Origin of the sequence: Streptomyces sp. NPDC014733 (genome assembly GCF_043083385.1) — a bacterium.
In the GTDB taxonomy this organism is placed as follows: Bacteria; Actinomycetota; Actinomycetes; order Streptomycetales; family Streptomycetaceae; genus Streptomyces.
Genome location: NZ_JBIBYO010000020.1, coordinates 1 through 57,671 on the forward strand (window position 1 = coordinate 1; position 57,671 = coordinate 57,671).

A 57,671-nucleotide genomic window follows, 5' to 3' on the forward strand; every position below is an offset into this window, starting at 1 on the left:
AGATCGTCGGCGACGCCATCACGGTGACGCCCCCGGCCAAGGCCAGATCGCACTCCCCCAGCCGCAGCGACTGGATGGCCAGATGCAACGCCACCAACGACGACGAGCACGCCGTGTCCACCGACACCGCCGGGCCCTCCAAGCCCAACACATACGACACCCGGCCGGAGGCGACACTCGACTGCACGCCGGTCGCCCGGTAGCCATCGGCGGCATCGCCGGCTTCCAGACCGTAGGCCTGAGCGATCAGACCCGCGAACACGCCCGTGGCGCTGCCGTGCAACGACGACGGGTCGACGCCCGCACGCTCCAGCGCCTCCCACGACAACTCCAACAACAACCGCTGCTGCGGATCCATCGCCAACGCCTCAGCCGGCGCGATCCCGAAGAACGCCGCGTCAAATCCCGCCGCATCAGTGAGAAACCCACCGGACCGCGTGTATGAACGACCAACCGCATCCGGATCCGGATCGAAGAGGCCGTCGATGTCCCAACCGCGATCGGTTGGGAAGTCCGAAACGACATCCCGGCCGCCGGACACCAGCTCCCACAGGCCCTCGGGCGAATCGATGCCGCCAGGGAACCGGCAGGCCATGCCGACGATCGCAATCGGCTCGGACGAGCGGGCCGCCATGGCCTCGACCCGCCGCTTGAGCCGCTCGTTCTCCTTGAGTGACACCCGCAGCGCCTTGATCAGTTCGCTGCCGTCAGAACCGGTCATGGAAATCACACTTTCGCTTTGCTGGCGTGGACACCGGTCACTCCCCCTGGGACAGCGCGAGCGCCACCAGGTCGTTGGCATCCATGGCGTCGATGTCGTCGTCACGGGCGGCCGCCCGGGTCTGCTGCTCGCCGGACCGGCCGGCCAGCGTCAGCAACCGGTCGAGCAGCCCGGCATCCCGCAGGTCGGCCAGCGGAACGGTGCGAATGGCCGACCAGATCGCCTCGTCGCCGGCATCCGGGGCAGCAGGCAGTGCGGCGCCGATGTGTTTGGCCAATGCCTCGGGTGTCGGGTAGTCGAAGACGACCGTCGTCGACAGGGTCAGCCCGGTCGCGTTCCGGAGCCGGTTCCGCAGTTCCACCGCGGTCAGGGAATCGAACCCGAGGTCCTGGAAGGCACGGTCCGGTGCGATGTCAGCGGCGCCCGCATGCCCGAGTACGGCGGCGACGTTCGACCGGATGAGCTCCAGCAGCACTGAATGCCGTTCGCTCTGGGACAAACCCTCCAGCTGCCGAGTCAAGCCCGCCTGCGCCGCGCGGGCGTCACCCGCTGCCCGACGCACCCGGCCGCGTACCAGTTCGCGTAACACCGGCGGAACGACCTCGGCCCGAGCCACCACGTCCAGCCGCAGTTGTATCGGCACGACCAGCGCGGGAGCTGTCGACATCGCGCTGTCGAACACTGCCAGGCCGTGCTCCGGTGTGAGGGCGACCATGCCGCCGCGGGAGAGCCTGCTCTCCCGCAGGGACGCGGTCATGCCGCCGTCCTGCTCCCAGACGCCCCAGGCCAGCGACAGCCCGGCCAGTCCCTGCTGCCGCCGGTGCGCCGCGAGAGCGTCGAGGAAGGTGTTGGCGGCGGCATATCCGGCCTGCCCGGGCGCGCCCAGCACGCCGGCCGCCGACGAGAACAGCACAAAGGCGGCCAGGTCCCGGGTCATGGTCAGCTCGTGCAGGTTCCACGCGGAATCCACCTTGGCGTGGAACGTCTCCGCGATGTTGCGCGGTGTGGTCGACAGAAACGTGGCGTCGGACAACACACCGGCTGTGTGGATCACCGCGGACAGCGGCCGTTCGGCCGGGATCTCATCGAGCACGGCAGCCAAGGCGGAGCGGTCGGCTGCGTCACAAGCGGCGACACGCACTGAGGCGCCCGCCTCCCGCAGTTCGGCCACGAGAGTCTGCGCACCGGCCGCGGCCGGGCCTTGCCGGCTCAGCAACAGCAGGTTGCGCACCCCGTGCTCGGCGACCAGGTGCCGGGCGACCAGGCTGCCGAGCGACCCAGTGCCACCGGTGATCAGGACCGTGCCGTCTCCGAGGTTTGGCCCATCACCCTGTTCGGGTGCGACCGGGGTCATCCTGGGTGCGAGGAACCGCCCGTGCCGCAGCGCCAGCTGCGGCTCATTGTGGCCGACCGCCACCGCGACGGCGGCATCGGCCTTTGCCCAGTCGTCGACGTCCACCAGCAGAATGCGGCCCGGGTGCTCGGTCTGGGCGGACCGCAGCAGGCCCCATACCGGTGCGTGGCACAGATCCAGCTCGGTCTCTTCCGCGACCGCGACGGCCTTGCTGGTGACGATGGCGAGCGGGCTTTCGTCCTCAGTGGACAGATGTTCTTTGACCTGGTCGAGCACCGCCGAGACCACCCCTGCGGAAGGGGGTGTCGAGGTGCGATGGAGGTGGAGCGAGCGCGCGTTGGTTGCGTCGGCTGGTGCGACGGTCACCGGAACCCAGTCGAGCGTGAACATCGAGTCGTGCGGCCGAGTGCCGGCCAGTCGGGACAACGGCGTCGCCCGCAGCTCTACAGTCTCGGCTTGCGCCACCACAACGCCCTCGGCGTCGACCATGGTGATCCCGACCTGGTCTTCGGCGATCCGGCTCAGACGCGCGCGAACCGCTGGCGCCCCTGCCGATCGCACTGTGACCCCGGACCAGGAGAACGGCAGCAGCACGGTGCCGTCCGATGCGGGCTCCACCGCGAACGCCAGCGCGTGCAGCACGGCGTCGAGCAATGCGGGATGCAGCGCGTAGTCGCCGGCCCGGTCGCGCACTCCGTCGGGTAGCGCCACCTCGGCGTAGACGTCGTCACCGATGCGCCAGGCCGCCCGTAGTCCTTGGAAGGTGGGGCCGTACTGATAGTCGGCGAGTCCGTCATAGCCATCGGTCAGGTCGATGGGTTCGGCGTCAACGGGCGGCCAGGCAAGGGGTTCCGGCAGTGCTCCGTCCGCAGGGGACAGTGTTCCCCGCGCATGTTCTGTCCAGGTTCGGTCGTCGTTCCGACACGCGTGGATCGACACCGGCCGGTCGCCGGTGTCGTCGGGTGGGCCGACCACAACCTGGACCGCCACCTCGCTGTCGGCTGACAGCCGCAGCGGCTCGGTGATCACCAGGTCCTGCACCGACGAGCAGTCCACTTCGTCGCCGGCGACGAGCGCGAACTCCACGAACGCGGTGCCCGGCAACAGCACCGTGCCGGCTACTGCGTGGTCGGCCAGCCAGGGCTGGCGGTCGAGGTCCAGCGAACCGGTCAGCGTCACACCGCCGGTCGCAGGGTTGGGCAGTACGGCGCCGAGCAGCGGGTGGCGAGTGTGGCCGAAGCCCGGCGCCCGGATGGTGCCCGACCATGGGCGCGTCCAGTACGAGCGGGTGTCCCAGGCGTAGGTGGGCAGCGCAAGGAAGGCGCCGTCGGCCGGGCCCACCAGCCCGGTCCAGTCCAGATGGTGGCCGCCGATGTGCAGCTCGGCCAGGGCGTGGTCCAGGCAGGTCGGCCCGTCCTCGTCGCGGCGCAGCGACCCCACGGCGAGGACCTCGCGTCCGGCGTCCTCGGCGACGCTGTGCACGGCTGTCAGCAGCGAGGGGTGCGGGCTCATCTCGACGAAGAACCGGTATCCGTCGTCGACCATCCGCGTGATGGTGTCGGCGAATCGCACCGGCTCGCGCAGGTTCCGGTACCAGTAGCCGTCATCGGCCTCGGCGACCGGCTCGGCGCACACCGTGGAATACCAGGCGATGGCCCCGGATCGGGCGGTGATGCCGGACAGGTCCGCCGCCAGCGACTCACGCAGCGCGTCCACGTGCTCGGTGTGCGAGGCGTAGTCGACATCGAGCAGTCGGCAGAACACCTGCTCGGTGGCCAGTGTCTCGAGCAGTTCGGTCACGGTCGCCCGGTCGCCGGCGACGACAGTCGTGCGCGGTCCGTTGATCGCCGCCACCGAAACCCCGTCGCCCAGTCGCAGTTCCTGCGCCGGTCGGCCGACGACCGCCATGGCGCCGGCGCCGGCGATCCGCGGCAGGGCCCGGCTGCGGAGGACGACTACGGCAGCCGCGTCGGACAGCGACAACGCGCCGGCGGCGTATGCGGCGGCGATCTCGCCCTGGCTGTGGCCGACGACCGCATCCGGCGTCACGCCACGCTCGCGCCAATGGGCGGCCAGCGAGACCATCACGGCGAACAGCACCGGCTGCACCACGTCATCGCCGGCCAGTTGCGGCGCATCGGCGTCGCCGCGCAGAACGGATGTCGCGGACCAGCCGGTGTACCGCCGGATCGCGGCGTCGACCCGGGCGAGTTCGGCTCGGAACGGCTCCGACCACGCCAGCAGGTCCAGCGCCATCGACGTCCACTGTGCTCCCTGCCCGGGGAACACGAACGCCACCTTGCCGTTGCTCAGTGCCGGCGCGGAGCGGGTGACCAGGCTCGGCGCGGCTTGGTCCTTGGTCAGGCCGGCCAATCCGTCGCGCAGCTCGTCGGCGGTCCGTGCCCGGACCACGGCCCGGTGCTCGAAGTGGGTCCGCCGGAAGGCCAGCGTCCGCGCCAACGTCGGCAGTGGCAGGTCCGGGGTCGTGTCGAGCAGCGTCAGCAGGCGCTGGGCCTGTTTGGCCAACGCCGTTCGCGTGCGCCCGGAAATCGGCATGAGCAGCGGCGCCGTCACCTCGGCGTCGATGATCTGCTCGCGAACCGGTGGCTCTTCCAACACCACGTGCGCGTTCGTGCCACTGATACCGAAGGCGCTGACGCCTGCTCGTCGGATTCGCCCGCCCGAGGGCCAGGGCGCGGAGTCACGCCGCACCTCCAGGCCGGAGGCCGCCCAGTCGATTTGGCTGGAGGGGGTGTCGGCGCGCAGGGAGGCCGGCAGCCGTTCGTGGTGCAGCGCCAGTACGGTCTTGATGACACCGCAGATGCCGGCTGCCGCCTGTGCGTGGCCGAGGTTCGACTTCAGTGAACCGATCGCCAGCGGCCGGTCCGCGGCGCGGCCGGGGCCGAAGACCCGGGCCAGTGCCCGCGCTTCCATCGGGTCGCCGAGCGGGGTGCCGGTGCCGTGCGCCTCCACGTAGTCGATGTCCTGCGGTGTCAGGTCGGCCGACGCGAGGGCGGCCCGGATGACCCGCTCCTGGGCGAGCCCGTTGGGCGCGCTGAGTCCCTGGCTCCGGCCGTCCTGGTTGACCGCCGAACCGCGGATAACCGCGAGCACCGGATCGTTGTCGCGCAGCGCGGCATCCAGGCGCTTGAGCAGCACCAGCCCGCAGCCTTCGGCCCAGACCACGCCGTCGGCGTCGTCCGCGAACGGTCGGCAGCGGCCGGTGGCGGACAGCCCGCGCAGGCGGCTGAATTCCACGTGGGCCCGGGGAGTTGCCATCACGGTGGCGCCACCGGCAAGGGCCATGTCGCACTCGCCGGTCGCCACCGCTTTGGCCGCCAGGTGCAGGGCGACCAGGGAGGACGAACAGGCCGTGTCGACGGTGATCGCCGGCCCCTGCAGCCCCAGGGTGTAGGCGATGCGTCCGGAGGCGACGCTGCCCGTGTTGCCGGTGCCGACGTGCCCGGTCAGCTGCCTGAGATCGGCGGCGGACAGATACCCGCTGTCGTAGAGTCCGATGTAGACACCTGTCGAGCTGCCGGCCAGGCTCCGGGGATCCAGGCCCGCCCGCTCGATGGCCTCCCATGCGGCGTGCAGCAGCAGTCGCTGCTGTGGATCCATCACGGTCGCCTCTTGGGCGGAGATTCCGAAGAACTCCGCGTCGAACTGGTCCACACCGGTCAGGAAGCCGCCTTGGAGCGTGTAGGTCGTTCCGGCCGCATCCGGATTCGGGTCGTGCAGGTCGGCGGTGTCCCATCGATCTGCCGGCACCTCGCATACGGCGTCGACGCCGCCGGCGAGCAGCTCCCACAGTGCTTCGGGATCGTCGGCCCCGCCCGGGAAGCGGCCCGCCATCGAGACGATCGCCACCGCGCTCTCGGCCGGTACCCGGTGCTCGGTTTGCTCGGCCGTGACGTCGTCGCCGAGCGCGGCCGACACTGCCGCAATGGACGGGTGCTCGAACACGAGGCCGGGATCCACCGGTCGACCGGTGAACTCCGACAGCTGGACCGTCAGCTCGACCAGTCCGCGCGAGCCGAGCCCGAACTCGGCCAATGGCCGCCCGTGGTCGATCCGCGCCGCATCGATGCCGGTTTCCCGGGCGACCGCTGCGACCAGCCATGCCGTGATCGACTCCGCGGGCGGCGCCTCGATGGCCGTCGGCGGTACCGTGCGGGCGATCACGTCGAGGTCCCCGGCCAGGTAGGCGGCGCGGGTGGCCTGCCGCTGGATCTTGCCGCTGCTGGTCTTGAAGATCGTGCGGGGCGGGATCAGCACCGCCTCGTGGACCGCGAGTCCGTGCCCCACCCCGACGGCGCCGCGGATCGCGTCTGCGACGGCGTCGAGTTCGGCGGGGTCGGTGGTCTTCACCTCCGCCACGACAACCGGCGTCTCGCCGTTGCCACTGTCCACGGAGAACACCGCGACGCAGCCGGCGCGCACTGCCGGGTGCGCCGACTCCACTGTCAGCTCGACATCCTGCGGATAGTGGTTCTTGCCGTCGATGACCAGCAAATCCTTGCGGCGTCCGGTGACGAACAGCTCACCGCCGCGAAGGAATCCCAGATCGCCGGTGCGCAGGAAGGGGCCGCGGCCGTCGGCCAGCCGGCCGCCGAACGTCTCCCTGGTCTTCTCGGCATCGCCCAGGTATCCACCGGCCACGCTGTCGCCGGCCACCCAGATCTCGCCGACTGTCCCTTCCTGACACTCGACGCGGGCCTTCGGGTCGACGATCTCGACCGTCATGCCGCTGGCCGGCTGCCCGGAGCCGACCCATTCCGGCTCCTCTGGACCGGCCTGGTAGATCGTCGGCAGCCGGTCGACACCTGAGCCGGCGGCCACCATGAGCGTCGCCTCGGCCAGCCCGTACACCGGCAGCAGCGCCTCCGGCCGGAAGCCGGCCGGGGCGAACGTCTTTGTGAACCGGCGCAGTGTGTCGGCCCGCACCGGCTCGGCCCCGTTGGGCGCGACCTGCCACCGGCTCAGGTCCAGCCCGGCTACGAAGTCCGGCGTCGCCCGGCGCACGCACAGCTCGTAGCCGAAATTCGGGCTGCCGCTGCCCCGCACCCCGAACGCCGAGATCATCGACAGCCAGCGGCCCGGCTGTTGGAGGAAGTGCAGCGGCGACATCATCACCGTGCTGCAGCCGACGAAGACCGTGTGCAGCACCGGCCCGATCAGGCCCATGTCGTGGTACACCGGCAGCCAGCTACCGAACAGGTCGCCCTCCCAGGAATCGACCAGCTCGGCGTTGTGCCCCAGGCCGTCGGCCATGGCCTGCTGGTTGTGCAGCAGGTTGCGATGGCTGACGATCACGCCGCGCGGGTCGGAGGTCGAGCCCGAGGTGTACTGCAGGAACGCCGTCGCCTCCGGGCCGACAGCTGGATCACGCCAGCCGGTGGCCCGCTCGTCGGCCACCTCGTCGGTCGCGATCCAGGTCAGCGCGGCCAGTTCGGGCATCTCGTTCAGCACGGCCGCCAGTCCGTCCACCACCAGCCGCGTGGTCAGCACGACCGCGATGTCGGCGTCGGCGATGATCCGCTTCAGTCGGCGCAGGGAACGGTCCAACTGGTGGAACTCGGGCAGCGGCACCGGAACCGCGACCACACCGCCGTACAAGCAGCCGAAGAACCCGCCGGCGAACTCCAGACCGGGTGGGTAGACGAGCAGCGCGTGCCGGCCGGCCAGTCCGCGTTCCTGCATATCCGCCGCGATGGCGCGGGCCCGGGTCGCCAGGTCTCGGTAGGACATCACGGTGATGTCGCCGTCGACGTCGCCCGACTCCAGGTACCGGTACACCGGAGCCGTCGGCCGTTCCGACTCCCGAAAGCCGAGCAGATCCACAAACGAGCTGAACATGGGCCCTCCCCCGGGCACGTGCGAGCCCGGCGGGCGACGCCGTCCCCAACGGCGCGCCTACCGGCAGTTCAGGACTGGGTCACATCGACGACTGGACCGAACAACTCCGTGATCACCCGGGCCACCGACTCCTCCAGCAGCTTCGCGGCCACCGGCTCGATCATCGCTTCCACGCTGGGCACGCCGAAGTCGAACGTCGCGGTGAACGTCACCCGCACCTCGGTGTCCGACACCGGGGACACCTGCCAGTGCCCGTGGAACTCGTCGAAGTCGCCGTCGATCTGCTCGAAGCGCAGGATCGTCTGCTGCTTGTCGTAGTGGTCCCGCTCGGACCACTCGAGCAGGCCGTTGCGGAAGTACAGCTCCCAGTGCGAGATCATGGTGTCGGGATCGTCGGTGGCCTCCAGCACCACCGACTTCACGTGCTCCGGCGCGTGCTCCTTGTAGGACTCGCCGTCCTTGAGCTTCTCGTAGACGGCGAGCCGGTCCCAGCCCACGACCACCTGGTCGACGTGCACGGTCTTCATCTCGTCTCCTCACCGACGCCCGACGGACAGCTTGCCGAGCTGCCGGAACGACTTCGCCATCGCCGACTCCAGCGTCTGGATGTCGTCTTCGGACATCACCGCCGGCGGCGTGAACCGCACCACGTGCGGGTTGTTCACCGAGTGGTTGATGAGGACGCCGTTGTCCAGCAGGTGCAGCATCAGCTCCGCGGAGGAGCCGGGGTCCTCGAACTCCACCCCGAGCAACAGCCCCCGCCCGCGCGTCTGCCGGACCATGCCCGGCGCGGCGCCCTCAGCCGCGGCGCGCAGGGCGCGCAGCAGCCGCTCGCCGATTGTCCTCGACGTGCCGACGACGTCATGGGCCTTGGTCGCCTCGATGGCGGCGAGCACCGCGGCGGTCTGGATCGGCGACCCGCCGAAGGTCGACGCGTGCAGGATCGGATCCTTGTCGAACGGTGCGAACGCGGTCGGCGTGCACACCGCCGCCGACACCGGCACCACGCCGCCGGACAGGCCTTTGCCCACCAGCATCACATCCGGTTCGACGGCTTGCTCGCTGATCGCCCACCACGAGCCGGTCCGCCCCATGCCGGTCAGCACCTCGTCGACGATGAGGAAGCAGCCGTTCTCCTTGCAGATCCGGGAGACCTCGGGCAGGTAGTCGTCATCGGGAATGATCACGCCGGCCTCGCCCTGGATCGGCTCGACGATGAAGCAGGACGGCTCGGCGTCCCGCAGGGCCTCGCGCAGGGCGGCGCTGTCCCCGAACGGGATTTCCACCACCTTGGGGACCAGCGGCTCGAAGGGCTCCTGGTAGCGCCGTGTGGCGCTTACGCTCAGCGCCCCCATGGTCCGGCCGTGGTAGCCGTTGGAGGTGGTGATCATCCGTGTGTGGCCGTTGGCCCGGGCCAGCTTGAGCCCGGTCTCCACAGCCTCGGCCCCGGACCCGCAGAAGAACACCTTCCGCAGGTCGCCGGGACACACCTCGGCCAGCGCTTGCGCGGCCAGCGGCGTCACATCGTCGAAGAACACCCGCGACGAGATCGGGTGCCGCCGGACCTGCTCGACCACGGCCTCCACGACGTCCGGGTGGGTCGCGCCGAGCAGTGTGACGCCATAGCCGGCGCAGTTGAGGTACTTCTCCCCTACCGAGGTGTAGATGTGCGCGCCGGCGGAGCGGTGCTCGATCTGGCCACCGAACATGCTGGCGATCTTCGCCCTCCCACGGCTCAGGTACTTCGAGTGAAGCCGTGCGATGTCGGCGGACTTCTCATCCGTCACGGTCACGTGACGCCCCCTTTTTTTCTCCACTCTCGACATCAGGACGGGACAGTGCCGCGGGCGACCTCGAAGATCTCCCGACGGGGGTGGACATCGGTGGCGATGCTGATGGCCTGCAGCCGCGAGGTCCCCAGCACGGGGTAGTTCGCGCCGCCGTACGGTCCCCCGGACAGGCCGGTGCCGCCGTGCGTGGCCACCCCGGGCGAGACACCGATGTGGCTGTCGTTGACCTTCAACGTTCCGCTGTTGACGCCAGCGCAGAACGCCTCGATGACCTCGGGGTCCCTGGACCACAAGGAGTTGCGCAGCCCGTAGCGGTTGCGGTTCATGAAGCCGACGCACGCGCGCAGCAGGGCGGTGTCGTCGCGGCCGTCGTCGGGGACCACGATCGACAGCAGCGGGAAGAACGTCTCCTTGCGGACCACATCGAGCCGGTCGGCCAGCGCCAGCCCGGCCACCTTGACCGCGGTCGGCTCCAAGAAGAAGCCGACCTCGCTGGCCTTGCCCTCGACGTCGATCCGGTTGCCGCCGTACAACAACTCCGCACCGCCGACCACGGCTTGCTCCAGCGTCGTGAAGAACTCAGCCGACTTGAACACTGGCGACAGCACCGTGTCGCGGTCCTCCGGCAGGCCCGGACGCATCGTGCGCACCGCGTCGGCCAGGCGGGAGATCACCGTGTCGGCGACGGCCGGGTGCACCACCACGAAGTTCGGCGCCATGCACACCTGGCCGGACCCGTAGTACGCCTCCTGCAGCGCCTCCACCACCAGGTCGATCTCGGCGTCCCGCCAGACCAGCACACCGTCGTTGCCGGACAGCTCCAGCACGGTCTTCTTGCCGGCCGCGAACCATTCCTGCCCGACCGGGATGCCGCGGGTCGAGTCCCCGAAGAACATCAGGTTGTCGGTGTCCTCGCTGGCCAGCCACTGCCGCAGCACCGCGTTCGGCTCGCCGCACACGACGTTGACCAACCCGGTCGGTGCGCCGAAGTCGCACAGCACCGGGCACACCAGCTCGCGCCAGGCCCATGCGGTGGTGAGCGGGGCACTACGCGGCGCCTTGACCACCACGGCGTTGCCCGCGATCAGCGCGCCGATCCCCAGCAGCGAGTTGGCCGCGGGCGCGTTGTGCGGCGGGTGCACGCACACGACGCCGTCCGGCTTGCGCACCAGGCGCGTCTCGCGGTCGCCGACCCGCTCCACCCGCGCCAGCTGCGCCCTGGTCAGCTCCAGGCTCAGCTCGCTGGTGCCCTCCATCGCAACCGCGATCTCCAGCTCGGCGAATTTGCGCGGATGCCCCTCAGCCGCCAGGTACTCGGCAAAACGGCCGGTGTTCTCCCGCATCACCTTGTTGATCCGGCGGCCGAGTTCGACGCGGTCGTCGACGCTCGCGCCGGCCCAGTCCAACTGGGCCCGCCGCGCGGCCGCCGTCGCCCGCTCCAGCTGCTCCGGCGTCGAAACCCCGACCCGGCCGACCACCCGGTCATCCGGCACGCCGGCGACCGTGCCGCGGTCCAAGCCGCGCTTGAGCCGCAGGCAGCCGATCTCGTCGGTCAGCATCGCGCTGGTCCGCAGCACGTGGATCCACTTGTCGTGCTCGCCGTCAACACCGTCGATCAAGGACGGATACGTTTCCATGACACCCCCTCACCTGGTCACTGGTCGAATTCGGCTACGTCGAACAGCGCCGTGCCGACGCCCGTGATCGAATAGCTGCCCCACGGCGTCTTCTCGGCCAGCCGACCGTCGGCCGACCGGTCCCCGATCGTCACGGTCACCGGCAGCCCGCCGGCCAGCGTGTCCGGCGAGTCGGCCGCCAGCACCGTGCCCTGCCAGTGGTACTTGCCGTCGATCGGGTCGACTCGCCCGGCCAGCCGCACCCTGACCTGCTGGTCGACGCCGGCCGCGGTCAGCGTGGCCGGGCCGTCGTACACCCCGTCGTGGTTGGACAAGCCGGCCATCAGTCGAGGTACCCGATCTTCTTCCAGATGGCCTTGGACAGCCGGCCCATCAGGCCGACCTCCTCGAAGAACTCTGCCATGCCGGCGAAGCACCGCCGCTGCACCAGCCGGAAGTTCTCGTTGGCCATGGCCGCGCGCTGCGCCGCCTTCGGGTCGGGCAGGCCGATCCGCCGGTACACCACCGGGTTGGTGAAGGCCTGCTGGTTGACGATGCCGTGCAGGCCCAGCACGTTGGCCAGCACCACCCGTCGCCAGCGCGGCATCGCCGCCACCCGCTTGCGGATGCCATCGCGGGCGAAGCTGATGTGCCGCGCCTCCTCGATGATGTGCACCCGCAGCACCCGCTGGACCAGCGGCTGGATCTCCGGGTCCTCCGCCATCTGGCGCTGCAACTCGTCGGTGATGTCCTCGCCCAGCAGGGCGAACAGCCACAGCCCGCTCCCCCGCAGGAACAGCGGGATCATGTTCAGCACGACGCGCTGCGCCAGCGGCACCCGGACCGGCTTGGCGCCGACCCGCTTGATCGCCTTGCCGAACATGACCATGTGCCGGGTCTCGTCACCCAGCTCGGTCAGGCTGTAGTGGGTCTCGCTGCTGCGTGGGTCCGTGTGCATGACGTGCCGCAGCAGGCCCTGGTTGACGATGTTCTCGAACCAGATCGCCGTCGACAGCATGTTGACGAACTCCTGCCGGGACAGCTCGATCCGCTGCCGCCGGTCCATGCGCAGCCAAAGGTCGGTGCCGTACAGCGACAGCGTTTTTGGCGCGACGAAGAACTTGTCCTCGTCCAGCGGCGCCTCCCAGTCGATGTCGACCACCGGGATGTAGGACCGCTTCACCGACCCCTTCAGCAGCCGGTTGGAGACCTCGTCACGGGACAGCTCGCTCATACCCGAATCGGATGCGTTGCGCGCGGTCATCGGTTTTTCCCCTCTCCAGCACTAGTGATCGTCATCAACCGACCGGCACTTCCGCGCGCACCGGCGGACTCTGTTCGGATATCCCCCACCGGTCGTGCCAACGGCGCAGCAAGCGCGGCGCCCACCAGTTGGCCCGGCCCAACATCTTCATAAACGCCGGCACCAGCAACATCCGCACCAGGGTTGCGTCCACCAGCACCACCACCATCAACCCGAAGCCGAGCATGCGCATGGTCGACACCTGGGCGGCGATCAGCGCCGCGAACGAGATGGTCATGATCGCCGCGGCCGCGGTCACCACCGGTCCGGTGCGGGCCAGGCCCTGCGCGACCGCCTCGGCGTTGGCCACGTCCGTGCGGTCGGAGCGCCTCCAGTACTCGCTGATACGCGACATGATGAACACTTCGTAATCCATCGACACACCGAAGGCGATGAAGAACAGCACGATCGGCGTCTGGATCACGAGCGTGCCCACCGACGTCGTGCCCAGCGCCCACAGGTTGCCGTCCTGGAAGATCCAGACCAGCGCGCCGAAGGCCGCCGACAGCGAGAGCATGTCCAGCACCACCGCCTTCAACGGCAGCAGCACGCTCCCGGTGACCAGGAACAGAAGCACCGCCGCGATGATCGCGATCAGCAGGATGACCAGCGGCAGGCGGGAGATGACCGAGTCCACGCTGTCCCGGTTGACCTGCGCGGTGCCGGTGAACTTCACGTGGGTCCCGTCCGGCGTCACCACAGCGTGCAGCTTGTCCAACTGGTTCTCCGACTGTTGGGAGAACACCGGCGCGGTGCTTGCGACGGTGAGGTACGCGGCATCCTTTGTCACGCTGGCACCGCCCGACTGCCCCGGCACCCGGTTGCCGTGGACGAAGGTCGCCCCCGGGGCCGCCACGAACTCGACAGCGGAGACCCGTGACAGCGCAGCCGCGTATCCATCGAGCTGAGCACCCGTCATGTTCTGCGTGTCGGAGAGCACCACCGGCACGGTGGCCTGGGCGTTCACGGTGAAGCCGTCGCGCAGCTCGTCGCCGACCTCGCGTACCGATGCGGACGAGGACAGGCTCCGGTCGTCGGGGAATCCGAACCGCAGGCCAAGGAATGGTGCGCCGAGCAGCAACAGCACGGCGGTGACCACCGCCGCCACCGCCAGCGGTCGGCGCATCACCACCCTGGTGCTGCGGTACCAGAAGGAATCCTCCGTGCGTCGACGTGCACCGTCGGTCCGCCCGAAGAGGCGGCGCACTGGACGCCTGAGGTTCCACGACTCGATCCGCTGGCCGAGAACCTTGATCACGGCGGGCGTGAGCACGAGGGCGCCCGCCGCCGCGAACACCACGACGGTCACCGCAGCGTAGGCGATGGAGCGGAGGAAACCCATCGGGAACAACATCATCGGCAACATGCACAGCGCGACGGTGCTCGCCGAGAACAACACCGTGCGGCCCGCCGTCGCCATCGTGCGGACGATCGCGTCGTCGACGGACCGTCGCACGGCCATTTCGTCCCGGAACCGACTGATGATCAGCAACGTGTAGTCGATCGCCAGCGCCAGGCCAAGTGCGGTGGCCAGGCTGAGCGCGAAGATCGAAATTTCGGTGACCATGGTGAGCAACCGGAGCACCGCCGCCGAGCACGTGACGGCCACCGCCGCGACAGCGAGCGGCAACCCGGCGGCGACCAACCCGCCGAACACCCAGATCAACGCCAGCAGGCTCAGCGGGGTGGCGACGGCTTCCATGAAGACGAGGTCCTTCTCGCTCTGGTCCCGGACCTGCGCGTACAGCATCGCGCTGCCGCCGGCCTTCACCACCACACCCTCGGGCGCCTTCGTCACCTGGGCCGCCAGGTCGCTGGCGTAGTGCTGTGCGTCGCTCTCGCTTCCGTCGATGCCGGCCGTGATCAGCCCGGTGCGACCGTCCTTACTGGTCAAAGTAGCCGCCGCCGGTGCGGGAACCGTCCACGGAGAGGACACCGCGGCCACGTGTGGGGACTGCTTCAACTCCTGGACGATGCGGGATCCCGCCGCCCGGGCCGCGCTCCCGGCCACGCCGCCCGGGGCCGTCACCGTCAGCAGCAACTGCATGTCACCCTGGTCGAACTTGCGGGCGAGTTCCGTGGTGGCGCGGGACGATTCGGTGTCAGGGTCGCGGAAGCCCCCCGCCGACAGTCTGCCCACAACCGGGATCGCGACCACGGCCGCCACCACCAGCAGGAGAAACGCCGAGATGAGGATCCTTCTGGGTGCTCCGATGACACGTGCGGTCATGCGCCTAACCACACCAAGTACCCTTCGTGTGTTTTCGCGTGCGAGAAGTCCTTGCGGCACAACGGATCCGAGCCAGCGGAGAACTACTGGCCCCGTCGTGCAGCATGACGGATCATCCGATTCCGGCCAGACCTGCCGAACAACACCACGGCGATATCGCTACCGCCCGGCGACTCGGCTCCCGGTCCTGGCCACAGTGGTCGCCGCCCCCGGTGTCCCGGATCACGTCGGCGTCAACAGGCAGATCTCCGCTGCCCGGACATGGCGACTTGGACGTCGTTAAACCACATCATGAAGATCCCCCGATCCCCGATTTCCTCTTCACTATACCGGCGGAGTCAATACCCTGTTGGCCGAATCCCGATTCTGCGGGTGCCGATAATTCATCCGCCCAGGTCGCGGCCTTGATCGCCACTTTCCAGATGTGCCCGCTGATCATTTCGGCGCCTTGGCCAGTGCTCGGCATCAACGGCATCTTGATCTTTCGTGCTACTGCGCCTGCCCTATCTCGCCGCGAGTGACCGAGATAAAGAGATCAAGATCTTGGCATTGCGGCACCAACTGCTGGCCCTGCAGCGCCAGGTCTACAATCCCACCTTCACCGACACCGACCGCGCTGTCCTCGCCGGCCTGCTCCAACGCCGCCACGCCGCGACCTGCACACAGAAGCGTCGCGGACCTTGCCGGCCGACGCCGGGCTGAAGGTCGTCACCACCGGCATCCAGATGCCGCGTATGAACTCCCCCATGGAGTGCTGGACACAACGTGCCGACGCGACCTGCTGGACCGGACCTTGATCTGGAACCAGAACCACCTCCTGCACGCGCTCCGCGAGTTCGGGGCCTTCTGCAACTGGCATCGACCACACCGAACGCTGAAGCAAGCCGCATCGCTTCGCCCACGACCCGAATCGGTCAACGCGCCAGCTCACGTGAGGTCAGAGCTTTCCCAAATGATCTCAACAGGGCGCCCTACATCCACGGAAAGTGGATCCCACAAGGCATCAAGATTCCTGTCGGCGTACAGACGAACGTCCCCAGCTTCGTACGGATGAAAAGGGACAGTTGTTGATGCGGTGAGGTCTACTGCTCGGCACTCTGCTGCCTGGTCGTTTCGGGTGGCGGAGGAGGCTGGCAGTGGTCTTGGATCCCCAGCGCTGGCTGGAGCTTCGGAGGTTCGCGGCCTGCTCGAGTCCGGAGCGATGAGCCTGTCGGAGATCTCCAGGGAGACGGGGCTGGATCGGAAGACGGTCCGCAAGTACCTGTCGGCGCCGGGTCCGGCGACTCCTCCTCGCCGTTCGCCGAGCGGGCGGTCGCGTGCGAGGGTGATTGACGAGTTCGCACCGGTGATCGACTCGATGCTCCGGGCGGAGATCCTGTTGAAGGCCGCGGTCATCCACGAGCGGGTGGCTGCGGAGTACGGGTTCACTGGGAACTATCAGCGGACCAAGCTCTACGTCCAAGAAGCCCGCCCCAGGATCGCCGAGGAACTCGGGATCACGCCGAAGGAGCTGGCGGGCATGCACCGCCGGTTCGAGGTCATCCCCGGTGCGCAGGCTCAGGTGGACTGGGGCGACGAGGGCAAGATCCTCGCCCACGTCGGGATCCCGAAGGTCTACTCGTTCCACATGACGCTGTCGTACTCCCGCGACCCGTTCTGCTGCTTCACCACCAGCCAGGACCTGGCGAGTTTCTTCGACTGCCATCGGGCCGCGTTCGCGCACTTCGGCGGGGTACCGATGACGATCGTCTACGACCGCACCAAGACGGTCGTGCGCCGGCACGTCGCGCCGGGCGAGGCCGTTCCTCTGCATCCGGAGGCGGTCGCATTCGCCGGCCATTACGGCTTCGACATCGACGTCCTGGCCGCCTATCGCCCGACCGGGAAGGGGCGGGTCGAACGGCGAGTCCTGATCGTCCGCGATCACGTGCTGGCTGGACGGGCCTTCTCCTCCATCGAGGAGATGGATGCCGCTTTCTCGGCCTGGGTGCCGCTGCGGCGGGCGAAGGTGCACGGCACCCACGGCGAGGTCATCGGGCACCGGGCCGTGCGCGATCACGTGGCTCTGCGGCCGCTGCCGCCGACGCCGTATGTGGTGACCCAGCGCCATCTGCGGCACGTCGGCAAGGACTGCCTGGTCGCCTTCGACGCGAACCTCTACTCGGTGCCCGCCCGCAAGGTCCGCCCACGTCAATTGGTCGAGATCCGTGCCACGAAGTTGCAGGTCACCCTGCACTCCACTGTCCCCGCCGCCGACGGGAACACACTGCTGGCCGTCCACCCTCGGGCGATCGGCCGCGGCGCGAAGATCGTGGACGAGAGGCACTGGGACGGCCTCCCCACAGGAGCCGGACGCCGAACCACCACCGGCGATGTGGTGCCCCAGCCCCGACGCGACCAGCTGCCCGGCCCCGAGGCCGGCTCGCTGCAAGCCCTGCTGAACCGGGCCGCTGCCGCCAGCGTCGAGGTCAGCCGCCGACCGCTGTCCGTCTATGACGAACTGACCGGCACCCGTCCCTTCACCACCAACCGAGCGACGAAGGACCCCTCTTGAGCCAGCTGACCGGCAACCGCATCCGCACCACGGCCAGCAAGCTCGGCCTGCCCCATCTCGCGGAGACCATCCACGAGTTCACCCGCCGGGCCGACGAGGCGAAGATGGGCTACCTCGAGTTCCTCGACTTGGTCCTGTCCGAGGAACTCGCCGTCCGTGATGACCGCCGCTTCCGTCAGGGCCTGCGGCTGTCGCGGCTGCCACATCACAAGACGCTGGATGAGTACGACTTCTCCTTCCAGCTCGACCCGACGTCTTCGTGCGCTGGTCCGATGGCGAGGTTTCCGTGTACGGCAACACCCAGGCCGACGCGCTGGGACGCGAATACCAGCTTGTTCCTCCCGGATAAGATCCTTTCATGCGCATACGTCACGCAGTTCCCCTGTCCGTCGCCGCCCTGGCCATCCTGATGTCCGGCTGCGCGGATGGGCAGGGCGGCGACGGGGGCGGCGACGGTAAGCCATCGGAAAGCGCGGATGCCTCGTCACAGACGTCGCAGCCTCCCGCGCCCTCCGGGGGCGCCCGACCCTGGGAGCCGGACGACGCGTTGCGGCGTGCGGAGCGTGCACTGGACGCCGCTGCCGACGACGGCACCAAACCGGGGCCCGTCGACGCCGGCACCGCGTACATCGGTTCCGGGTGGAACAAGTCCTTCCCCGCGAGCGACAAGAAGCCGTACCGGCTTGAGATCACCTGCGACACGGACGGTGTCGAGGAGCTGACGCTGACCCTGTCCCGGGGTGAGGAAGAGCAGCCCTACGGGGTGGAGTGCGGGGACCGCGAGGCGGACCACTACAACCTCCCGGCAGGTAAGCCCTTCAAGGCTTACGTTGCCCCTGACAAGCACGGCACGGGACTCATCGCATGGCGTCTGAACACGGTCGCCCCCGGCGATGTTGACGGATGCGACGACGACATCGACGGGTGTGAGGACTGAGAGATCCGCTTCCGCATATGGGGCAGCCTTTAGGCTCACGGACTTGCGAGGCCGACGAGGCTGCCCCACTTCCCACCAGCGCGAGGCAGCGCGCCGAGAAGGCACCGACAGGCATCATCCGGTTGCACGTCAAATCCGGACCAGTGACCCTGATCAGGCAGAGTCAGACTCGCGCCTTGCGCTCATCCTCTCGGAGCCAGGCTTCCGCCCTGCCCTCCCAGGCAGTCACTCAACGTCCCCTTGGCAGCACCTCCGGCGGCATGACGTCCCGTGCCACCAGGCCCGCCGCAACGTCACTTCCTGGGGAGAATCTGGGGAGTATCGTCGGCCCTGGGGAGTGCATGGGGAGAATCGACCGCGTAACACAGCACGATCCCGAAAGACGCTGAAAGAATCATCCGCGCAGGTCAGGGGTGGGCACAGCCACATCGATGCAGGTCAGCGCCATCAGGTAGACAACTTCATGACGTACGTGCCGAGGTCGTCGGCTTCGACGGTCCCCGGCAACGACCCGCCTTCACGCAACGGCGTGACGTAGCGGGTCGCAATGACTTCTGTCAGCATTTCCCCAGGCTATACGACCCTCTGACCTTAGGATTCACGACGGACTGACCAGGCCCTCCAGCTCTCCGGATTCCAGCTGATCGAGGCGTAGGTGTGCCGAAGCACAGGGAAGCCGTCCTTGGCACACGGAAACCGTCCGTCGGGGCCACCGCCCACTGCCAGGTTTCGCCCCTCGGTACGTAGCGCCCGGGAACGGACAGCGCCCCGTCGTCGGCGCTCCAGTCTGCCGGGGCGGGGCTCGGCAGCAGGTCGATGCCGCCGCCGCAGCCGGTTCGGTGGGCCATCTGCGGCAATGTGGCCCGCGACCGCTTGCGCCTGCTGTCAGGGCACCCCCAAAACTCTGACCATGGGCCTGATCAAGACGGATAACACAGGTCTGAGCGGCTGAGCGGCACTGAGGGGAACAGCGGATGGAGAGAGCTGGGCGTCCGGGGCGTAGAGCGCTGCTTGCCGGCGGACTCGTGGGCGCCACGGTCGCGCTTACGGGGTGCTCGTCGAGGAGTGCGGCCTCATCGGCGACCAGCCCTTCGCCGGAAGCACGGCCCACCACGCCCACCGCGGCATTCGCGAGGCTGATGGAAGGCAACAAACGCTGGGTGAACGGAAACCTCCAACACCCCAACCGGGATCCGAGCCGGCGTCAGCTCCTGGCGCAGGAACAAAAGCCTCTTGCGGCGGTCCTCTCGTGTATCGACTCGCGGGTGCCGCCCGAGCTCCTCTTCGACACCGGCCTGGGGGACCTTTACGTCATGCGCACGGGTGGGGAGGCGGTCGGCCCGGTGGTCACCGGTTCTGTCGAGTACGGGCCCACGACCAGCAACACCCCCCTCATCGTGGTCCTCGGGCACCAGCGCTGCGGCGCTGTCAAGGCGGCGTACGAGTCCCTTCGCCACGGCACAACACTCCCCGGCAATCTGCAGGCGATCGTCGAGGCCCTGCGGCCGGCGTACGAGCAGGCGCTCCGGGAGGGCGGCGCCGACCCGGTCGAGACCATGGCCCGAGCCCAGGTCAAGTTGACCGCGACCGACCTGCGGTCCAATCAGGTCCTGGCCCCCCTCGTAGGAAGGGGCACACTTGCCGTGGTCGGCGCCTACTACTCGCTTGACACCGGCAAGGTGGAAGTCCTGACCGGCCCACTCGCCTGACCGGTGGGACGAGTCGAACGGTCGTGGTCAAAGCCGGCAGCCGGCATCACCGTACACAAGCACGGCTGCACGGGCTGGGGACACCGGCCGCCATCCCTGCGTGACACCGGGCCAGCGCATTAGTCATCCGTTAGTGGAACGTCACCTCGGTCTTCGAAGCTGACTGCCGTCCGGGAACGAGACGGAATCCCGGAGCGTGGACCCACACGCCGTCGAGCGTGCACCCAACGCATATGCACATGCACAAGAGGAGAGAAGACATGCGCAAGTTCCAGCGCACCGCAGTCGTCGCCGCCGGCCTCCTGGCCCTTTCCGGCATCGCCGCGGGAGCCGCGCAGGCTGCCGATCTCCAGACCATGGAAACGCAGGGCAACTACCAGACGGACTGCCACACCGACCAGACCCAGCAGGAGTTGGACAGGGCGGTGGGGCACCACGTCACCATCGACCACTGCGAGGCCGACGGCCCCGGCAGCATGGTCATCTACTACTCCTGAGTCCGGGAGACCGGTGACGTCGAGCATCCTTTTCTGCTGACGTCACCGCCTCGTCCGCTTCCGCTGCTGGGCGCGCACGCAAAGCGCCGGGCAGCGAAGACGAACGGCGAAGGCGGCTTCTCCACCCCCGAGGGGGCGGAGGAGCCGCCTTCGTGCTGCGCGGAAGCTTCCCGTTCGTTGATGTCCCGCCCCGCCGCTCCGGAGTCCGGGGCGCGGTGGCGGATAGCCAGATTCGCCGTGGTACCTCCCGAAGTCAGCCCTGTCGCCGTGTCCCTCGGCAGCGCGAACAGGTCGGTCGGCCTGCGTTCACAGGCCAGCGGTGGCTTCTCCTCACAGACCGACAGCCCCGGCAACACGGCCTGGGGTTCGGCGCTGCCGATCGCTTGGTGGCGTGACCGTACGCCTCCGACCCGTCGAACGTGGCCTCGGAAGGAGGACTCCGGCCTCTTGGCAGGCCGGGTGCCATGTGAAATGTTACTGACGTGGCCACGAGAATCTCGTCGCACCTCGTCCGCACGTCCGGCAGCCCGGACGTGATCGTCATCGGAGCCGGAGTGGTCGGCGCGGCCTGCGCCCACTACGCCGCCCGCGCAGGTCTCTCCGTCACCGTCCTGGACCGCGGTCCCGTCGCGGGTGGCACCACCGGCGCCGGCGAGGGGAACCTTCTGGTCTCCGACAAGGAACCGGGCGCCGAACTCGAACTCGCCCTGTACTCCTTGCGGTTGTGGCGCGAGCTGGCCGAGGAGCTGCCCTCGGCGATCGAGTACGAGACCAAGGGCGGTGTCGTCGTCGCCTCCGACGAGACCCGCCTCGCGGCGCTGCGCGCCCTCGCCGCGGCGCAGACCGACGCCGGGGCCGAGACCCGCGAGGTATCCGGCGGCGAACTCCGCGACCTGGAGCCGCACCTCGCCGAAGGGATGCCCGGTGGCGTCCACTACCCCCAGGACGCGCAGGTCCACCCCGCGCTGGCCGCCGCCCACCTGCTGCGTGCCTCGGGCGCCGAGGTGCGCTGCGGGGAGGAGGTCACGGCCGTGCTCACCGCCGCCGACGGAACGGTGCGCGGCGTGGCCACCGCGTCCGGTGACCGTCTGCTCGCGCCGTACGTGGTGAACGCGGCGGGGACGTGGGGCGGTGAGATCGCCCGGATGGCCGGGGTGCGGCTGCCCGTCCTGCCCCGGCGCGGCTTCGTCCTGGTGACCGAGCCGCTGCCGCGCATCGTCCGCCACAAGGTGTACGCCGCCGACTACGTCGCCGACGTCGCCAGCGGTTCGGCGGCGCTCCAGACCTCCGCCGTGGTCGAAGGCACCCCGGCGGGGCCGGTGCTGATCGGTGCGAGCCGCGAGCGGGTCGGCTTCGACCGCACGCTCTCCACCGAGGTCCTGCGCCGCCTCGCCGACCGGGCGACCGCCCTGTTCCCGGTGCTCGGCGGGGTGCGGGCGATCCGCGCGTACGCGGGCTTCCGCCCCTACCTGCCCGACCATCTGCCGGCCATCGGCCACGACCCCCGCGTGCCGGGCCTGTTGCACGCGTGCGGCCACGAGGGGGCGGGCATCGGGCTGGCGCCTGCCACCGGTGCGCTGACGGCCGCCGCGCTGACGGGTTCCGCGCCGCCCCTGGACCCGCGGCCCTTCCGGCCCGACCGTTTCCCCGACTCCTCCGCAGCCCCCGACCGACGGCCCCGTTGACACGCAGTCCCGAGGAAAGGCGGACCGCATGAAACCGCGCCGCACGACGAGCCGCGCACACAACCGTCCGACGCCCTGTGACGTGGTGGACGCCGACCCGGGCCCCGCGTTCGAGATCACCTTCGACGGCCGGCCGGTCGCCGCGTTGCCCGGCCGGTCCGTCGCCGCCGCCCTGTGGGCCGCGGGCATCCTGTCGTGGCGCACCACCCGCGGCGGTGGCCGACCACGCGGCGCCTTCTGCGGTATCGGGCAGTGCCACGACTGCCTGGCCACCGTCAACGGCACCCCGAACCGCCGCGCCTGCCTGCTCCCGGCCCACCCCGGGGACGCCGTCACCACCCAGGAGGGTTCGGGCCGTGCCGACCTCGCCGTCTGATCCGCGCGCCCACGGCGCCTCCGGTGCGCGCCCCGGGCGGGCCGCGCAGCACACCGGGTCCGGGGACGCCTTCGACCTGGTGGTGATCGGCGCGGGCCCCGCGGGTCTCGCCGGGGCCGTCGCGGCCGGCGAACTCGGGCTGCGCACCGCCCTGGTGGACGCGGCGGAGCTGACCGGCGGGCAGTTCTACCGCAGCCCCTCCCCCGCGCTCGGTGCCCGCCGCCCCGAGGCGCTGCACCGTACCTGGTCCGTCCATGCCGATCTGCTCCGCCGCCTCCGCCGGTGTCCGGCCGTCAGCCACCTCCCCGGGCACCACGTCTGGAGCGTGGTGCGCGATCCGGGCCGTGCCGACCGGTGGACGGTCCACGCCCTGACCGGCCCCGACGGCGCGGACCACACCCCGGTACGGCTGAGGGCCCGTGGGCTCCTCGTCGCGACGGGCGCCGTCGAACGCCAGCTGCCCTTCCCCGGCTGGACGTTGCCCGGTGTGGTCGGCGCCGGGGGCGCCCAGGCCATGCTCAAGTCGGGGCTGGTCCTTCCCGGGCGGCGGATCGTCGTCGCCGGCAGCGGTCCGCTGCTGCTCGCCGTCGCGGCCTCGCTCAGCGCCGCGGGCGCCGACGTCCCAGCACTCGTCGAGGCCACCGGATACCTCGGCTACGCCCGCCACCCCGGTGCCCTCGCCGCCAACCCGGGCAAGGCCGCCGAGGCCGCCCTCCACGGGGGCGCCCTGCTGCGGCACCGGATCCCGCTGCGCGCCCGCAGCGCGGTCACCGAGGCGCACGGCACGCCCCGCGTCGAGGCCGTCACGGTCTCCCGTCTGGACCGGCGGTGGCGGCCCGTGCCCGGCACCGCCCGCCGCATCGCCTGCGACGCGGTGGCCGTCGGCCACGGTCTGGTCCCGCAGATCGACCTCGCCACCGCACTCGGCTGCGCCGTGCGCCGGGCCGCCGACGGCACCCACGCGGTGGTCACCGACCGCTCCCTCGCCACCTCGGTGCCCACCGTCTGGGCGGCCGGCGAGAGCCGCGGGACCGGCGGTGCGGCGGTGGCCCTGGCCGAGGGCGAACTGGCCGGTCTCGCGGCCGGAGCCCGGCTGCGCGGCGCGCCGGTTCCGCCCGCGCGCACCGCGCGGCTGCGCCGTCGGATCGCTCGTCTTCGGGCCTTCGCCGACGCGATGACCGCGGTGCACGCCCCGGGCCCCGGCTGGCCCGACTGGCTCACCGACGACACCGAGGTGTGCCGGTGCGAGGAGGTCACCGCGGACCGCGTCCGCGAGGCCGCCGCGGGCCTCGGCGCCCACGACACCCGTACGGTCAAACTCCTCACCCGGGCCGGGATGGGCTGGTGCCAGGGCCGGATCTGCGCCACCGCCGTCGCCTGCCTGGCCACCCGGTACGGGGCGTCCGACGCGGGACCGGCCCCCGACCGCCGCCCGCTCGCCGCCCCCGTCCCGCTCGCCGCGCTGGCCGGACTCCCCGCGGGCCGCGACCGGACGGCCGAGCCCGCCGCGCCCACCGAGCCGACCTGACGTCCGGGCCCGCGTGGCTCCCGGACAGCCGCCCTCCCCGCCCCGCCTTAGGAGCCCTCATGGACCCCCGCACCTCCTGGAGCGCCACCCGTCCGTGGCGCGGCATCATGGTCGCGACCGCGCTCCCGCTGCGCGACGACCTCTCCGTCGACCACGACGCCTACGCCGCCCATGTGCGCTTCCTGCTCGACCACGGCTGTGACGGCGTCGTTCCCAACGGCTCGCTCGGCGAGTACCAGACGCTCACGGACGAGGAGCGCGCCCAGGTCGTGGCGACGGCCGTCGCGGCGGCGGGCGACGGCGCCCGGGTCATGCCGGGCGTCGCCGCGTACGGCGCCGCCGAGTCCCGCCGCTGGGCCGAGCAGGCGGCGGAAGCGGGCTGCGGCAGCGTCCTGCTGCTGCCGCCGAACGCCTACCGCGCCGGACCTGCCGCGGTACACGACCACTACGCCGAGGTGGCCGCGGTGGGTCTGCCGGTGGTCGCGTACAACAACCCGATCGACACCAAGGTCGACCTCGTCCCCCCGCTCCTCGCCGAGCTGCACGCGGCCGGGCACATCGTGGCCGTCAAGGAGTTCAGCGGCGATGTCCGCCGGGCCTACGAACTCGCCGAGCTCGCCCCGGGTCTGGATCTGCTCATCGGAGCCGACGACGTCCTGCTCGAACTGGCCCTCGCGGGCGCGGTCGGCTGGATCGCCGGCTACCCGAACGCCTTCCCCGTCTCCTGCGCCGCCCTGTTCCGCGCCGCGACCGCGGGCGACCTCGACCGGGCCCTGCCGCTGTACAAGTCTTTGCACGCGCTGCTGCGCTGGGACTCCCGGCCCGAGTTCGTGCAGGCCATCAAGGTTTCCATGGACCTCACGGGCCGCAGCAGCGGCCCGACCCGCCCACCGCGGCTGCCGCTGACGGAGCAGGCCGAACAGGCCGTACGGTCCGCCACCGCCCGGGCTCTCGCCGACGGACACCGCTGAACGACACCGACACCGGTCGCCACGGAGGAACCCACGATGCGTACCCGCCATGTCTTCCACGCCGTCGACTCGCACACCGAGGGCATGCCCACCCGGGTCATCACCGGCGGGGTCGGGGTGATCCCCGGCGCCACGATGGCCGAGCGCCGACTGCACTTCCTCGCGCACCTGGACCACCTCCGCACGCTGCTCATGTACGAGCCACGCGGCCACTCCGCCATGAGCGGCGCCATCCTCCAGCCCCCCACCCGCCCCGACGCCGACTACGGCGTCCTGTACATCGAGGTCTCCGGGGTCCTGCCCATGTGCGGGCACGGCACCATCGGCGTGGCCACCGTGCTCGTCGAGACCGGGATGGTACCGGTGACCGAGCCGGTCACCCGCGTCACCCTGGACACCCCGGCCGGCCTCGTCCCCGTCGACGTCCGCGTGGAGAACGGCGCCGCCCGCTCCGCCTCCTTCACCAATGTGCCCGCGTTCTGCGTCGCCCTGGACCGCACGGTGGAGGTGCCGGGGCTGGGGCCGGTGACGTACGACCTCGCGTACGGCGGGAACTTCTACGCGTTCGTCGAACTCGACGCCCTGGGGCTGCCGTTCGACCGCGACCGCAAGGACGAGCTGCTCACCGCGGGCCTCGCGGTGATGGACGCCGTCAACGCCTCCCCGGACCGGCCCGTCCACCCCGTGCATCCCGAGATCGCCGGGCTCAAGCACGTCCACCTCACGGCGCCCGGCTCCGACGCACGGCACTCACGCCACGCGATGGCCATCCATCCGGGCTGGTTCGACCGCTCCCCGTGCGGCACCGGCACGTCCGCGCGCATGGCCCAGCTGCACGCCCGCGGTGCGCTCCCCCTCCACCAGGACTTCGTCAACGAGTCCTTCATCGGTACGCGGTTCACCGGGCGGCTGGTCGAGGGGACGACGGTGGGCACGGTTCCGGCGGTGGTCCCCCGCGTCACGGGCCGCGCCTGGATCACCGGCACCGCCCAGTACTTCCTCGATCCCGACGACCCCTTCCCCGGGGGCTTCCTCCTGTGAACACCGCGCACCCGGCGGCGTGGGAGACGTGACACGGTACGTTGGCGATCCGCTCGGCCGGGAAGGCGCGGGGGCAGGCACGAAGGGAAGACCACCGCCATGGGCCTTTTGACACAGCACGGTCTCATCACCACACGCGAGCGGCTGCGCGACCAGGTGGCCCACGCCCTGCGCGCGGCACTGATCTCCGGCGAACTCCAGTCCGGCGAGGTCTACTCCGCACCGGCGCTCGCCGAGGACCTCGGGGTCTCAGCGACGCCGGTGCGCGAGGCGATGCTCGATCTCGCGCGCGAGGGGATGGTCGAACCGGTCCGCAACAAGGGCTTCCGGGTCACCGAGGTCGATGAGCGCGACCTCGACCAGTACACCGAGATCCGGACCCTGATCGAGGTCCCCATGATCGGCCGGATCACCCGCGGCGCGGCCCACGAGGACCTGGAGGCGCTGCGCCCGGTCGCCGAGGAGATCGTGCGCGCGGCCCGTGTGCACGACCTCATCGGCTACCTGGAGGCCGATCGCCGGTTCCACCTCTCCCTGCTCACCCTGTCGGGCAACGACCGTCTGGTGGAGACCGTCGGCGATCTGCGCAAGCGCTCGCGCCTGTACGGCCTGACCGCCCTGGACGAGCGCGGCGAGCTGCTCCCGTCGGCCGAGGAACACCTGGAACTCCTCGATCTGATGCTGACCGGGGAGGCCAAGGCCGCCGAGAAGTGCATGACCCGCCACCTGGGCCACGTACGCACCCTGTGGGCCGAGGGTGACCGGGACCGGGCGCCGGCCAAGGGCGCCGGGAGGCGGAAGCGCGGCGCCGGGCGCTGAGCCCGCTCCCGCCGGTCGCCTCCGGACGACGGCACCTCACACCGCGCCGCCTCGCCACGGCGGAGCGGTACGCCTGCCTGCCCTCCCTCAACATGCCTTTGCACAACGGGAGTTGATGACATGCCTCCCGGGGTGCGCCCCCGGATGACGGGCATACGCGGCGGGGTTCTCAGGCCATGTGAAGTGTGCAATGGTACATGTCACACATCCGCCGTGAGCATGACAGTCTCCATGCCCGGCTGCCACCACGGTCCACCCCACAGCCGTGCCCGGCACGGCTTCCGACCGGCCCGGAGGCCCCGTTGACAGGCATGTCCCCCACCCGAAGAAGCCTCGCCCGCATGGTGAGCACGGCCCTGACGCTCTGTCTGGGGCTGGCTCTGCTCGCCGCCGGCCCCGGCAGCGCCGCCGCGGACACCGGCACCGTACGCACCACGGCACCCCAGCCACGATCGATGCCGGGACTGCAGCCCGCCACCCCGACGACCGCCACCGCACTGCACCGCGCCGCCGCCGCACACACCGCCGCGCCGACCAGGTCCCCTTCCGTACGGCCCCCGCTGCACACCGTAACGGCGGCGCCCCCCACGGCGTCGGGCGCAGGCGCCGAGGCGGCGTGCAACGTCTCCGACTTCACCTCGAAGACCGGCGACGCCCTCGTCCAGCAGATCAAGGGCTCGGCAACCGACTGCATCAACACGCTGTTCAGCGTGGGCGGTCAGGACGCCAAGGCCCTCTTCCGGGAAGCGCAGATGGTCACGGTGGCGAACGCGCTGCGCGCCGACGCCGCCACCTACCCGGGCGACAACACCGCTTCGGCGACACAGATGGTGCTCTACCTCCGGGCCGGCTACTACGTGCAGTACGGCAACCCGGACGACGTCGGCCCCTACGGCCCTGCGCTGAAGAGCGCCGCCCAAGGCGCCCTGGACGCCTTCTTCGGCTCCTCCCACGCCTTCGACGTCAGCGAGGCCAACGGCGAGACCCTGGCCGAGACGGTCACCCTGATCGACAGCGCCGGCGAGAACGCCCGCTACCTGCAGGTCGTCACGCGGCTCCTGAAGAACTACGACGCCTCGTACGACCCCTTCTGGTGGATGCTCTCGGCGGTCAACAACTGCTACACCGTGCTCTTCCGCGGCCACTGGCTGCCGGAGTTCGTCTCCGCCGTGCAGTCCGACCCGAGCGTCCTGACCGTACTGCGCGACTTCGCCGTCACCCATGACGACCTGCTGGGCACCGACAGGTCCTACCTGGTCTCCAACGCGGGCCGCGAGCTCGGCCGTTTCCTGCAACACGCCGAACTGCGGGAGCAGACACGCCCGTTGGCCGAGGAGCTGCTCGGCCGCAGCGAGATCACCGGCCGCACCGCACCGCTCTGGGTCGGGCTGGCCGAGATGACCGACGCCTACGACAAGGACAACTGCTCCGGCTACGGCACCTGCGACCTGCAGAACCGGGTGCGCGACGCCGTCCTGAAGGGCAAGCACGCCTGCGGCCCGACCCTGCGGATCGTCGCGCAGCAGATGACCGACGCCGACTTCACGGCCAGCTGCGACAGCCTGCTCCAGCAGGACGCGTACTTCCACAAGGTGGTCAAGGACGACGGCCCGGTCGCCGACGACCACAACAGCACCATCGAAGTGGTGGTCTTCGACTCCAGCGCCGACTACCAGACGTACGCGGGCGTCATCTTCGGCATCTCCACCGACAACGGCGGCATGTACCTGGAGGGGAACCCCGCCGCGGAGGGCAACCTGCCGCGCTTCATCGCCTACGAGGCGGAGTGGCAGCGCCCCGACTTCGCGATCTGGAACCTCAACCACGAGTACACCCACTACCTCGACGGCCGCTTCGACATGTACGGCGACTTCGAGGAGAACATGAAGACGCCGACCGTCATGTGGGTGGAGGGCTTTGCGGAGTACGTCTCCTACTCGTACCGCGGCGTCCCCTACGACAACGCGGTCACCGAGGCGGGCAAGAAGACCTACAAGCTCAGCACCCTCTTCGACACGACCTACGAGAACGCGGACACCACCCGCACCTATCCGTGGGGCTACCTGGCCGTGCGCTACCTGATCCAGTCCCACCCGCAGGACGTGGACACCCTGCTCGGCCATTACCGCAAGGGTGACTGGGCCGCCGCCCGCACCCTGCTCACGGAGACCATCGGCACCCGCTACGACGCCGGCTTCGCCGACTGGCTGGCCCGGTGCGCCGCCGGAAACTGCGGCGCCACCGCGCACGCGTAGCACCGCCGCACGACGGAGCCCTGCCGGATCGTCCCGGCAGGGCTCCGTCCTCGCACAGTGGGCGCGCCGCCGGGGGCGCACCCTCGGGGCGTCAGTAGCTGACGCTGACGACCTTCCAGGGGGTCTTGGCCGAGTAGGTGCCCGGCTTGAGCGTGAAGGTCGCGCCGTAGCAGCCCATGCCGCGGTAGAAGGTCGTCACGAACCTGCTCTGGTTGGAGACCGACCGGCCGGTGAACGGGAAACAGCCGTGGTCCCCGGCGGTGTTGTGCTTGTACCTCTTGCCTTTGAGGTGCGGCTGGGCCCAGCCGCAGACGTAGTTCTTCGGGCACTTGGTGGCCGCGTGCGCGGCGGTGGGCACGGTGAGCGGCAGCAGGGTCAGGAGCGCGGCGCAGGCCGGCGCCGCGAGGCGTTTCTTCACGGTGTTCCTCGTCCCGTCCGTGGCGTATTCCGTCTTCCGCCCATATGAGCACGGGGTGCGGGACGTGCGGTGAGACGCTTTCCGGCCCCCGGGCGGAGCCGCAGGGCGCGTCGGGGTCCGGACGGGGAGCGGGGCGGCACGTGGGTGCGCCGGGCGCCGCTGCCCCGGGAGAGCTTCCGGGGACGGCGGTGCCCGGCGTGAGGGGTCAGAACTCGTCGGCGCCGTTGCGGAGTTCCGTCGTCCAGTAGCCGGTCTTCGCGACCGCGTCGTCGACGGCGACACCGCCCAGGGGCGCCTTGACGACCTTGGAGCCCTCGGCGGGGCCCTCGGGGGCGAAGAGGTTCACGTTGAAGGAGGTGACCACGTGGTTGTCCTCGTGGACGCCGCCGTTGTTGATCCGCACGGCCACGTAGGCGGGTTCCCCGGCGTTCAGGACGACGGGGGTGGCCGGCTTGCTCTTGGCCACGGCCGGGACGTCCTTGGCGGTGTGGATGTCCCCGAACGCGATCAGCGGGTACCGGAGCAGGGTGCAGGCATGGCCCGAGGTGTTGGTGGCGGTCAGCGTGAGGTGTGTGGTGGGCGTGCCGTCCTGCTTCTCGGCGGTGATCTTCACATCTTCGAAGGTGCAGGCAGGCGCCTTGCCGCCGGTCGTCTTCGCGGCGCCGGCCGGCTTCGCGGCCCGGGCCGGGGCGGCCGGGGCGTGCGCTTCGGCCGCCGAGGCGGGGGCGCCGGCGGCGTCGGCCTTCTCCCCATGGGCGCCGGAGGCGGTCCGGTCGGCCGGGGCCGGGGCGGCGTCCCCCTTGTCCTTCGCGCCGTCACCGCCACCACCGCAGGCGGTGAGGGAGAGGCTGAGGGTGGCGACGACGGCCGCGGCGAGGACGGCCGGGCGGCGGATGGCGGTACGCATGGGGACTCCCGTTCAGGTCTGCATGCCAGGTGCGGGCACCTGGTCACCTTCATCCTGAGGCCACGCCCTGGCGTTCCGCTGATGTGCCGCTGATGCTTTGCTGGTGTCGATCCGTGCAGCTCAGAGAGGGTGCGACGGGTCCCGCCCGGCCGGGCTGCCCCTCGGCGTCACAGCTGCCGCAGATGGTCCCGGAGGCGGCGGGCCACCTGGCCCATGAGGGCTTCGGCACCGGGTTGGGCGCTCGCCGGGACCAACGACTCGGTGAGCACGGCGACCGCGAACATCTGGCCGTCGGCGTGCTCGACCACCCCCGCCTCGTGCCGGAGGTTGAGCAGGGTGCCGGTCTTGGAGGACCAGGTGGTGGCGTCGGAGCTGAAGTCCGGTGCGAGGCGGTGCCGGAGCAGATGGTGGCTCATCAGCTCCCGGACCCGCCCGGCGACCTCCGGCGCGATCGCCGACGGCGTCCACAGCGCCTGGAGCAGATCGACGTAGGCGCGGGCGCTGCCGGTGTTGGCCCGGGTCGTGTCGAGCTGCGGTACGCGATGGCCGCGGCCGCTGGTGCCCGCGTCGATGGCGAGGGCCTGCGCCAGATGGGCCTGCCCGGCGTCGAACAGCTCCTCGGGCGTCTCGGACAGCTCCCGCATCCCGTGCCGGACGGTGATCCCGACGAGGCCGAACTCCTGGAGGACCGCGGCGACCCGGGTGGGCGGGGTGAGGCCGAACAGCGCGTCGGCGGCCGTCCCGTCGCTCACGCACGTACTGAGGTAGAGCAGATCGTCGAGGGCTATCCGTACGGGGTGCCGGAAGCGGCTGAGTCCGGTGGGGCCGGGCGTGGTGATCCGGCCCGGTGCCACGTCCAGCATCGTCGCGCCGTCGAGTTCGCCCCGCCGGATGCGCTCGATCGTCGCCAGCGCCAGCGGTACCTTGACCAGGGACGCCACCGGCAGTTGGGCGTCCGGCTCGATCCCGAGCTCCTCCCCCGTGTGCAGATCGCGGACGAGGAGACAGCCGTGCAACCCGCCGTCGTGCAGGTCGCGACGGAGCTCACGCAGCAACGCTTCGGTACTCATGGACGGCTCCGGGCGGTAGAGGCGGGGACGGTGGAGCGCTCCGGGCAGTAGGTGCCGGGAGGCTCTGCGGGGGGATGGAACAGCGTCGGGCTGGCCGCCCCGGAGTGGATCAGGCGCCGGTCGGCGCGGGACGGTTCGCGGGGCGCGGCATACCGGTCCGGGTGCCATGACCGTTCGCGGGGCCGGCCTCATGAGCCCGCCCCGGTACCGGTGGCGGGATCGGCGCCGAGGCAGCGGGCGAGGGCGTCGCCCAGGCGGGCCGCCATGTGCCGGCCGGAGCCCTCCGCGGCGGCGAGCGCATAGCCGCGGGCGAGCGTGATCCCACCGAGCGGCCGCCAGTGCAGCGCCAGTTCCGTGGCCTGCGCCGGGGAGCAGAGCAGCAGGTCACGGCTGGTCAGGACCTCCGCTGCCGCCGTCGTCAGATCGCCCGCGGTGACGAGTTGGGCCGGCCGCAGCCCCACCGCGTCCCGCAGCCGGGTGAGCGGGTCGCGGATGTGCGGGACGTCGTCCTCCGGCTGGATCCAGACGCGCCGGGCCGGGCCGGTGGCGGCGCGGCCCACCCGCAGCGTTTCGAGGTGGACACGGCGTGGGCCGGAGTCGTCGGCGGCGGCGAGGCCGAGCGGCACCGTCCAGGGCGCGCCGTCCGGCGGTACGGCGAGCACCCCGGCGCGTACCTGGTGGGCGTGGAGGAGTTCCTGCCGCCGCGCCGGTTCCTCGGGGCGCAGATCGAGGGTGATGCCGTGCCCGCGCGCCTCGGCGACGAGACGGGCCCGGTCGGCGGTCGGGCAGACGGCGGGGACGGCGAGCCGCCACGGCCGGCGGCGGGCGGCCTCCGCCTCGTGCACCAGCACCTCGGCGGCCTGGAGGAGTTGCCGGGCGACGGGGAGCATCTCGCGGCCGAACGCGGTCAGCACGGCGCGCCGCGCGGTGCGCTCGAACAGCTTCTCCCCGAAGTGCTCCTCCAGCGCGGCGACGCGTCGGCTCGCCACCGACTGGGACATCCGCGCGGCCGCCGCCCCCACGGTGAAACTGCCGCGCTCGCTGACGCTGACAAAGGCACTGCACGCTCCCACCAGATCCACGGCGGGACTCTATGCCAGATCCGCATGGAACCGCGCATTGGCGTATTGGACCGCATGACGGGCGGGGGCAAGAGTGGCTGCGCGATCCCGATCACCCACCGGGACGGGCCCGCCCGTCCCCGATGCGCCCTGCCCGCAAGGCGCCAGGAGGTCAGACCATGCAGCCGTCCCGCACCCGGGGTACCGTCCGCGGCGCGCTCGCCGCGCTTCTCCTCGTCCCGCTCGTCGCCTGCGGCGCCGGAAGCGCCGAGGCGGAGGCATCGACGCCGTCCCCGAAGGCGACGCCGTCCGCCGCCCGGCCGTTCACCAAGGACCTGAAGGAGTTGGAGCGGAAGTTCTCCGCACGGCTGGGTGTCTACGCCGTCGACACCGGCACCGGCCGCGAGGTCGCCTACCGCGACGGCGAACGCTTCCCCTTCAACTCGACGTTCAAGGCACTGGCCGCCGGAGAGGTCCTGAAGCAGCGCACGCTGAACGGGATGGACGACGTGGTCCACTACTCCCCGGACGACATGGTCCCCAACTCCCCCGTCACGGAGAAGCACGTCACGACCGGTATGACGCTACGGGGGCTGTGCGACGCCGCCGTCCGCTACAGCGACAACACCGCGGCGAACCTGCTGTTCGACAAGCTCGGCGGCCCCAAGGGCCTCAACGCGGCGCTGAAGAAGCTGGGCGATCACGTGACACGGATGGAGCGCCCCGAACCGCTGCTCAGCACCTGGGACCCGAAGTCCACCCGCGATACGACCACGCCCCGCGCCCTGGCCAAGGATCTGCGTGCCTACGTCCTCGGCGAGGCGCTGCGCCCGGCGGAGCGCACACAGCTCACCACCTGGCTGCGGACCAACACCACGGGCGACACCCTCATCCGAGCCGGTGTCCCCAAGGGCTGGGTGGTCGGCGACAAGACCGGCATGGGCAGCAACTACGGCACCCGCAACGACATCGCCGTCCTGTGGCCCGAGCACTCCTCCCCCATCGTCGTGTCGATCCTGTCCAGCCGCGAGGCGGAGGACGCCACCCCCGAGGACAAGATCATCGCCGAAGCCGCTTCGGTGGTCGCCCGCACCCTGAAGTGACCGAAGGCGGCGGGCAGCCGCCACCGGGAGGCATCTCGCCATGAACGGGGTCGCACCGAGAACGAGGTGCGGCCCCGCCAAGGTCTGCCCGCGCCCTGCCGGGAAGTGGCCGTCCGCCGCCCGCCCTACGGGTACCAGGGCGGGCGCCCACCAGCGGCCCACCGGCCCAGCACCCGGCCGTCGACGAGGCGCAGCGGCTGGTCGAGTTCGGCGTTGGCCCGCCGTGCATCCTGGGTGAAGTCGCTGGTCGTGACGATGAGCGCGAGATCGCAGCGGTGGTAGGCGCGGTAGGTCCCGTTGACCTCGTACACGACGGGCGCGCCGACCCGGTTCCCCGCCGCGAACCGCTTGCACTGGACCGCGATCCGACGGCCGTCGGTGAGCTGCACGAGGACATCGAGCGCCCGGTCGTTGGCGCCCCCGGACACCGTGGCCCCGCGGACCCCTGGATCGCGACGCGCGAGTTCCGCGATGGCATGCTCGAACTGGCTGCCGCTCATGTGCTGATACGCCGCGATGCTGTGCGTGACCTCCGTACGGGCGTCACCACGCGCCCTCGGCCCCGGGAATCGGCCGCCACGCACCTGGTGCACGGCCACGATCACCCCGAGCGCCAGAACCGCGAGAAGACCACAGAGGACGGGATACGCCCGGATCACCGCGATCACGACGAGGAACAGCCCCACGGAAGCGGCGAGGCGCCCCGGGGTGACCTTGCGCATCTGCCGCCGCACGGCACGCCGCCGGGCCCGTGCAGCCGGCCGACGGCGAACGGCGGAGGACCGTCGCACACCACCGCTCCGACGGCTACGGGCCGAGATACGTCGTCGTGCCGGTGCAGCCATCGGTCTCCCCGCTTCGACGGAGGCAGGTCGCGTCCGGTCGGGCGCCTGCCGGGCAATCCCTGCAGTGTGCTGGGCCCACGCGCATCACTGCCCCGAAGCCCCACACCTTGGCCGGTTGTCGCGCCCGGGCGACCTGGTTGTGGCCTTCCCTGCGCCCGCATCCGCGCCCTGCCCCTGGCGAAGCAGGTCACCTGCGCCCACCAGGCCACCGCGCATTCTCTCCCCGGCGACTGCTTCGTCAGCAGAGGTGCAGGCCTCGACCTACGCCGTCCGCCGTCCGCCGTCCGGTCAGACCGCCGTGTCCGCTTCAAGGCCGGCCCCACCCGTGGGTGTACGGCGCGTACGACGTCGTCACACAGGCGATGAGCGCGAACCGTGCCGAGGGCGTCGAGAGTCGCGACCTGGCCTACGGCGAGCCGCCGAACCTGAGCATGTAGCCACGGCTACCTCCCCTCTTCACCAGCCGTTTTCAGCTCTGCCCAGGACTTGCGCCTGCGCTCTCTGCGGGTCGCTGCGGTCCCTTCCAGCACGCCACCACGTCGTCCGTCCGGGTCACCGTGGCCACCAGGGCCAGAGAGTGACGGACCAGCTCGGGAACGTACGCCGCGGGCACACCCGCGATCGCGTCCTCGGGCACCACTGCCACATAGCCGGCATTGACCGCGTCGAACACGGAATTCGGGATCGCCACGTTCGCCGACACTCCTGTGATCACCACCGTGCGGCAGCCGAGGTTGCGCAACAGGGCGTCGACGTCCGTACCCGCGAGCGGCGACAGACCGTGCAGCCGTCGCACCACAAAGTCGCCATCCGCCACCGCTACCGGCGCGGCGACCTGGGCCGCTGGAGTGCCGATGACCTGCTGTACCGGCAACCGCTCGGCGGCCCGGAACAGCCTGGCGTTGCGGCTGGCGCCCCGGCCGTCCGGGCGCCGCACCGCGAGCGCATGCACCACCTGCACTCCGGACCCGTGCGCTGCGTCAACCAATCGCGCCACGTTGCCCAACGCCCCCGAATCCCGTGCAGCTGCGGCGAGTTCCGGCAAGGCACTGCTCTCCCCCACCACACCCTGCTGACACTCCACCGTGAGCAACACCGTTGTCGCCGGATCCACTTGCGCCATGAGTCGCGCGTCCGCAGCCATCCCCGCCCCACCCTTCGCATGTCCGGCGGTCTCTCCGGCCTGGCACTCCGGGCCGACGGTCCGGCCCGGCCGCACCCGGCCCCACCGGATACAGACCTCACCGCATGCCTTGCATCCGGTCTCGCGCGCCCGCATCATTCCTGACGCTGCATCAGTTTTCAATTGACAAGGTGCGAAGGATCAACGACGCAAGGAGCGCCACATCATTTCCGTACGGAGTCGATGCCGGGCAAGGGACCAACCCTCACACCGCCGGCCAGCCCCACCGGCGATCGGCCTGCCCTGACGGACGGATGCACCACGCGCAACTGCGGCACCCAGCCAAGGCCGACACACGCCCCGGCCCTGCCCTCACTCCCAGATCGACATCGAGCGCGGACCTCACGAACTTCCCGATCACCCCCACTTCCTCACTGCACAGCCCACCTCGAACCGACGGCCGAGACGAAGGCGATTCGCATGACGGAGACCACGAACGACGGCGGCACCTCCGACACCCAGCGGCGTGGGCGTCGGATCATGATGATGACCGACGAGCGCGACGTCTTTCTCACCGCACAGCGGACCTGCCGCGTCGCCACTGTGAGCGGGGACGGCACTCCGCACGTCGGCGCACTGTGGTTCGCCTGGGACGGCACCTCGCTCTGGCTGTATTCGCTCACCCGCAGCAAGCGGTGGAGGCAACTGCGGAACGACCCCCGGCTCTCGGTGGTGATCGACGACGGCGAGGCCTACGGCGAGCTGCGCGGCATCGAGCTGTCCGGCCGGGCCGTGTTCGTCGGGGAGGCGCCGCGTACCGGTCGGCCGTGCCCGGAACTCGATGCCCCCGAGCGGCTCTTCGCGTCCAAGTACTTCGGCATGGAGAGCATGCCGCACGACGGCCGCCACGCCTGGCTCCGTCTCATCCCGGACTCTGTGGTCTCCTGGGACTTCCGGAAGATGCCGAACGGCTGACCGTACTCGCTCCGTCCCTTCTTTCACTGCTCGTAGGTGTGTTGCTCGTCGCGTCTCGGCTTTTCTCATGTCTTCACGCTAAGTTTTGGCGCTGCCGCGTTCATCCGGGACATCCCCTATCCGGCTCCGGGATCTCCCTGACTCGCCCCTGAGCCGCCCTCGGCACAAGCCAACCCGACTTGGGGGGCGCCCTGCGCAGGCGATGTCAGTGGTCTCTGCGACAGTGGACAGGTCAGCTCGACAGGACCCGGTCCGCGCCGCGTCGGTCGCGGGACGGCCGGCAGCTGCGGTCCTCTGTGACCGGGCGCCGACGAGGATGGAGGAGTTGCGGTGAACGTGTTCTTCCCCGCGCTGCGTGACGGATCTTCCGCACCGGCGCTGCGCTTCGGTGAGCGCCGACTGAATTATCGTCAACTCGGTGCAGTCGCTGTTCCGCTCGCCGAGCGTCTCGGTGGCCGGACGCGTGTCGCGGTGTGGGCAACTCCGACCCTGGAAACATCGGTGGCCGTGGTCGCGGCCCTGCTGGCCGGGGTGCCGGCGATTCCGGTGAACCCCAAGATCGGCGCCGGCGAGTTGGCGCACATCGTCGCGGACAGCTCCCCCGATCTCGTCCTCACCGAACCGGGCGCCACGTTGCCCGATGCGCTCGCCGTACTCCCCCGCCTCGATGTCAGAATCGGCGCCGCTGAGCAGTCATCCACACCGGAGGCGGGTGACGGCCTCGCGGGCAGCGGGCCGGGGAACGCATCGGATCCGACGGCGGAATCCGGCGCGCCCGCCCCCCACAAGGTGCCGGTACTCCCTCACGAACCGGGGGAAGAAGCTCCGGCCCTGATCGTCTACACCTCCGGCACCACAGGGCCGCCCAAGGGCGTGGTACTGCCCCGCCGCGCCCTCGCGCACACCCTCGACGCCTTGGAAGACGCCTGGCAGTGGACGGCCGACGATGTGCTCGTCCACGCCCTTCCGCTCTTCCATGTCCATGGCCTCATCCTCGGAGTTCTGGGGCCGCTACGGCGTGGTGGCAGCCTCCACCACCTGGGCCGTTTCTCTTCGGAAGGGGTGTCCCGCGGCCTGTCCGACGGCGGGACGATGTTCTTCGGCGTGCCGACGATGTACCACCGGCTCGCTGTGGAGGTCGGTGCCGATCCGGCGCTCGCCAAGGCCTTGGGTGCTGCGCGATTGCTGGTCTCCGGGTCGGCTGCGCTGCCGCTCACCGACCACACACGCATCACCGCGGCGTGCGGCCGCCGGGTGATCGAGCGGTACGGCATGTCGGAAACACTGATGAACACCAGCGTGCGGGCGGACGGTGCTCCGGCCACCGGGTCGGTCGGGGTGCCGCTCCCCGGCGTCTACCTCCGCCTGGTCGACGAGGCGGGCCGGCCCATCGAAGGCGACGACGGCGAAACGGTGGGCGAGATCCAGGTGCGCGGCCCGAACCTCTTCGTCGAGTACCTCAACCGCCCGGACGCGACCGCCGAGGCGTTCGACGGCGGATGGTTCCGTACCGGCGACATGGCGGTGCGGGACGCCGACGGCAACTACCGGATCGTCGGCCGGAAGGCGACCGACCTCATCAAGAGCGGCGGATACAAGATCGGCGCCGGCGAGATCGAGAATGCGCTCCTGGCGCACCCCGCGGTGGCCGAGGCGGCCGTCACCGGTGAGCCGGATGACGACCTCGGCGAGCGGATCGTCGCCTGGGTGGTCATGGCGCCCGATGCCGCGCGGACCTCCGCCGATGAGCTGTCCGACCACGTCGCCCGCCAGCTGGCACCGCACAAGCGCCCCCGGACCGTGCATTTCCTGGACGCGCTCCCGCGCAACGACATGGGAAAGATCCTCAAGCGACAACTCGGCAGGTGACCACCCGGCCCCAAGGCTTCCCTGGGGTCGCTCGGTGCGGTGTGGCACACCTCCGGGGCCCGTGGTGTCCGCGGCGCCCGCCGTTCACCCGCTTCCGCTGCCCGCGTGGATGGCCGGGGAAGGATCGGCCGCTCCTTCCACCTCCTTGCCCGCCGTCTGCAGAGCGGCGACGGCAGCGCGGATGGAGGGGCGGCGGTCCGCGTCCGCGCGCCAGATGGCGTAGACATGGCGGCGCATGGCGTGGCCCACCGGCACGACGCTCACCCCTTCCGGCACCGGACCGCGCCCCAGGCGCGGGGCGACCGCCACCCCCAGACCGGCGGCGATCAGGGCAAGTTGGGTGTGGTGCTCCTCGGCCATGTGCGCGATACGCGGCTCGATGCCCTTGCTGCGCAGGGTGAACATCAGCCAGTCGTGGCAGAACTCGCCCTGCGGCCAGGAGATCCAGGAGTCGTCGGAGAAATCCTCCAGCTCGACAGTGCGGCGGCGGGCCAATGCATGGTTCGAGGGCATCGCCACATCCGCCGGGTCATCCAGCAGCGGAGCCTTGGCAAGACCGTCGGGCAGGGAGAGCGGGCGGTTGTACCAGTCCAGGACGACCGCGAGATCGATGTCTCCGCGCACCACCCCCCGCACCGATTCGTCCGGCTCCATCTCTGTCAGGTGGGGGCGGAGCTGTGGATGGGCTCGGTTCAACCGCACGAGCGCAGGCGGAAAGAGCCCTCGGGCGGCGGTCGGAAAGGCGCCGAGCCGAAGTTCTCCGACGGCTTGGCCGCGACGCGCCTCCAGCTCCGCCTCCGCCAGCTCTACCTGGGACAGGATTCGAGCGGCGTGATCGGCGAGGAGGCGGCCCGCGTCGGTGAGCCGGACACCGCGGCCGTTCTTCGCCAGCAGCTGCTGTCCGGTCTCCCGCTCCAGCTTGGCGATCTGCTGGGAGACGGCCGAGGTCGTCACGTGCAGCCCGTCGGCCGCTGCGCTCACCGATCCGTGCCGCGCCACCGCGTTCAACGTCCGGAGGCGGTCGAGGTTCAACATGTAAGCAATGCTAAGCGATACCCCCCATACATTCTCGCTTGTGCTACGACGTTGGACAGCTCATCGTGGTGCGCATGAGCACCACCGCCTCCCGCGCGACGCGCGCCGCCCCTGCCTCGACAGCCACCCCCTCGTCCGCCGGCTGGCGGCTGCGCTTCGCCGTGCTGGCCCTGATCTGGGGCTTCAGCTTTCTCTTCATCAAGGTCGGCACAGAGGGCTTCGCGCCGCTCCAGGTGACGCTCGGCAGGGTGGCGTGCGGCGCCGCGGTGCTGCTGGCCGTGCTCGTCGTCAAGCGTCAGCGGCTGCCGCGATCGGTACGTACCTGGGCGCACCTGGCGGTGGCGGCCCTCTTCCTGAACGCACTACCCTTCTCGCTCTTCGCCTTCGCCGAGCTGACCATTCCCTCCACGCTGGCCGGCATCTGCAACGCCACCTCGCCGCTATGGGGCATGGTCCTGTCGGTGGTGGCACTGTCCGAGGACCGTCCTACGCGCCGCCGGGTGGCCGGTCTGGGCGTGGGGTTCCTCGGCGTCCTGACCGTGCTGGGTGCCTGGCAGGGCTTCACGGACACGGATTTGACGGGCACGGCCATGGCTCTCGGTGCCTCCCTGTGCTACCCGATCGGCTGGATCTACGTACGCCGCACACTGGGAGGCGCCCAGGACTCCCACCTCTCCGTCTCCAGCGCCCAGCTGCTTCTGGCAACGGCGCAGCTCGCAGTGGTCACACCGCTCTTCACCAGCGCTCCGACCTCCTTCCCTCTCTGGCCCGTGCTCTCCGTGATCGCGCTCGGTGCACTGGGCACCGGCCTCGCGTTCCTGTTGCAGTACGGACTGGTCGCCGAAATCGGCCCCACCACCGCGCAGATGGTCACCTACTTCATTCCCGTGATCGCCACGGCCGCGGGGGTGGTGCTGTTGGGCGAGCAGCTCAGCTGGAACACGCCGGTCGGCGCCCTGATCGTGCTCGCCGGCGCGGCCCTCACCCAGAGCAAACCGCGCCGCTCCGCCCCTTCCCCCGTCGTGGCCTCGGGCCCGGGCCCCTCCACACCGCCTCTGCACGCCAGGGAACAGGCCGACGCTGTCGCCTCCCCCGCCGAGCTGCCCGACGCCCCGCAGTCCGGCGCACTCGCGCTTCTCCCCGATGCGGCGCCGGCAGTCGGGACGTCGAAAGAACACTGACCGGTGGCTCGGTGGCCGGTCCTTATGCGTCCGGCCACCTCGCCCCTGCCCGAGGGGCCGCCTTCGTGCGGCCCCTCGTTCATTCGTAGCGCCGCACCTCCCCGGAGCCGATGGCAGCCACGACCGCCTCAGCCAACGGCTCGGTGTCCGCCGGGGTCAGGCCCGAGATCGTGATGCGGATGGCGGGTGGTGACTGCATACGGAAGCGCGCACCGGGCGCCACCGCCCAACCGGCATGCAACAGGCGGGCGACCGCTCCCGTCTCGTCGGGCACCGGCACCCAGACGTTCATACCGCTCCGCCCGTGGGCAGGCACCCCGCGCACCGCCAGCGCGCGTATGAGGGCGTTCCGTCGCTCTGCGTAAGCCGCGGCCACCACCGCCGGATCGACAGCGGAACTGCGCCACAGGTGGGCGACGGTGTCCTGGAGGAGATGGCTCACCCACCCCGGCCCGAGACGCTGTCTACCGCGCACCCTGTCCACGGTCTCCGGATCGCCGGTCATGACGGCCAGACGCAGGTCCGGGCCGTACGCCTTGGCCGTGGAGCGCACCAGCATCCAGTGGTCGGTGACGCCCGCGAGCGGATGGAGGGGGAGGTCGACGATGCCGTGGCCGTGGTCGTCCTCGATCAGCAGGACTCCGGAGTGTGCCGCCAGCAGGCGCCGCAATTCGACGGAGCGGGCCCGGCTCACGGCCGCTCCGGTGGGATTCTGCGCCCGGTCCGTGACGACGGCGGCCCGCGCTCCCTGGTCGAGGACCCGCGCCAGCTCCGCCGTCAGCGGCCCCTCGTCGTCGACAGCAACCGGGGCGGGACGGAGGCCCAGTGCCGGGATGAGGTCCAGCAGGCTGCCCCAGCCCGGGTCCTCCACCGCCACCGTGTCGCCCGGCCGCAGGTGCACGGCGAGCGTCCGCTCGATGGCATCGAGCGAACCGCTGGTCAGCGCTATCTGCCCAGCCGGAACACCGTCCTCTGCCAGCGCGGCGAGCGCCATCTCCTCAAGGGCTCCGTCGACCGGCGGCGCACCGTAGAGCACCGGCCGTCCGGCACTGCGCACCGCGGCAGCCGCCACCGCCTCTCCCCAGGGCGGAAGAAGCGCCGTATCAGGGTTTCCGGCGGAGGCGTCCCGGACGCCCGGCGGCACCTCCACCCGGATCGCGTCGCGCGCCGTGCTCGCGGGACGCGGGCGCACCCGGCTACCGCGCCGCCCGGCCGTCTCGATCACTCCGCGGTCCCGCAGCGTGCGGTACGCGGCGGCGACCGTATTCGGATTCACCTCCAGATAGACGGCCAACTCCCGCAGCGGAGGAAGGACTTCGCCCGGCTGAAGCTGCCCGGCACCGACGGCTTGCTCGACGCTGGCGGCGATTTCCGATGCGCGCCGCCCCTCGATCCGATACTCTTCTAGCACAAAATTGATTATGCACTAGTGCAATGGAGTTGGCAATGTCCCAGACCCCGTCGCGCCACCGTCCGCAGTCTCCTTCGCCGGGCACGGACACCTCCTCTGCCGGCGATTCCCCCTTGAACTACGCACCGACCGAGCGGACCGTTCCCACCCGGTCCGCCGACCGCGCCGCCTACGACCAGGAGACCGTCCACGCGATCCTCGACGAGGGGTACGTCTGCCATCTGGGATTTGTGCGGGACGGCGCGCCGATCGTTCTTCCCACGCTCTACGGCAGGGTCGGCGACCGTCTCTACCTGCACGGCTCGACGGGCTCGCGACCGCTACGGGCAGCCGGACAGCCGGACCCCGGGCTCGCGGTCTGCGTGACGGTGACGCATGTGGACGGCCTGGTGCTCGCGAAGTCCGCCTTCCACCACTCCATCAACTACCGCAGCGTGGTCGTGCACGGCACCGCGCACCAGGTCACCGACCCGCAGGAGAAGACGGCGGCCCTCGACGCCCTCGTCGACCACGTACTCCCCGGCAGGTCCGCCGATTCCCGCCCGGGCAACGCCAAGGAGCTGGCCGCCACCGCCGTCATCCGGCTCGATCTGCGTGAGGTCTCGGCGAAGATCCGCACCGGCGGCCCGAATGACGAGCCCGAGGACCTGACCCTCCCCCACTGGGCAGGTGTGCTTCCCGTAACCCCCGTGTACGGCACGCCCATACCGGCGGATTCCCAGGGCCCCGCCATTCCCGAGCCGGCGTATCTCACCGCGCGATAGGAGCCTTCCGTGCTGATCCACCCCTGGGACGCGCCGACCGACGACGGTGAATGGCAGCACTGGCTCGCCGGGCACGACTTCGGCCAGCTGGCGGTCAACGGCCCGCCGGGCGCGCCGCCGTTCGTACAGCCGATGCACTTCGCCTACACGCCCGGGAGCGATGAGGTCGTCACCCATCTCGCCCGGCCGAATCCGATCTGGCCCGCTCTGGAAGCGGCGCCGACCGTGCTGTTGAGCGTGGTCGACGACTACACCTTCATCCCCGGGCCGTGGCAGGCCACCGAGGACGAGCCGCCCGAGCACGGCGTCCCCACGAGCTTCTACGCGGCCGTGCAACTCACCTGCCACGCCCGCATCGTGGACGATCCGGAGGCCAAAGCCGTGCTGCTGCAACGGCAGATGGATCACTTCCAGCCCGAGGGCGGTTCCGCTCCGGTCGCCGCCGACCAGGCACCGTACGGCCGCCAGCTGGCAGGAATCCGGGGGCTGCTCCTGGAGGTCCAGGAGGTGCGGGCCAAGTTCAAGTACGCCGGCAAGCGGCCGGAGGCGGTGCAGCAGCGGATATCCGCCCGGCTGGCGGAGCGGAACGCACCGGGGGACGCCGCGGCCCGTGCCCACCAGCAACGCCGCCTCACGGCCGCTCGCGAGGGGCGCGGCCGGACACCGTGAGGTGCCCGCGCGCCGCGTCGGCGACGGGCAGCCCGGGCGCGGCAGTCGACGCGGCCGCCGCCCCGGGTGACGCCCCGCTTCCTCAGCGGGCGGCGGAGTTGCCGAGGACCCCAGGACGTCCCCCTGTGGACCGGCACACTGCTGCCGACCTGCGCGTATCCGCCCCTTCGCTCAGGCAGCCCTTACCCGTGCCCGCGCTCGCCCGTCATGTCTGTGTCTCCGGTGGTCACGGCTCCGGACGACCCGGTGACCACGGTGGTTTCCTCCGGGCGTCCGGCCGTGGGCGTCGACGATTGCGCGATGAAGGCACCGACCAGCACCACGATGCCGCCGAAGATCTGCGGAGGGGAGAGATGTTCGCCCAGCAGCACCCAGGCCAGGACCGTCGCGATCACCGCCTCCAGGCAGGCCAGGACACCAGCCACCTGGGGCGACAGCCGACGGATGGACACCACACCGGTGAGATAGGCGAGCACGGTCGCGATCAGCACGATCCAGGCGAGCAGCAGCACGGCCGGGACGGGGGTTCCGTTCATCGAGGTCGTTCCGCCGAGCACCGACCACGCCATCCCCCAGGGACGGGCGATCACGGTGAGGACGGCGGTGCCGATCAGCAGCCCGTAGGCGACGACGCCGAGCGGATCGACGGCGTCCTCGCCATCGGTTCCGTGGTCGGAAAGGACGAAGTAGCCGACCTGGCAGCAGGCGGCACCGAGGGCGAGGGCGAGCCCGAGCGCATCGATGCTGAGGCCGGACCACACCTCGACCACGCAGGCCAGGCCACCGACGGCAAGGATCACACCGATCGCGGCGGCCCGGGTGACCGGTCGCTTCTGTACGAAGCGGACCCAGCCGAGCACCAGGGCGGGCGCCAGATACTCGATGAGGAGCGCGACGCCGACGGGGATGCGGGAGAGGGCGGCGAAGTAGCACGCCTGGACGCCCGCGACGGCGAGCAACCCGAAGCCGACGAGCAGCCCGGGCCGCCGCCGTACGAGGGAACGGTGGCGCCAGGCGACGGGAAGCATCACCACGGTGGCGCCCGCGACGCGGAGCCAGGTGACGTGCAGGGGCTCCAGCCCCGCCTCGATCAGGGGTTTGGCGGCGACTCCGGAGCCGCCGAAGGCGAGGGCGGAAAGCAGCGCGAGAGCCAGACTCATCCCGTGGCCCGAGGCGCTCGGGGGCCCTTCCGTCCCAGGGGCGGGAGCGTGCGCGGACGGTGCCGCGGCACCGTGAGTGGCCTGCCCCGGCCGGGCGTTCGTGGCGGCGGGGCTCCCCGAAAACGCGTGCATCGGGTCATCATGACAGCCGCCACCAGCGGAGTCACCCCTTACCGACCTTCCGCGCCCCGGCCCGCCAGCCGGCCATCACCCCAGGTCGGCGGTTTCTCCGTCCAGGCGCGCCGCGAGTCGCGCGGTGTCGACGGAGGCCCGGCGCAGCACCTCGACGGCACGGGACTCGGGGTCGTCCACCAAGGCGGCCAGCAGGTCCAGGCACCCCGCACGCAAGGCGTAGCGGGCGTGCGCGCGGTCGAGGGCGCCGTCCATGGCTGCGGCCGCGGCCGGCGACCATCCCGGTACGCCCCCCTCGGCCACCACGGGCACGGCGCCGGAATCCTCGACGGTGCCGTGCCACTGGAGCCCGTAGCCGATGCTGCGCTGGACGAGGTAACCGAGGAGCCGGGCGATCTGGGGCGGCCCACCGTCGAAGACGTCCCGTACGGCAGGGTCCCACTCCAGCAGACCGTGCAGCAGATGAGCGGTGTCGACCTGGCGATCACCGTCCCGCGTGGCCCGTCGGCGGGCAGCGGATATCACCGACGCCAGCTCAACGGTGAGCTGTGCGTCCATATCCACCCGCGCGGGGACCTCCCCGCCGCTGTACGCAGCACGGTATTGCACATCTACCACCCCACCAGCAATGAACGGCCCGGGCATCCCCGGCGGGAAGCATTTGCGCATCCCACCATGGTTGGGGAGAAGCCCGGCCCTTCTCCTCCGTAAGGAGGAGAAGGGGGCACCACAAGGGTGAAATGGCCTGGCTCCCCCCTCTTCACCGGAAAGTCCGAGCTGTCGTTTCCCGGCACTCCCGCACAAGCCTCCCGGGGCGCCTCCACGACAGCCCCTTCGCGGCGCCCCCTCGCACGGATCCGGCGGGTGAACGCAGCACCGCGCCTTCGGAGGCACAGGAGTCGGCGCGTCAGCCCGTGGGATGTGGACGAGCCATCAGCCTTGAAGGTTGCGGTCGGCACGGATACGTTCCGCGGACCCGTCAGGCAGGTCGTCACCTAAAGGGGTGGTCGTATGGCCGCAGTCACCGCGCAGTCCCGCATCGAGGCTCCGGCAGCGCCGATCTGGGAGCAGCTCACCGACTTCGACAACTACGGCCGGTGGAACGCCACGCATACCGACTTCCCTCAGGGCGGGCCGGATCCTCTGCGGAAGGGCGCGGAGTACGAGGAGAACATGAAGCTGATGGGCTTCCCGGCCGAGGTCCACTGGACGGTGCGGGAACTCCTGCCGGAGCGGCTGCTGGAGATCCGGGGCAAGGGCCCGATGGGTGTGTCGCTGGCGATGCGGTACGCACTGGAGCCGGACGGCGAGGCGACGAGGGTGCGCATCGACGGCGAGTTCACCGGCGCCGCGGTGTCCTTGATGGCCGGAAAGCTCAAGGCCTCCGCGAGCACGGCGCTGGAGACGTCGCTCCACGAACTGGCGGCGCTCGTCGCCTGACACACCCCGGTGAGCGCGTCGCGCGGTGCGGCGACGCCCCGGCGCACGGCTACCCACGTGCGCCGGGGCGAGAGCTGCACCCCCTCGGCTGTCAGTCCTCCTCGGCGAGGATCAGGTACAACTCCTTGCGCGCCTTATTGACCACCGCCATCGCCTTTTCCCGCTGCTCAGGGGTGCCGGTGGCCCAGACCTGCCGGAAGGCGTCGACGAGACCGCCGCCGGCCTTGCGGATCTCGTTCATGGCCTCCCAGTCGACGCCGCGCCCCGCATCCTCCCAGGGAGCGTCGGGGCCGCCTTCGGCCTCAGTGCGCCCCCCTTCCGTCAGGGAGAAGAGCTTCTTACCCCCTTCGGAGGCGCTGGAGATCAGCCCCTCGTCCTCCAGGAGCTGGAGGGTCGGGTAGACCGAGCCGGGGCTGGGCTTCCAGGCTCCGCCACTGCGCTCGGCGATCTCCTGGATCATCTCGTAGCCGTGCATCGGGCGGCCCTTGAGCAGCGCGAGGATCGAGGCGCGCACGTCTCCGCGCCGGGCGCGGCCGCGCGGCCCACCACGCCCCCGGCCGCCGAATTGCGGCCCGCCGAAGGGCGGCCCGAAGGGCCCGAAGGCACGGCGCCCCTCGAACCGCTCGCCGAAGCCGCCCGGTTCGCCGGGACCGCGGCCGCCGGGACCGCCCGGGCGACCGCCGCCCCAGGGGCCGCGACCGAAGCCGTGTTCCTGTCCGTGTCCATGTCCGTGGGGTCGCATGAGGATGCCCTTTCGTCATCGGGTGACCCAGTGGCCGCCCGGATGTCGGTCAATCTCCCATTGACCGATCGCGATGCTTCAACGATATATCGGTAGAGTTCGTTCAGCAAGGCTCCGTGCCGGTACGCACCACTCGATCGATGACCTGCCGCAGCGGAGACGACGCGGTCCTCTCCGAAGCCGAGGGGAGAGAATGGCGTCTCAGGGGAATTGGGACCGACGGGTTTGGGACCGACGGTTCCTCCTCCTCTCGGCGCCGGCCGATGGCAGGGTTTCGGCACCTGGCCAACTCGTCGCCACAGGCGAGCTGATCGCGGTGGGCGGGAACGAGGTCGCCTTCCGCGTCGCCGAGTCCGGCTGCGCGCCGCCGACGGAGCGAACGGCTGACCGGCCCGGGCAAACGAGCTCCGACGGCAAGCAGAGGCACAGGCTTCGGTGAGGCCGACGGGCCGGGCATCCGTTCACCGTCGCCTCGGTGCTCGGAACCCCGTCGGCCCAGGTCAACGTCCCTCGAGCGCAGACCAATTTCTCGGAATTGGCCCTGATCCGCGTCGGATCCGGTGCCCTAGGGTCCTCCGCATGAGGATTCGTATCGTCGACGCGTTCAGCACACGCCCGTTCACCGGCAATCCGGCGGGAGTCGTCCTTCTCGATGCGGACGGCTTCCCGTCCATCCACTGGATGCAGGACGTCGCCCGGGAGGCGAACCAGTCGGAGACCGCTTTCGCCCATCCCCTGCCGCCCGGTGGCGAGGCGGACTGGGCGCTGCGATGGTTCACCCCGGCCACCGAGGTGACCATGTGCGGGCACGCCACCCTCGCCACCGCGCACGTCCTGCACACCGCCGGCAGCGCCACCGGTACGGTCCGCTTCGCCACCCGCAGCGGGGTCCTGACCACGACCGCGAACGACGATGCCACGTACACGATGGACTTCCCGGCCGCCCCGCTCACGCCTGTGAAGGCTCCCCCGGCGATCACCCACGGGCTGGGCGGCGTCCCGATCCTCGGTGCGTACGACACCGGGCCGCAGGTCGGCGATCTGCTGGTCGAGCTGGCCGATGAAGAGGCCGTGAACTGTCTGTCGCCGAACTTCGCTGTGCTCGCCGGGCAGGACGGCAGGGGCGTGATCGCCACCGCGCGCGCCGACACGACCGACTCCGTCTATGACGTCCGGACCCGCTGCTTCTTCCCCAACGTCGGTATCGACGAGGACCCGGTGACGGGCAGCGCGCACACCGCCCTCGCCCCGTTCTGGGCCGACCGGCTCGGCCGCTCCACCCTCGCCAGCCTGCAAGGGGGCGCCCGTACCGGCCTCGTCCGCACCCAGCTGCGCGGCGACCGTACCCTGCTCACCGGCTCCGCCGTCACGGTGCTCGACGGGGAACTCCTCGCCCTGCCCTGAGCTGTACGGATGGGGTGCTCCGGGCCGCGGGACCGTTGCGGGGCGCCACGGCGCCTGCGGCATCCGGGCACGTCCGCACGCCCGTCAGACCACCTCTCCCTCCGCTTCCCGTCACTCGTGATGATTCGCGGCAACCAACGGCGGGACGGCGGTGTTTCTCTTCGTGAAAGAGCCGGTCGACGGCGGATGCGCTGACCGGCACGGGGAGCTGACGGGGGAATGAGGTACGGGCGATGTCGCACCGCAGGGCACAGGTCTGTTCAGGGACCGGACGGTCGAAGCTGCCGGGAAGGGAACCGCCCGACGGGACGGAGCCCGCCGCCCGGAACGTGAGACGGAGCCACGGGCCGTACAAAGCCGTCTCACACGGACCGTTCGCCACCGTCTTTGTGGGAGCCGAGGGCATGGAGTACTTCGTGCGCCGCGCGATGCCCCGACTCGACGGCCCCTTCGAAGTACCCGTTCCCGTGCACAGCCGTCTCCGTGCCCGCCCAGTGCAGCACCCCTTCCGGCAGACGCAGCGCGCTGCCGAAGGCCGTCCACCCACCAGGTGTGAAGTGGCTGGAGAAACACCCCCGGGTCCATTCCTGCCCGAGCCAGTCGAACTCGATGAACTCCTCCGGTTCCGCCGCCCGTTCGGAGAACAGCTCCCCGAGGCGATGAGTGATGCTCTCCCGGCGCTCCCCGGGCGGGCGGGTCCGCAGGTGAGCGGCGTCATCGCCGTAGACAAAGGCGGTCAGCACCGCCCTCGGAGCCTCTGGCGGCGTGTTGTCGACGGTCTCCGTGAGCACGCCCGTCGCCGATGTCGACAGTCCCGACAGTCCCTCGTCGCGCCAGAAGGGCTCGGGGTAGACGGCATGGACCTTCAGCGCGGTGCCGGCCGACATGTGTTGCAGGACGCCGGCCCGCACGGCGCTCAGCGGCGGATCGTAGCGGAGGCTCCCGGCGAGTACGGGCGGCAGCGCGATCACGGCCCGAGCCGCGCGGTACTCCCCCAGCGTTGTGGTGACGCGGACCCCGGAGTGGTCATGGGCGATGCCGGTGACCGGCTCGGACAGCCGGACGGCGCCGTCGGGCAGATCGGCGACCATCCGCTCGGCGATCTCCTGCGCGCCGCCGACGACACGGCTCTCCTGCGCCCCGCCCCCGAAGCCGAGCAGCGCCGCCGTCCCGCCGCTGCTGGTCAGGTAGAAGAGCGTTTCGAGGAGCGAGGTCTCCGAAGGGCTTCCGGCGAGGAGCCCGCCGGAGATGACCCGGCCCACGTAGCGCTTGGCCGCCTCCGGGGCTCCCGTCGCATCGAGCCAGGTGGCGAAGGTCTGCCGGTCCCATGCCACCGCATCGGCAGCGGTCCACGGGCTCTTCACGGGGACGTGCCTGCAGAGCGCGTCGAGTTCCCGGAGGAGTGCGGTCACCTCGTCGGGGAGCGCGGTCAGGTGCTCCCCGTCGTAGTCGATCACCGAGGAGCCGTACTCCGGGGTCGGGTAGGTGGCGATGCCGTGGTGGCGGACGAGTTCGCTGATCCGGAGCTGGCCGGAGGAGACCCACTGTCCGCCCAGGTCGAGTTGGGTGCCGTCGGGGAGAAAGCGGGTGAAGGCTCGCCCGCCGACCCGGCCACGGGCTTCCAGTACGAGGACGTCGCAACCCGCCCGGTGAAGCTCCCGCGCCGCGCTGAGACCCGCGAATCCTGCGCCGACCACCACCGCATCGCGCTCTCTCACCCCGGTCACCGCTTCCCTGTCTCATTCCGCCCGGCCTGTGCCGTACGGGCCGACGGCGCCTCAAGGATCATGGTGGCCGGGCGGCGGGCTCGGGGGGCGCGCCACACCCCTCGTAGGCCGGTTCACCCGGTATGGGCAACCGGCACCGCAGCGCCCCCGCCGCGGAAGCACACCTCTTCCGGACCACCTCCGCCCTCCGGTCCCCACGGGTCCGGCTTGCCGACGACGGACATCCACCCCACGCCCCAGGCCGCCGGACCGCTCTCCCCGGACGAACCGCTTACCACGCGGAACGGCTCGCCCGCACCGCCCCCGTGCGGCCCGCTACGCGTCCCGTGGCTAAAGCGTCGGCAGCCAGTCCACCCGGCCCGCGAGCAACGCGTATCCCAGGAAGGCCACGATGTCGATCAGGGCATGTGCGGCGATCAACGGGCCGACGCGACCCCAGCGCCGGTAGAGAAGGACGAAGATCACGCCCATCACCATGTTCCCGACGAAGCCACCGATGCCCTGGTAGAGATGGTACGAGCCGCGCAGCACAGCGCTGGCGGCGAGCGCGGCCGGCGGCGTCCAGCCCAACTGCCCCAGGCGGCGCAGCAGGTAGCCGACGACGATCACTTCCTCCAGGACGGCGTTCTGCACGGCGGAGGCGATCAGCACCGGGAATTTCCACCACACGTCCGGCAGCGCCTCGGGCACCACCGTGAGATTGAAGCCCGCTGCCCGCGCGCCCAGGTAGAGCAGCAGCCCGCTGCCGCCGATCACCGCTGCCAGCGCCGTACCGCGCCCCAGGTCGAACCCGGGACGGCGGCGGTCACACCCCAACGCTCGCAGCCCGCCCACGCGCTCCCGCAGCAGCAGATGCGCCACCAGGGCCACCGGCACCAGCGCCGTCGCGATCCCGAAGAGCTGCCAGGCGAGGTCCAGCCATGGCCGGCCGGGCGCATGGGAACCGTTCAGCGTCGCCGCCTGCGCCTTGAGGCCCTCGGGGCGGGTCAGCGCGCCGAGGAAGCTGATCAGCGCGGACACCCCACTGGCCCCCAGCGAGAGGGCCAGCACCAGAAGCGTCTCGTTCCGCAGCATCTTCCGGGGCAGGAACTCCCCCGGCCGGCCGTCACCGGGTACGCCGGTTCCGCCACGGACATCCACATCCGACCCCACAGGTTTCTCCACTTCCACCGCTTTCTCCGCTCCCGACCGTGCCTGCGCACCCATCACTTCCACCACTTCCGCGATACCGCCACCCGTGCCACGCCTGCCCGGCTAGGGTCGCCGCAGCAGGTACGAAGATCGCGCGACAGGCCGGGGCAGGCGCCGTCCACGTGGTGTGACCCGCCTCCGCCGAGTCCCGAGCGAGTTCCGAGACGCAGGAGAGGCGCTACCGCGATGGGACGTCACAGCTTGCCCGACAGCTCCGAACCGGACGGCGCGGGGGCCCGGCCCGGCGTGCGTCGCCGCACCGTCGTTCTCGCCACGGCGCTGGTCCTCGCCCTTGCGGCGGGCGCGGTGGTGGTGCTGCGCAGCGAGTTGCTGCCGTTCGGTAAGCCGTGCGGCGGAGACTCCGTCCGGCTCGATGTCGTCGCCTCGCCCGATATCGCTCCCGCCCTCGACGACGTGGCGGACCAGGCGCGACACGATGAGGCACGCACCGACGGGAAGTGCCTGGACGTCAAGGTGACGGCGCGCTCCGGAGCGGAGGTCGCCGACTCCCTCGCCCAACGTCCGGCGCACTCCGAGTTCCAGGTCTGGATACCGGACTCCACCCTCTGGGCGGACCGCGTGGACGCGGCCAGCGGCACACCGTTGACCACCAGCGAGACGATCGCGGCCTCCCCGCTCGCGCTGGGCGCCGTGCCCACCCTCGCCGAGAAACTGGGCTGGCCGAAGAAGACCTACGGCTGGGCCGCGATGGCGAAGGCCGCCGATGACGGCACGCTGCCGCTCGGCGTGGCCGATCCCGCGCGCAGCGCCACCGGACTCCTCGCTCTCTCCCGCATCGACGCCGCTTACCGAAAGGAGGGGACGGACTCGGACGCCGACACGGCACAGAGCCGGACGGCCGACGCTGCGAAGGTGCTCCACCGGCACCTCGCCGACGACGACGAAAAGCTCGCCGCGACGCTGCCGCGCGGCGCCTCCGAAGCCGAGACGGCCGCTCCGCACCGCAACCAGGCCGTGCTTCTCTCCGAACAGGCCGCATTCGCCCACAACCGTGCCGCGTCCGGGCCCGGGCTGGAGCTCTTCTACCCCCAGGACGGCACCGCCCAGCTCGACTACCCGTACACCCTCGTGGACGAGAACCAACTCGACGCCGACAAGTCGCGCGCCGCCAGCCGCTTCATGACGCTGCTGGCCACACCCAAGGGCCAGCAGGTGCTGCGCGCCCACGGATTCCGGGCGGGGCACGGCAGGGCCGACGAGAAGGTGACCCGCGCGGCAGGCGGCCGCGCGCCGCAGCCGTACACCCAGGACGCCGCCTCGCTGCCCTCCGCCGAGGAGATACAGGCGCTGCTCGGCGTGTGGACGGTCACCGTGGAGAACGCCCGGCTCACCACCGTGGTGGACGCCTCGTCGTCCATGGCACTCGCGGTGCCGGGCAGCGGCGGCCGGTCCCGGATGTCGTTGGCCAGGGATGCGCTGCTCCGGGCGCTGGCGACGTTCACGCCGGACGACGAAATAGGGCTGTGGAAGTTCGCCACGCTGCTCGACGGTGACCGCGACTACCTGGAGCTGTCCCCCACCGCCCGGCTCGGCGGCCGGGACTCCGGAAGCGCCGGCCACCGTGACGGCCTCGCCTCCGCGCTGCGGGCGCTCACCCCTGTCCCCGGTGGCGGCACGGGGTTGTACGACACCACGCTCGCCGCGTACCGCGAGGCACGGTCGTCGTATGCCGAGGGGAAGTTCAACGCGGTCGTGGTGGTCACCGATGGCGCGGACGACGACGCCCACAGCATCGGCCTGGACGGGCTGCTGGAACAGATGAAGAAATTGACGGACCCGGGGCGGCCCATACCCTTGATTGCGCTCGCGCTCGGCCCGGAGGCGGACAAGTCGGCGCTGGACCGTATGGTCGCCCCGACCGGCGGCTCCGCCCACGAGGTCCAGGACCCGTCGCAGATCGATGAGGTGATCCAGCAGGCCATCGTCGCCGCGGGGAGCACGGAACCGAGCTAGGGCGTGTTGTGAAAGTGGGGCGTTGGGTTCACGGCGTCCACGAAATTGTTGGGAGGCTATGGATGTTGACCACGTCATGACTCAAGGACCAGCGCCTCGCTCACTGTCCGATGAAGCCCTCTCCAACCTGCTTGGCAAGCAGCAGTTCGGCACGCTCGCCACCGTCAAGCGCAGTGGCCACCCCCACCTGACCACCATGCTGTACAGCTGGGACTCCGAGGCCCGCATTGTGCGGTTCTCGACGACGGCTGACCGCATCAAGGTCGGGCACCTGCGGCGCGATCCGCGTGCGGCGCTGCATGTGCAGGGCAGTGACGTGTGGTCGTTCGCCGTTGCCGAAGGTGAGGCCGAGGTCTCCGAGATCACGACGGTTCCTGGCGACGCGGTTGGTCGGGAGTTGCTCGGGATGATTCCCCAGGCCGCGAAGCCGGAGAATGAAGACGCGTTTTTGGAACAGTTGGTTGCCGAGCGCCGAGTGGTCATCCGGTTGAAGGTGGACCGGCTGTACGGAACAGCACTCGACATCAGCGGCTAGGACGAATCGGTTCCGTGCTGGTCACAGCCACACGTTGATGGCTGCGACCAGCACGGTCGCGTGATAGCGGGCGGCGAGTTTGTCGTACCTCGTGGCGACCGCGCGATGGCGTTTCAGTCGGTTGATCCCGCATTCGACAGCGTGCGCTGCTTGTAGTCGCCCTTGTCGAACTTCGGCGGGCGACCACCGCGGGAACCGAGTCTCTGGCGGTTGCGGATCTGGTCGGCCTTATCCGGGATGGTGCACCGCACGCCGCGTCTGCGCAGGTAGGCGCGGTTCGCGCGCGAGCCGTAGGCCCGGTCGGCGCGGACCTTGTCCGGCCGAGAGCATGGTCGGCCCTGCCCGATTCGGGGCACGCGGATGGCGTCCAGGACCGGCTGAAACTGGGGGCTGGCGTGCCGCTGGCCGGCGGTGACGAGCAGGGACAGCGGTTTCTGTCCCTGCTCGACCGCCAGGTGCAGCTTGGTGGTCAGCCCGCCGCGTGAGCGTCCAAGACCGTGGTCGTCGGGCGCTACATCGACGCCGCAGGGCGGTTCCTTCTGCAGGTCCCCTTTTCCCGCGCTCCGGCGGCGTGCTGGTGGGCTCGGGCGATGGTGGAGTCCACGCTCACAGCCCAGGTGATCAGGTCCTTCGCGTCGGCTTCGGCCTGTAGTTGCTCCAGGATGCGCTTCCAGGTGCCGTTGCGCTGCCAGCGCCGGAACAGGTCGTAGGCCCGGTCCCACGGTTCGTACCGCTCGGGCACGTCCCGCCACGGTGCCCCGGTCCTGGTCCGCCATCGAATGCCGTCGAGCAGCTGCCGACGCGTCCAAGTCCGCGGACGGCCCGGCTTCTTGCCAACGGGCAGCAAGGGTTCCAAGCGGGCCACTGGCCGTTCGTCAGATCACCACTCCCCACAGAAAGTGATCATCTCCGACCTTGATCCACTTTCGCAACAGGCCCTAGCACGATCGGTCAGCGGTCCGCGTGGGGAATTCCGGCACGGCGCGCGGCGGAAGGACGGCGACGCCTACCGTCACCTCGTGCCGCCCTCGCCACTGCATCGCCACGGGGTGCTGCGCCTTGCCGCACTTCACGTCATCTGCGACGCGTCGACGAGCAGTGGGACGGCTTCCTGCGCAAGTGGGCAGACCATCGGGGGCGGGGGCGTCGCCGAGTCGGCGCTGCCCGTGCAGTGCGATATCGGCCGCGGGCAGTTCGAGGGACACCTTGTGCCACCGCAGCGGAACGCGTCGTTCGACGAGACGCTCCACCACACCCCGGTGCCGAGGCAGGCGGTGTCCCTCTCCAGGGCCATCAGGGCGCCTGCGGGGAAGCGGGGACGACGCGGCGACCGCATGGCGGGAGTGGCCCAGGCGTTGCAGCGCCGCGTCCGGCGGTCCATGCGCGAGGCTCGCGGGGCGCGGAGATATGCGGAGGGGCGCACAGGCCGTCCGCCGACAGTCATGCGGCCCTCCCCAGGCCGAAGTCGACTGCCACCACCGCCGAGTGCCAGCACCTCTGCTCCCTGCTCGGTGCCGACGACGACTCCGCGCGGGAGCACACGCCGGAACGGGCGCGGCCGCACATCGGCCACTGCCTCTCCCCGACGACGCCGACCTCGTCCGGATCGCCCACTACGTCTTCCACTACGTCTTCCACCTCTCGTCGCCGAGCGGTGGCTGGGCGACCGGGGCCTGCCGGGGGGCCACCGCCCACCAGATGCCGCCCTCCCGTACACGGACTGTGCTCGGAGGTACGGGACGCGCTTTCGTCGCCGCGCAGTCATGGGGCCGTGGCCGTCGGCCTAGGTGCCCGCCCCCGGCCCGCAGCGACCGCCCCGGACGGCACACCCCGGCGCCGGCTGCCCGCCTGGGGCCACAATTCGCGCCGTCCACCCCGACCACGACGCCCCCGCGGCCGGGCCGGAGGCGGGCGAGGTGGCGCGCCGCCTGCCGGCGGTCCTCACCCCGGACGCCTCAGCCGCCGGTCGTCTTGCGATGCGCAGGGGGAGGTCGCCGACGCGTGCCGCCCGCCGCCTCAGCCACCGGCCGCTCCCTCCCCGCTCCCCCACCCGTTCGCCTCCGCGCGGCGCGGCGACGGTACGGTCCGGCGGACGGCGGACCAGGCGACGGGCCAGGTGTGCACCGGCTCGCCGGATCGCATCAGCTCGCTGTAGCGGCGGGTCATCTCAGCCAGCGCGGCCCCGCGGTCCAGGCCCTGTTCCCGTGCGTGGTGGTAGGCGGCGGTCTGCCAGGAGGCGCCGTTGGTGCGACGGGCGCAGCGCTCCTCGATGATGCCGAGGTAGCGGTCCCGGTCGGCCGGTTCGACGCCCCAGGCGTCCAGCCCGGCGGCGGCCAGCGGCAGCAGCTCCTGCCGGACCAGCCGGGTCACCGGTATCTCCGCCACCCCGCCCCGCCCCGGACGCGGCCAGCGCAGCGTGGCGTCGATGCCGTGGCGGCAGGCGGCGGCGAAGTTCTCCGCGGCGGCGGCGAACGGCAGCCGGCTCCACACCGGACGCGGCTGCTCGGCCAGCGCGCGCACCAGCCCGTAGTAGAGGGCAGTGTTGGCGAGGACATCGGCGACGGTGGGCCCGGCCGGCAGGACCCGGTTCTCGACCCGTAGATGCGGTACGCCGTCGGTGACCGCGTACACCGGTCGGTTCCACCGGTAGACGGTGCCGTTGTGCAGCACCAGTTCCGCCAGGTCGGGGACGCCGCCCGCGTCGAGGACGCGCAGCGGGTGCTGCGTTCCGCAGAGCGGCAGCAGGGGCGGGAAGTACCGCACGTTCTCCGCGAAGAGGTCGTATGCCGAATCGATCCAGCGCTCCCCGAACCAGGTGCGCGGACGTACGCCCTGCGCCTGGAGTTCCGGCGGCCGGGTGTCGGTGGCCTGCTGGAAGACCGGCGGCCGTGTCTCGCGCCACAGCTCACGGCCGAAGAAGAACGGCGAGTTGGCTCCGACGGCCACCTGGACGGCGGCGAGCGCCTGGGCCGCGTTCCACACCGCGGCGAACCGGCCGGGCGTCACCTGAAGATGCAACTGTACGGAGGTGCACGCGGCCTCCGGGGCGATCGACGGTGAACGGGCCACGAGCCGTTCGACGCCCTGGATGTCGAGCGCGAAGTCCTCACCGCGCGCCGCCCGCATTTCATCATTCAGCAGGAAATAGCGGTCGTTTTCGGAGAGACTGGCAGCGGTGAGATCGGTGGTGTCCAGAGTCGGCAGAATACCGATCATCACGATCCGGGCAGCCACTTCACGGGCTTTACGGTCGGCATAGGCGAGTGCGGTACGGAGTTCCTCGGCGAGCTGCTCGAAGACCTGGCCGTGCAGCCGGTGCGGGGCGATGTTCACCTCAAGATTGCAGCGGGCGAGTTCGGTCTGGAAATCCTTGCTCGCGATACGCTCCAACACCTGGGAGTTCATCATCCGCGGCAGTCCGTCGGCCCCGGCGAGATTGAGTTCGATCTCCAGGCCGACCAGGTTTTTCGGCCGGTCGAACCGTTTCTCCCCCAGCAGCCTCGCCAACCCCTCAAGACACTCCTGAAGCTTTCTTCGATAACGCTCCCGGTCCGCCAGGCCGATGCCGTCCGCGGCGACCTTCTCCCCCATCGAAGGGTCCTTCCTCCAGTGGACGGCCCGCAGCCACGGGCCGTCCGGGGCCGTCCCCGGCACCACCGGGGCACGCGTCACGGTCGATGATGCCCCGGT

44 protein-coding genes and 3 pseudogenes are annotated in these 57,671 nt (G+C 70.7%); 23 read left to right on the forward strand and 24 right to left on the reverse strand.

The window, feature by feature from the left end; genetic code table 11:
• The 8 genes from ACF1BH_RS28950 to ACF1BH_RS28985 all read right to left on the reverse strand — a co-directional run.
• On the reverse strand, window positions 1–721 hold a 721-nt coding region (locus tag ACF1BH_RS28950; protein WP_391647250.1), incomplete at its 3' end, for a beta-ketoacyl synthase N-terminal-like domain-containing protein.
• Window positions 722–758: 37 nt separating this feature from the next.
• Window positions 759–7,934 (reverse strand): SDR family NAD(P)-dependent oxidoreductase, encoded by a 7,176-nt coding sequence (locus tag ACF1BH_RS28955; RefSeq protein WP_391647253.1) that lies wholly within the window; start codon window positions 7,932–7,934, stop codon window positions 759–761.
• Between the two features lie 68 nt (window positions 7,935–8,002).
• Window positions 8,003–8,461: a type II toxin-antitoxin system RatA family toxin gene (locus tag ACF1BH_RS28960; protein ID WP_391647255.1), complete on the reverse strand. Its 459-nt coding sequence runs from the start codon at window positions 8,459–8,461 to the stop codon at window positions 8,003–8,005.
• Window positions 8,462–8,470: 9 nt separating this feature from the next.
• Window positions 8,471–9,727, reverse strand: a complete 1,257-nt coding sequence (locus tag ACF1BH_RS28965; RefSeq protein WP_391647257.1) for an aspartate aminotransferase family protein — start codon at window positions 9,725–9,727, stop codon at window positions 8,471–8,473.
• Between the two features lie 32 nt (window positions 9,728–9,759).
• A complete protein-coding gene (locus tag ACF1BH_RS28970; RefSeq protein WP_391647259.1) occupies window positions 9,760–11,361 on the reverse strand; it encodes an aldehyde dehydrogenase family protein in 1,602 nt (533 codons plus the stop codon).
• A gap of 17 nt (window positions 11,362–11,378) precedes the next feature.
• On the reverse strand, window positions 11,379–11,684 hold the full coding sequence (locus ACF1BH_RS28975) for a DUF4873 domain-containing protein (protein WP_391647261.1): 306 nt from the start codon (window positions 11,682–11,684) through the stop codon (window positions 11,379–11,381).
• The gene (locus tag ACF1BH_RS28980) at window positions 11,684–12,574 is read right to left on the reverse strand and encodes a diiron oxygenase (protein WP_391647263.1); all 891 of its coding nucleotides are present in this window, start codon (window positions 12,572–12,574) and stop codon (window positions 11,684–11,686) included. Before ACF1BH_RS28980 ends, ACF1BH_RS28975 begins: the two co-directional genes overlap by 1 nt.
• Before the next feature lie 64 nt (window positions 12,575–12,638).
• Window positions 12,639–14,873 (reverse strand): MMPL family transporter, encoded by a 2,235-nt coding sequence (locus tag ACF1BH_RS28985; protein WP_391647265.1) that lies wholly within the window; start codon window positions 14,871–14,873, stop codon window positions 12,639–12,641.
• A 486-nt stretch (window positions 14,874–15,359) separates the two neighbouring features.
• Here ACF1BH_RS28985 and ACF1BH_RS28990 point away from each other — a divergent pair, with 486 nt between their 5' ends.
• The 13 genes and pseudogenes from ACF1BH_RS28990 to ACF1BH_RS29050 all read left to right on the forward strand — a co-directional run bounded on the left by ACF1BH_RS28990 (window position 15,360) and on the right by ACF1BH_RS29050 (window position 29,245).
• A complete protein-coding gene (locus tag ACF1BH_RS28990; protein ID WP_391647267.1) occupies window positions 15,360–15,575 on the forward strand; it encodes a hypothetical protein in 216 nt (71 codons plus the stop codon).
• Window positions 15,576–16,009: 434 nt separating this feature from the next.
• A pseudogene (gene istA / locus ACF1BH_RS28995) lies at window positions 16,010–17,427 on the forward strand (IS21 family transposase).
• A pseudogene (locus ACF1BH_RS29000) lies at window positions 17,424–17,678 on the forward strand (ATP-binding protein); the annotation flags it as partial. The pseudogenes istA and ACF1BH_RS29000, both read left to right, overlap by 4 nt.
• A gap of 107 nt (window positions 17,679–17,785) precedes the next feature.
• Window positions 17,786–18,364: a hypothetical protein gene (locus ACF1BH_RS29005; RefSeq protein WP_391647269.1), complete on the forward strand. Its 579-nt coding sequence runs from the start codon at window positions 17,786–17,788 to the stop codon at window positions 18,362–18,364.
• Window positions 18,365–19,503: 1,139 nt separating this feature from the next.
• On the forward strand, window positions 19,504–20,073 hold the full coding sequence (locus ACF1BH_RS29010) for a carbonic anhydrase (protein ID WP_391647271.1): 570 nt from the start codon (window positions 19,504–19,506) through the stop codon (window positions 20,071–20,073).
• A gap of 260 nt (window positions 20,074–20,333) precedes the next feature.
• Window positions 20,334–20,570: a hypothetical protein gene (locus tag ACF1BH_RS29015; RefSeq protein WP_391647273.1), complete on the forward strand. Its 237-nt coding sequence runs from the start codon at window positions 20,334–20,336 to the stop codon at window positions 20,568–20,570.
• A gap of 482 nt (window positions 20,571–21,052) precedes the next feature.
• The gene (locus ACF1BH_RS29020) at window positions 21,053–22,255 is read left to right on the forward strand and encodes an NAD(P)/FAD-dependent oxidoreductase (protein ID WP_391647275.1); all 1,203 of its coding nucleotides are present in this window, start codon (window positions 21,053–21,055) and stop codon (window positions 22,253–22,255) included.
• A 28-nt stretch (window positions 22,256–22,283) separates the two neighbouring features.
• Window positions 22,284–22,631: a (2Fe-2S)-binding protein gene (locus tag ACF1BH_RS29025; protein ID WP_391647278.1), complete on the forward strand. Its 348-nt coding sequence runs from the start codon at window positions 22,284–22,286 to the stop codon at window positions 22,629–22,631.
• Window positions 22,612–24,159, forward strand: a complete 1,548-nt coding sequence (locus ACF1BH_RS29030; RefSeq protein ID WP_391647280.1) for an FAD-dependent oxidoreductase — start codon at window positions 22,612–22,614, stop codon at window positions 24,157–24,159. Before ACF1BH_RS29025 ends, ACF1BH_RS29030 begins: the two co-directional genes overlap by 20 nt.
• 59 nt (window positions 24,160–24,218) lie before the next feature.
• A complete protein-coding gene (locus ACF1BH_RS29035) occupies window positions 24,219–25,130 on the forward strand; it encodes a dihydrodipicolinate synthase family protein (RefSeq protein WP_391647282.1) in 912 nt (303 codons plus the stop codon).
• Window positions 25,131–25,166: 36 nt separating this feature from the next.
• Window positions 25,167–26,171 carry a proline racemase family protein gene (locus ACF1BH_RS29040; protein WP_391647284.1) on the forward strand — a complete coding sequence of 335 codons (1,005 nt, stop codon included), beginning with the start codon at window positions 25,167–25,169 and terminating at the stop codon, window positions 26,169–26,171.
• A 99-nt stretch (window positions 26,172–26,270) separates the two neighbouring features.
• A complete protein-coding gene (locus ACF1BH_RS29045) occupies window positions 26,271–26,990 on the forward strand; it encodes a GntR family transcriptional regulator (protein ID WP_391647286.1) in 720 nt (239 codons plus the stop codon).
• A 341-nt stretch (window positions 26,991–27,331) separates the two neighbouring features.
• Window positions 27,332–29,245: a collagenase gene (locus tag ACF1BH_RS29050; RefSeq protein ID WP_391647288.1), complete on the forward strand. Its 1,914-nt coding sequence runs from the start codon at window positions 27,332–27,334 to the stop codon at window positions 29,243–29,245.
• A gap of 91 nt (window positions 29,246–29,336) precedes the next feature.
• On the opposite strand, the gene ACF1BH_RS29055 is transcribed toward ACF1BH_RS29050, so the two are convergent.
• The 4 genes from ACF1BH_RS29055 to ACF1BH_RS29070 all read right to left on the reverse strand — a co-directional run bounded on the left by ACF1BH_RS29055 (window position 29,337) and on the right by ACF1BH_RS29070 (window position 32,722).
• The gene (locus ACF1BH_RS29055) at window positions 29,337–29,663 is read right to left on the reverse strand and encodes a peptidase inhibitor family I36 protein (protein ID WP_391647290.1); all 327 of its coding nucleotides are present in this window, start codon (window positions 29,661–29,663) and stop codon (window positions 29,337–29,339) included.
• Window positions 29,664–29,868: 205 nt separating this feature from the next.
• Entirely contained in the window at window positions 29,869–30,570 is a 702-nt protein-coding gene (locus ACF1BH_RS29060; RefSeq protein ID WP_391647292.1) for a DUF4232 domain-containing protein, read from the reverse strand.
• A gap of 167 nt (window positions 30,571–30,737) precedes the next feature.
• The gene (locus tag ACF1BH_RS29065; RefSeq protein WP_391647294.1) at window positions 30,738–31,640 is read right to left on the reverse strand and encodes a serine hydrolase; all 903 of its coding nucleotides are present in this window, start codon (window positions 31,638–31,640) and stop codon (window positions 30,738–30,740) included.
• Window positions 31,641–31,828: 188 nt separating this feature from the next.
• Window positions 31,829–32,722: a LysR family transcriptional regulator gene (locus tag ACF1BH_RS29070; RefSeq protein WP_391647296.1), complete on the reverse strand. Its 894-nt coding sequence runs from the start codon at window positions 32,720–32,722 to the stop codon at window positions 31,829–31,831.
• A gap of 158 nt (window positions 32,723–32,880) precedes the next feature.
• Here ACF1BH_RS29070 and bla point away from each other — a divergent pair, with 158 nt between their 5' ends.
• Window positions 32,881–33,804: a class A beta-lactamase gene (gene bla / locus ACF1BH_RS29075; RefSeq protein WP_391647298.1), complete on the forward strand. Its 924-nt coding sequence runs from the start codon at window positions 32,881–32,883 to the stop codon at window positions 33,802–33,804.
• A 125-nt stretch (window positions 33,805–33,929) separates the two neighbouring features.
• Here the strand turns inward: bla and ACF1BH_RS29080 are convergent, their stop codons facing one another.
• Both ACF1BH_RS29080 and ACF1BH_RS29085 read right to left on the reverse strand, forming a co-directional pair.
• On the reverse strand, window positions 33,930–34,526 hold the full coding sequence (locus tag ACF1BH_RS29080; protein ID WP_391647300.1) for a restriction endonuclease: 597 nt from the start codon (window positions 34,524–34,526) through the stop codon (window positions 33,930–33,932).
• 592 nt (window positions 34,527–35,118) lie between these two features.
• Entirely contained in the window at window positions 35,119–35,793 is a 675-nt protein-coding gene (locus ACF1BH_RS29085; protein ID WP_391647302.1) for an isochorismatase family protein, read from the reverse strand.
• A gap of 459 nt (window positions 35,794–36,252) precedes the next feature.
• Between ACF1BH_RS29085 and ACF1BH_RS29090 the strand changes: the two genes are divergently transcribed.
• Together ACF1BH_RS29090 and ACF1BH_RS29095 are read left to right on the forward strand one after the other, a co-directional pair.
• Window positions 36,253–36,747 carry a pyridoxamine 5'-phosphate oxidase family protein gene (locus tag ACF1BH_RS29090; protein WP_391647304.1) on the forward strand — a complete coding sequence of 165 codons (495 nt, stop codon included), beginning with the start codon at window positions 36,253–36,255 and terminating at the stop codon, window positions 36,745–36,747.
• Window positions 36,748–37,077: 330 nt separating this feature from the next.
• Window positions 37,078–38,616, forward strand: coding sequence for an acyl-CoA synthetase (locus ACF1BH_RS29095; protein ID WP_391647306.1), 1,539 nt, complete (start codon window positions 37,078–37,080; stop codon window positions 38,614–38,616).
• Between the two features lie 84 nt (window positions 38,617–38,700).
• Here ACF1BH_RS29095 and ACF1BH_RS29100 read toward each other — a convergent pair whose 3' ends face one another.
• Entirely contained in the window at window positions 38,701–39,651 is a 951-nt protein-coding gene (locus tag ACF1BH_RS29100; protein ID WP_391647308.1) for a LysR family transcriptional regulator, read from the reverse strand.
• Between the two features lie 74 nt (window positions 39,652–39,725).
• Between ACF1BH_RS29100 and ACF1BH_RS29105 the strand changes: the two genes are divergently transcribed.
• The gene (locus ACF1BH_RS29105) at window positions 39,726–40,832 is read left to right on the forward strand and encodes a DMT family transporter (RefSeq protein WP_391647310.1); all 1,107 of its coding nucleotides are present in this window, start codon (window positions 39,726–39,728) and stop codon (window positions 40,830–40,832) included.
• Between the two features lie 79 nt (window positions 40,833–40,911).
• On the opposite strand, the gene ACF1BH_RS29110 is transcribed toward ACF1BH_RS29105, so the two are convergent.
• Entirely contained in the window at window positions 40,912–42,243 is a 1,332-nt protein-coding gene (locus tag ACF1BH_RS29110) for an aminotransferase class I/II-fold pyridoxal phosphate-dependent enzyme (protein ID WP_391647312.1), read from the reverse strand.
• Window positions 42,244–42,266: 23 nt separating this feature from the next.
• On the opposite strand from ACF1BH_RS29110, the gene ACF1BH_RS29115 reads away from it, so the two are divergent.
• Window positions 42,267–43,007 (forward strand): pyridoxamine 5'-phosphate oxidase family protein, encoded by a 741-nt coding sequence (locus ACF1BH_RS29115; protein ID WP_391647314.1) that lies wholly within the window; start codon window positions 42,267–42,269, stop codon window positions 43,005–43,007.
• A 9-nt stretch (window positions 43,008–43,016) separates the two neighbouring features.
• Window positions 43,017–43,676, forward strand: a complete 660-nt coding sequence (locus tag ACF1BH_RS29120) for an FMN-binding negative transcriptional regulator (RefSeq protein ID WP_391647316.1) — start codon at window positions 43,017–43,019, stop codon at window positions 43,674–43,676.
• A gap of 182 nt (window positions 43,677–43,858) precedes the next feature.
• Here ACF1BH_RS29120 and ACF1BH_RS29125 read toward each other — a convergent pair whose 3' ends face one another.
• Together ACF1BH_RS29125 and ACF1BH_RS29130 are read right to left on the reverse strand one after the other, a co-directional pair.
• Window positions 43,859–44,836, reverse strand: a complete 978-nt coding sequence (locus ACF1BH_RS29125) for a DMT family transporter (RefSeq protein ID WP_391647318.1) — start codon at window positions 44,834–44,836, stop codon at window positions 43,859–43,861.
• Between the two features lie 207 nt (window positions 44,837–45,043).
• On the reverse strand, window positions 45,044–45,526 hold the full coding sequence (locus ACF1BH_RS29130; protein WP_391647355.1) for a Clp protease N-terminal domain-containing protein: 483 nt from the start codon (window positions 45,524–45,526) through the stop codon (window positions 45,044–45,046).
• Window positions 45,527–45,979: 453 nt separating this feature from the next.
• On the opposite strand from ACF1BH_RS29130, the gene ACF1BH_RS29135 reads away from it, so the two are divergent.
• A complete protein-coding gene (locus ACF1BH_RS29135; RefSeq protein ID WP_391647320.1) occupies window positions 45,980–46,408 on the forward strand; it encodes an SRPBCC family protein in 429 nt (142 codons plus the stop codon).
• Window positions 46,409–46,499: 91 nt separating this feature from the next.
• On the opposite strand, the gene ACF1BH_RS29140 is transcribed toward ACF1BH_RS29135, so the two are convergent.
• Window positions 46,500–47,150, reverse strand: a complete 651-nt coding sequence (locus ACF1BH_RS29140; protein ID WP_391647322.1) for a PadR family transcriptional regulator — start codon at window positions 47,148–47,150, stop codon at window positions 46,500–46,502.
• A 579-nt stretch (window positions 47,151–47,729) separates the two neighbouring features.
• Between ACF1BH_RS29140 and ACF1BH_RS29145 the strand changes: the two genes are divergently transcribed.
• Entirely contained in the window at window positions 47,730–48,554 is an 825-nt protein-coding gene (locus tag ACF1BH_RS29145; protein WP_391647324.1) for a PhzF family phenazine biosynthesis protein, read from the forward strand.
• A 362-nt stretch (window positions 48,555–48,916) separates the two neighbouring features.
• Here the strand turns inward: ACF1BH_RS29145 and ACF1BH_RS29150 are convergent, their stop codons facing one another.
• Complete coding sequence (locus ACF1BH_RS29150; RefSeq protein WP_391647326.1) at window positions 48,917–50,281, reverse strand: flavin monoamine oxidase family protein; 1,365 nt, start codon at window positions 50,279–50,281, stop codon at window positions 48,917–48,919.
• A gap of 330 nt (window positions 50,282–50,611) precedes the next feature.
• Window positions 50,612–51,355: a CPBP family intramembrane glutamic endopeptidase gene (locus tag ACF1BH_RS29155; RefSeq protein ID WP_391647357.1), complete on the reverse strand. Its 744-nt coding sequence runs from the start codon at window positions 51,353–51,355 to the stop codon at window positions 50,612–50,614.
• Between the two features lie 303 nt (window positions 51,356–51,658).
• Here ACF1BH_RS29155 and ACF1BH_RS29160 point away from each other — a divergent pair, with 303 nt between their 5' ends.
• Window positions 51,659–53,446: a substrate-binding and VWA domain-containing protein gene (locus tag ACF1BH_RS29160; protein WP_391647328.1), complete on the forward strand. Its 1,788-nt coding sequence runs from the start codon at window positions 51,659–51,661 to the stop codon at window positions 53,444–53,446.
• Between the two features lie 76 nt (window positions 53,447–53,522).
• The gene (locus ACF1BH_RS29165; RefSeq protein WP_391647359.1) at window positions 53,523–53,981 is read left to right on the forward strand and encodes a PPOX class F420-dependent oxidoreductase; all 459 of its coding nucleotides are present in this window, start codon (window positions 53,523–53,525) and stop codon (window positions 53,979–53,981) included.
• 21 nt (window positions 53,982–54,002) lie between these two features.
• Here ACF1BH_RS29165 and ACF1BH_RS29170 read toward each other — a convergent pair.
• The 3 genes and pseudogenes from ACF1BH_RS29170 to ACF1BH_RS29180 all read right to left on the reverse strand — a co-directional run bounded on the left by ACF1BH_RS29170 (window position 54,003) and on the right by ACF1BH_RS29180 (window position 57,572).
• Window positions 54,003–54,875, reverse strand: a pseudogene (locus ACF1BH_RS29170) (IS5 family transposase).
• A 175-nt stretch (window positions 54,876–55,050) separates the two neighbouring features.
• Window positions 55,051–55,275 (reverse strand): hypothetical protein, encoded by a 225-nt coding sequence (locus ACF1BH_RS29175; protein WP_391647330.1) that lies wholly within the window; start codon window positions 55,273–55,275, stop codon window positions 55,051–55,053.
• Between the two features lie 722 nt (window positions 55,276–55,997).
• Entirely contained in the window at window positions 55,998–57,572 is a 1,575-nt protein-coding gene (locus ACF1BH_RS29180) for a glutamate-cysteine ligase family protein (protein WP_391647332.1), read from the reverse strand.
• Window positions 57,573–57,671: the final 99 nt, after the last annotated feature.

Bases quoted from the DNA above. Each gene is read 5' to 3' on its own strand.
- ACF1BH_RS28985 (WP_391647265.1), bottom strand. From the start codon at position 14,873: ATGACCGCACGTGTCATCGGAGCACCCAGAAGGATCCTCATCTCGGCG.
- ACF1BH_RS29045 (WP_391647286.1), top strand. From the start codon at position 26,271: ATGGGCCTTTTGACACAGCACGGTCTCATCACCACACGCGAGCGGCTG.
- ACF1BH_RS29105 (WP_391647310.1), top strand. From the start codon at position 39,726: ATGAGCACCACCGCCTCCCGCGCGACGCGCGCCGCCCCTGCCTCGACA.
- ACF1BH_RS29035 (WP_391647282.1), top strand. From the start codon at position 24,219: ATGGACCCCCGCACCTCCTGGAGCGCCACCCGTCCGTGGCGCGGCATC.
- ACF1BH_RS28980 (WP_391647263.1), bottom strand. From the start codon at position 12,574: ATGAGCGAGCTGTCCCGTGACGAGGTCTCCAACCGGCTGCTGAAGGGG.
- ACF1BH_RS29085 (WP_391647302.1), bottom strand. From the start codon at position 35,793: ATGGCTGCGGACGCGCGACTCATGGCGCAAGTGGATCCGGCGACAACG.
- ACF1BH_RS28955 (WP_391647253.1), bottom strand. From the start codon at position 7,934: ATGTTCAGCTCGTTTGTGGATCTGCTCGGCTTTCGGGAGTCGGAACGG.
- ACF1BH_RS28975 (WP_391647261.1), bottom strand. From the start codon at position 11,684: ATGGCCGGCTTGTCCAACCACGACGGGGTGTACGACGGCCCGGCCACG.
- ACF1BH_RS29100 (WP_391647308.1), bottom strand. From the start codon at position 39,651: ATGTTGAACCTCGACCGCCTCCGGACGTTGAACGCGGTGGCGCGGCAC.
- ACF1BH_RS29015 (WP_391647273.1), top strand. From the start codon at position 20,334: ATGCGCAAGTTCCAGCGCACCGCAGTCGTCGCCGCCGGCCTCCTGGCC.
- ACF1BH_RS29005 (WP_391647269.1), top strand. From the start codon at position 17,786: ATGCGCATACGTCACGCAGTTCCCCTGTCCGTCGCCGCCCTGGCCATC.
- ACF1BH_RS29135 (WP_391647320.1), top strand. From the start codon at position 45,980: ATGGCCGCAGTCACCGCGCAGTCCCGCATCGAGGCTCCGGCAGCGCCG.
- ACF1BH_RS29025 (WP_391647278.1), top strand. From the start codon at position 22,284: ATGAAACCGCGCCGCACGACGAGCCGCGCACACAACCGTCCGACGCCC.
- ACF1BH_RS29145 (WP_391647324.1), top strand. From the start codon at position 47,730: ATGAGGATTCGTATCGTCGACGCGTTCAGCACACGCCCGTTCACCGGC.
- ACF1BH_RS29065 (WP_391647294.1), bottom strand. From the start codon at position 31,640: ATGAGTACCGAAGCGTTGCTGCGTGAGCTCCGTCGCGACCTGCACGAC.
- ACF1BH_RS29175 (WP_391647330.1), bottom strand. From the start codon at position 55,275: ATGGCCCTGGAGAGGGACACCGCCTGCCTCGGCACCGGGGTGTGGTGG.
- ACF1BH_RS29040 (WP_391647284.1), top strand. From the start codon at position 25,167: ATGCGTACCCGCCATGTCTTCCACGCCGTCGACTCGCACACCGAGGGC.
- ACF1BH_RS29165 (WP_391647359.1), top strand. From the start codon at position 53,523: ATGACTCAAGGACCAGCGCCTCGCTCACTGTCCGATGAAGCCCTCTCC.
- ACF1BH_RS29050 (WP_391647288.1), top strand. From the start codon at position 27,332: ATGGTGAGCACGGCCCTGACGCTCTGTCTGGGGCTGGCTCTGCTCGCC.
- ACF1BH_RS29060 (WP_391647292.1), bottom strand. From the start codon at position 30,570: ATGCGTACCGCCATCCGCCGCCCGGCCGTCCTCGCCGCGGCCGTCGTC.
- ACF1BH_RS29115 (WP_391647314.1), top strand. From the start codon at position 42,267: ATGGAGTTGGCAATGTCCCAGACCCCGTCGCGCCACCGTCCGCAGTCT.
- ACF1BH_RS29140 (WP_391647322.1), bottom strand. From the start codon at position 47,150: ATGCGACCCCACGGACATGGACACGGACAGGAACACGGCTTCGGTCGC.
- ACF1BH_RS29180 (WP_391647332.1), bottom strand. From the start codon at position 57,572: ATGGGGGAGAAGGTCGCCGCGGACGGCATCGGCCTGGCGGACCGGGAG.
- ACF1BH_RS29010 (WP_391647271.1), top strand. From the start codon at position 19,504: ATGGAAGGCAACAAACGCTGGGTGAACGGAAACCTCCAACACCCCAAC.
- ACF1BH_RS28960 (WP_391647255.1), bottom strand. From the start codon at position 8,461: ATGAAGACCGTGCACGTCGACCAGGTGGTCGTGGGCTGGGACCGGCTC.
- ACF1BH_RS29130 (WP_391647355.1), bottom strand. From the start codon at position 45,526: ATGGACGCACAGCTCACCGTTGAGCTGGCGTCGGTGATATCCGCTGCC.
- ACF1BH_RS29090 (WP_391647304.1), top strand. From the start codon at position 36,253: ATGACGGAGACCACGAACGACGGCGGCACCTCCGACACCCAGCGGCGT.
- ACF1BH_RS29080 (WP_391647300.1), bottom strand. From the start codon at position 34,526: ATGCGCAAGGTCACCCCGGGGCGCCTCGCCGCTTCCGTGGGGCTGTTC.
- ACF1BH_RS29160 (WP_391647328.1), top strand. From the start codon at position 51,659: ATGGGACGTCACAGCTTGCCCGACAGCTCCGAACCGGACGGCGCGGGG.
- ACF1BH_RS29155 (WP_391647357.1), bottom strand. From the start codon at position 51,355: ATGCTGCGGAACGAGACGCTTCTGGTGCTGGCCCTCTCGCTGGGGGCC.
- ACF1BH_RS29125 (WP_391647318.1), bottom strand. From the start codon at position 44,836: ATGAGTCTGGCTCTCGCGCTGCTTTCCGCCCTCGCCTTCGGCGGCTCC.
- ACF1BH_RS28970 (WP_391647259.1), bottom strand. From the start codon at position 11,361: ATGGAAACGTATCCGTCCTTGATCGACGGTGTTGACGGCGAGCACGAC.
- bla (WP_391647298.1), top strand. From the start codon at position 32,881: ATGCAGCCGTCCCGCACCCGGGGTACCGTCCGCGGCGCGCTCGCCGCG.